A 57671-nucleotide genomic window follows, 5' to 3' on the forward strand; every position below is an offset into this window, starting at 1 on the left:
TTTACATATTCATCTTTTTCTAATCCAAATTCGTTCTCTCTACTTGGTAAATCATTAATTGCTTCGCTACACGTTACATATCTCTCCGGCGTATATTTTGGTTCTGGAAATTCAAAAGATCCGTATCCCTTTTCTATTCCCACAAAGAACATTCTTTTTCTCATCTGTGGTACGCCATAATCAGCAGCTAATAATGGTTTAGGTGATACTGATACATTGTATCCCATATCCTCAAAAGTATTTATTATCTGTTGTTTAACTGTTCCATTATACAATGTTGCGATTCCTGGTACGTTTTCAATTAAAAATGCTTTAGGTCTAAATTTCCTAACAGCTTTAACAACTGCTAAATATAGTGTATTTCTTGTATCGTTTATATCTCGTGAGCCCGTTAAAGAAAAACCTTGGCAGGGTGGGCCTCCGATAACAATATCAACTTTTTGGTTACCAATACTTTCAGCAATTTCATCAATAGCTTCTTCCTTAGAGAGATCTGCTAATAAGACATCAGAATCCTTGTGATTATGCTTAAATGTTTTTAATGCTGCTTCTTCAAAATCGACACCTAGGATCACATTATAATCAGCATCTAGAAATCCCTGTGATAGTCCCCCACAGCCACAAAATAGATCTAGTACATTTAATTTGGTTTCACTCATAGATCTATCCTCCATTCTTTTCATTACGAACATGTATTCCCATCTATTTTAAATATAAATTGAAGTATATGCAATCACTAAAACTTAATAATAACATCTTCTAAAAGCATTTAGATAATAATAGAGGAAAGAAGTTATCATTTCTTGCTTATTGATCTCATTAAATAAATTTTACATCTTATCACCCTTCTTATACTACCTTTCCATTGGACCCATAACAATGGAGTATAGTTGGAAAATGAGAGAACACTTTTATAATATATATTTACAACATGTATTTTAAAATTGTCTGGAACTAAAAAAAGCCATGGGTTGTATCCTAACCCATGGCTTCATATTATTAAATTGCGAATTTTCCAAAAATGTTATCCCTGTGATACTTAATCATTTTTAAATCTGGCCAGAAATCTTCATTTTGTGGTAAAAGAAGTTTTTTACGTTCAATGGTTTGCAAGATGTTGTTTTCTTTCATCTTCTCATGTACTTGTATAGTGAAGTCTTCATTTATTGCAAGAAAACCACGATCAAACGCCCAATGAAGATCTAAGGAAAGTAGGAGTCCATTAGTAAGATGATCTGACCCTCCAAATTCTTTCCCTTTAATGTGAGCTGCTTGGACGTTTAGTGTATCCCCATACATAATAGAATGTCCAGTGACAGCACATTTGAAATTATAGGCCTCTAAAACTGCTTTCCGGAATCGACGATCCCTTTTTATTTTTTTTAGTATGGTAACAGTACGGTCTACACCATCTGTTTCCAAGCTTTGTTTAAGTAAATCAGCTAACGCTTTAGGAGACAATGTTGTTGGGAGCTCTATACCAAATTTTTTATCAACTACTTTCTCATTTAATGTGACAGACTCATTCTCTGAATAATTTGATTTATTTTCATCCTCATCAAACATTTCAGTAAATGCTACACCGACAGTAATTAGCTCTAGTGATGGAATTAATGCTGAAGAGCCTCTTCCTACTTTATAATTATTAATTAGATTTAAAACCTCATCGTAATTTGAACATCCAGGATGAATATAGCCGACTATAAAATCACTGATTGAATTAGGCGACTTCATCATTAGAATAATATCATTCAAATTTAAATTTCTGATGTAGCTAGAATACATGCGGTATTCAATTCGCCCTTTAGGGTCAGATTTAAAATTTTTACTGTTGTGGTAATCATATATGAATTCATAAATATCTCCATTTTTACTATCTTTGGCAATTTGTTGAGCTATAAACGCAAAAGAACCTGCCCTTTTAGCATTGGGACGAATGCCCAGTTCATTAGATTTTAATACTTTTCCAAAAACTAACCCACTCTCCTTCAATTTTTGCTTCTCGTATTTATCTTTAACTTTTTGATACACCTTCTCTTTTGCAACTGGTGTTAAAAGATAATCTTTTTTCTCTAAAAGATTGATAAATTTAATTGGATTTAAAAAATCCTCTAAGTTCAATTGATTTTTCATTAAATCTTTGTTTTTTTCGATGCTAATCTCAAGAATCTTGGATACCTGTGCATTCGAGATTTTGTAAAATCTGCGACCTCAGCTATTAATGATAAATTTTTTTACTCTTTTCCATACAAAACGCCTCCTTATATTTAGCTATCACATCTAAAACAAATAAAAAAACAAACAAGACAGCTTATAAATAGTAATTTGCTACATTAAGCTATCTAGAATCAATAATTTTTTATGAAATGATGTTTCTATCGTCTAATCCAGTTAGATGTTTGTAACTAGTTTTTTTAAAAAGGCTTTTCTAACGGAATATTACTTAAAGATTAAATATAATGAGTTAAATTACTTTAGAAGTAACTATGAAGTAATAAACCAAATGAGTTTCAGTAAATTTAATTAACCTTTGCAAAAAAATGGTCTTTAAATAACTTTATCTTATAAAAACCTCACCTACTTATGATAAGGCTCCCCCCTATTAATCCTAAACCCCCGATAAACCTGCTCCACCAATATCAACCGCATCAACTGATGTGGAAAAGTCATTTTAGAAAACGACAGCTTCTCATTCGCTCTCTCTAATACTTTATCGGACAATCCCAGTGATCCTCCAATGACATAACAGATCTTACTCTTCCCATGCAGGGCGAGCTGGTTGAGGTTGGCTGCTAAATCCTCGGAGGTTTGCATTTTCCCATCTATCGCAAGTGCAATGACATGAGCATCCTGTGAAATTTTACTTAAAATACGTTCTCCTTCTTTTTCTTTGATAATTCTCATGTCTTCCTGGCTTAGGTTCTCGGGTGCTTTTTCGTCGGGGACTTCGGTGATGGTGATTTTGGCGTAGGCACCGAGACGTTTGGTGTATTCGTCGATGCCTTGTTTGAGGTATTTTTCTTTTAGTTTGCCAACGGTTACGATGGAGATATTCACAGTGTTGATGGCTCCTTTTTAAATGTTATCCACAGAACTTATCCACATATCAACATTGTGGGTATCTGATTATTTTGTCACAGAGTAAATCGCTTGTTTTTCACAGAAGCTGCAGGTTGTGGATAAGGCTTGTTCTTGTGTAAGCTTTTCCATTACCGGGAAGACTTCATTTTCGTCGACAACGACGTCTAAAGCGAGCTCAATATGCTCGTCACATGCGTAATACATACACTATCCGTCCTTTCGTTTTCATGGCTATTATAACATAGGATAAGGGGTGATCCTACCTGTTGTGGATATGTGTGGATAACCTTTTACACAGGAAAAAAGCAGTGCCTGTTGATAGGTCACTGCTTTTTTGTGGATGATCTATTTAGAAGCTTTGAGGTTCTTGTAATTGGACGTCGATGTCTTGCTGTTGACCATCACGATATAGTGTAACGGTTACGGTGTCACCGACTGCTTTGTCTGTATATAAGAAACGACGTAGGTCTGCGCCTTCTGAAATGTCTTCGCCGTCGATTTGTACGATGACATCATATTCCTGTAAGCCTGCTTGAGAGGCTGAGGAGTTTGGTGCAACACTTGTTACAACCACACCTTCTTCGACATCTTCAGGCAGATTCAAGGTGCCTGTGCGGTGCTGAACTGGGATATCGGCTAGTGAACGAATGCCTACACCTAGTTGAGGGCGTTTGACTTCGCCGAAGGTTTCTAGATCATTAATGATTGGTTCAGCTACAGCTGTTGGGATTGAGAAACCAATTCCTTCAACGGCGCTTTGGGCAATTTTCATTGAGTTGATTCCTATTACTTCACCATTTATATTAATCAGCGCGCCACCGCTGTTACCTGGGTTAATGGCTGCATCGGTTTGCAGAACCTCTGCATTCCAGTCTGGCTGTCCGTCACCATCAAGGTCAACTGGGATACTACGCTCCGTTGCACTGATGATACCTTGTGTGACAGAGCTTGCAAAGCTTTGACCAAGCGGGTTACCAATTGCAATGGTTGGTTCACCTGCACGAAGGTTTTCAGAGTTACCAAATGTTGCGACGGTATCAACATGTTCAGCATCAATTTCAAGCACTGCAAGGTCGGTGATAAGATCCGCACCAAGTAGGGTTGCTGGAACATCGGTGCCGTCTGTTAAGGTAACGGTTAAATCATTGGCGCCTTCTACTACGTGATTGTTCGTCACAACATACGCTTTGTCGCCTTCTTTTTTGTAGATGACACCAGAACCAGTTCCTTCAGCTGCTTCTTGTGCAGAGAAGATGTCCGACTGCTGCATGTTGGTGACGCCTACGACTGCATCTGATACTTTTTCAACAGCGTCGGTTACACCGGAGCTCACATTAAGATTAATCGCTTGTGAGGTGCCTGTGTTGTTATCGATTTGTGTACCGCCTACCTCTTCGGTTGGTGGGGAGTTCGACTCAATCTCATATGGTAACCAACCAATGTTGGATAGGGCAGGTGTTGTGAATACAACAATCAGTCCACCAAGAACGGCTCCTCCAAAAGCGGATAACCCGGCTGTACGCTTTCTGCCCTTAGGCTTGCGCTGTCTTTCTTGCGGCTCTGTATGTCTAGGATAATTAGAATAGCTTCCTTGCTGTGTTGATTTGTTATTTGGGTCTTGAGAATCATAATAGCCCATCTTGTCTTACCCCTTTCTTTCTCCTTGGAGCATAATGTCTTGCTTTGAACTTATTATAACGCTTGATGGCAGAAGGTCTAGTAGGTTGCTTACATTTTGTATATTTTTGATAGTGCTTAGATAATTTGCAACAAACTTGACGCGAAATCATGTAAATAGACGCAAAGTTGCGGTGGGGCTTTTGCACTAATGCGCATATAAACCTATATCCATGTTTCCACAGATCGCGGTTAGTTAAACATCTGTGTTTATTAATAAGTGGGATGGACAACACCAACAGAGCTTATTTGTTCCCATTTTCCTTTTTGAAGCTTAAGGACTTCATTCCCGTTTAGTGTAAATGGGTATGACACGCCGCGATAAGTCAGAGTATCTGTTATGGTGCGCACGGTCATACCGACAATGGAGATGGATTCGTCAGTGGTTGATAGGATCAGTCGGACTCCTGCTGGGAATGTGGCGATTTCTTTTTTATTTTGGTAGAGGGTGCAGGAATCCTGTGAGTTGAGTAGCTCATACCGATTGTCCTTGATACGCCGGCTATAGGCTGTCTCTGATAATTGATCAGCATGCTTGTAAGGATACGGAGTCAAACCTGTCACCCATAGCTCGCCATTTGGCCTAGGCAGGATTCCAGACAGTCGCTCAATATAATCAAGCAAGCAAAGGATGGAGGGAGAATACACCTCTGTAAAACCAGCTTCGCCTGTCCACGGATTTAGCGTTTGTGGAAAACGATCCATGTGATTAAAGGCAGAGAGAATTTGCTGCATCACCCATGTGAGCTCTACCACATGGCCATGATATTCAAATGCATGAGGGGCACGGATTAAGCTAAGAAAATTGGTTGTGCCTGACCAGCTATTATAGTTTGTTGAAGTAGGATCAAATCGAGCTTCGTCCAGCGAGATGGATGGGAAGGGGTATTTAGCAAAGAACTTTCCTGTGTTGAGTAGATATTTGTGGAGTGCCTGTTTAAATAAAGTATGATCCCCAACCTCACAAGCCAGCACCCGAAGCAGCACGTCAGATTGAACTTTTACATGCTGATTGTTGATATCAAGGTCATAGAAGAACGTATCTTCTTCATGAAAACAATGTGTGAATAAGCCTGTTAAACTGGTGTCGGAAAGTGATAGCCAATCTGAGTTGTTATCATCTCCTAGCTCATCTGCCATTAATGCGAGATACTTGCGCTGACAATAGACGTTTGCAGTTAAGTCAGGCGCAATAAATGGTAGGGTCGGTGAATCCGGGTGGCATTTGGTCGCATCTCCCGCGTGTGGAACATCTGGAACATGCCAAAAGCGCGGAGAATTATCGTGACCAGTATCAAACGTTGAAAAGGCTTCGACGCAACCTGTTTTTCGTGTATCACGATTGTCGACGAGCCACTTATCAAACGATGCCATCGCCGTGTACATGCGTTGCAAAAAGGCCTTATTTTTCCCAGTGGAAACGTAATGATTCCACACACTACGAGCCAGCGGAGTCACCATCTGAATTTGCCGATATGCCGGACCATCCGTTGTCCACTTATATGGGATGAGTCCGTCTTGCCTCTGGTGAGTCGCAAAAAGTTCAAACGTGTTTTTAGCGACGTCCGGCATAAAACGCGAAAGGATTTCAGCATTAATGGTGCCCGTGCTCTCAAGCCACGTGCCCCGGTAAATTCCTCCCTCAAGCAGGACAAGCTGGCCTTGGCCATTGTCCTCAAGACAATCATTTAATTGCTCATACGCTTTTGTCACCATAGATTCTAGTTGCTGGTTTGTTGAGACGAAGTGAGTAGCTCTATCCGTTAATTGGTCCACTTGATCATATAAACGAGAAAGCAAAGTACTGTCCATATTCTCTCCCCCTAGCAAATTAGGTTGTGTGACTATCATACCTGTTTTTGGATTGGTGGGGGTGGATTTATTTGGTGATGTGAGGGTCATTCACTTAGTTTAGAGGAAATTGAGGAGGTCCTGCGGGTAAGGGCTTTAGTTTCACGGGTATTGCTCTCTTCTCTCGGGTATGTGCTCTAATCCCACGGGTATTGCTCTCTTCTCTCGGGTATGTGCTCTGTTTCCACGGGTTTCGCTCCCTTCTCGCGGGTATGTGCTCTGTTTCCACGGGTTTCGCTCCCTTCTCGCGGGTATTCAGTCTATCTTCGTTGCTAACTCGTCTATCTTTCTTGGTAAATGTACTTGTCTATAAATGGCCAGCTTTAGCTGGGTTTCCTTCTTGATCTTTGTCTTTTGAAGTTGCTTTTATCGTTGGTATTTGAACTTTTTTGGATGTATTTCCGTTTCTTCCGATGTATTCGCCCGCAAACGTGTTCCTCTCTCTGCACAATATCACCCAAATAATATTTTTGATTTTATGGTAAATATAAAAAAAGCACCTATGGATAAAGCACTTTTAAAAACGCCCTAACCACAAGTACCGTATTTCTGTACACTCTTCTTTTTAAGGATAATTGCTACAGTAAATGATTTTCTATAGCTAATATGATGTCTCAGAATTTAAAAAGCTTTTCTTTGATAAATTTTAATTGAAAGCATCCAAGATAATGCATAGCAACTGATTGCAATGGCAGCTATACTGCCAAGCAACACACCATCGTTTATACCTTCATAAAACGCTATAAACTCACCAAAGTGCTTTGCAATGAATTGAGATAACTTTGAGTAGAGAAAGAAGGATAGTGCTAGCAAAATTGAAAATGCAATTAACAAGTACTGCTGTGTGAACTTATAGAAGAATGGTAGGAAGAAAGATGACACTACCATAACTATGAGGAATCCCATAATGATGCTGCGTACTGGAGAACTTAATACAGTATCGCCTAAAAAGAAAGTTCCAACATATCCAATCGGAATCAAACAAAGCGTGAATAGCAGGCCACCAATATATTTAGAACTAACTATTTCCTTCCGAGTATAAGGTAAGGAATTAATTAAAATATGAGCTTTCTCTTTCTCATCATAATATTGAGAATTAAACAGAATCAACGTGCTTACCAAAGCAATCACAAAGCTAAAATTAAAATCAGAAGACAGGAAAAGCGCTAACACGATCAGGTACACAAACATTAAATTCTTTTGTAAGATGAAGTCCTTTTTAATTAAATTAAGCATTCTTTTTACCTCTTTTCGTATAGTATATGATATCTTCTAGGCTTGCCTTTTCAACTGAAACTTTATCATTTGAAAACTCAACTATCAGGTGGTTTACATTATTTGTTAACCCCTCAAAACCAGAGCTAGTTTTTCTAATAGATAAGAATTTCTGTTCAATATTTTGATTTAAGGAACTCAATGGCCCCTTAACCAAGGCATAATCTTCTTCAATTGCGTCGAATTCTTTAGAAAAAACGTGCTGTCCATCATGAATAAAAGAGATATTGTCTGCAATTCTGTCTAGGTCCGTTGTAATATGAGAAGAGAAGAAGATGGTTTTATCACCATCTTGCATTAGATCATTCAAGATGTTTAAAAGTTCGCGTCTAAAAACGGGATCTAAACCAGCAGTTGGTTCATCCATGATAATTAGCTCTGCATGATGGGATAGGGCAAAAGCTAAAGATGCTTTCATTTTCATTCCTTTTGAAAATGTTTTTGTTTTAGACTTTAAAGGAATCTCGAATTGTTCAATATACTTCATAAATTGTGATTCATCCCATTTTGAATATGATGGCGCGATAATATCTCTCATTTCCTTGAGTGTGAGTTGTTCGTAAAATACATTGTCATCATACACAATACCGATACGATCTTTTATTGTTTTTTCCGACTTTTGATAACTATCGCCGAAAATTCTAATCTCTCCACTGTCTGGTTGTAAGATATTCATAATCATTTTTAACGTCGTTGACTTACCCGCACCGTTTGCACCAATAAAACCTGTTACAAATCCTTTTTTAACATTTAGCGAAAAATCTTTGATCTCGAACTTTTTGAACTTCTTATTCACCTTATGCAGTTCTATTACATTTTCCATTTTCGTTCGTCCTCCTTATAAATTTAAGTAATCATTTCTTCCAAGCTCATACAACCCATATAGAAGTAGATCCTTTCTTATTACTGCTCATTTAAAAGGTAATCCATTGTATAATTACGTCTTTTGTACTCGAATGAAGACCTTTCCTCTGAGGCATAACTTTTAATTCACCATGCAGAAGTATGGCTTTTTCATACTGTTTAATATTCGAATGTAATGCATCACTTATATCTCCTTCATGAAAAATGCCTAACCTATATCCTTTTTCGTTAGAATGAAAAGATCTAACCTCTCCCCGCCTTCTTAAACAGTTGTTCGCAAAATTAATTTCAAAAACTCCAGGTTGATTAACACCTTCCACCACGTGCTCATCTAAGAGTATGAGATGAGGTAGTGAGTAATCGGGGGCTTGTGTAGAAGCTCGAAAGCAAATTTGAGCAAGCGTATTAATGTGGATAAGAGATTTTTTTATGTTCATCTCTTCATGAATGTTTTTATAGATCTTAAAAGGATATGCAATCTCCAATTTCATTCCTCCTTTTCTAATCATGAAAGAGCTCTTGTTCCGCAAGTGACCATAATCTCCAACAGACTCGTTTTCATAGCCATCAAATCTAATTGATTCTGTGGAACAGTTAAGATTCTTTCTACACTTACTATAAAGAAAACGCTAGGGTAAAAAGAATAGGTAAAAAACCACTGAAAATCACTCAAATAAAATCAAAAATCAATCTGATCATTAAACTAAATTCACTAATATTGGATATTGGATTTTAGGAAGCATATCACTGAAAACATAACGAATCTTAATACTCAGATACTTCTCAAAATGGCGGAATATTGTATAATTGAGAGATTATTAGCTACAATTACGTTTTTATAACCGTAATAGATGAATTTCTACTTTTCAGATGAAGCATTGCTAAACTGAGACGAAGAGAGTGAGAAACTTGGAGATAGGGGAAAGAATACGCCAAATACGCATTCATCAGGGGTTAACCCAAACTGAATTAATTAAGGACATCTGTTCGAATACATATATTAGTAAAATAGAGAGCGGTAAAACGAAACCATCTTATTCATTTATTTTAAAAGTTGCAAAGGTTTTGAACGTAGAGCCTGAATTCTTGATTAATATGGACGCCACAGACGTAGAACCTGATATACAAAGGGTTTATGAAAGCTACCTCCAAACAAAAAAAATAAGCTCACAGGATCTCTCCTTTCTAAAGTTACATGCAAAGGAAAACCATTCGAACTCCACGTTAGTCAAAATATATTATGTATTAATCGCTTATCACAACAAAACTAGTATTAAAGAATCAGCACCATATGTAGAGCAAGCTAAGAACATTATTTCTCAAAATGTTGATATCCTTATAGATGGCGAAGACGAATTATCCCACTACTTTAATAGCCTTTCGAATTACTTTTTTTATACTAGAAATTATTCCGAGGCTTTGTTATACGCTGATCTACATGTTAGAGCGTTAAGACAAGAAGAAGGAAGTCTAAAAGAAGGAAAAGCCTATTTCAATCTGGCTATGATTCGAACAAAAATTGATGAGGATTTAGAACTTGCAAGAATTTATAGCAAAAAAGCACTGTATATTTTTAAAAAAGAAGATTTCAAACAAGGAATTGCAAATGCGCTCTCAGAATTAGCAATTCAATATCATCGAAATAAATTATATGATAAATCAATTGCTATGCTAGATGCACTGCGTACCTTCACAGAAGACTTCAAAAAAGACTATTATGCCCCTATCTTGGATTATAATTATGGTAGAGTGTATCAAAAATTAGGGAGATTTAGTCAGGCTACTGAATATTATTTCAATAGTATAAAATTAGATAAGTTAATAGGTGAAGAAAATACAATTTATGCTATTAAGTGTTTAGCAGAAATGAGTATTGAACAGAAAAACTGGGAAGAAGCTAATGATTATTTGAAGAAAGGATTTTCATTAACTAATACGTTTCACTTACCGAATATGCATATTCATCTTTTACACTTAAGATCACAAATATACAAAACACGTTTTGATTTCCCTTCCTATGAAAAAGAGATGCAACAAGCTGTAAATTTAGCTCAAGAAGGCAATTATCCCTTACTGATTAAAGAAATCAGTATAGAGCTCGCCGATCATTATAATGAAGCTCGCGCGTACAAGATGGCAGCTAAATATTATAAAATTGCTCTCAGTTAATTCCGTAGTGATCGCACAAAATGTGATTACGCATCCTGGTACATTTCCGCTTATTTCTCTGATTATTATTTTTATTTTTTCAGGTTAGTTAATAACCTCAATTATGATTTGAGGTTATTTTTTTATATTTAAAAGCCCCAAAAACGTTCTTTTCCAGATGTACTCCTGCTTTTTCCGATGTATCTGCTCCTTTCCAGATGTATTCCTGCTTCTTCCGATGTATCCGCTCTTTCCCGGATGTATTTCTGCTCTTTCCGATGTATCTGCTCTTTTCCGGATATATTCCCACTCCTTCCGATGTATCCGCTCCATCTCTCTTGCTAAAGCTCCACACCACCGCACCCACACTCCACCCACACATCACCCACACATCAAAAAAACCCAGGCATCAGCTCGGTTTCTCCTTCTACTTATCACTCAAACAACCGTCAAAGCGGTGGGTTTCAGTGGGTCTGTGTCGTATAATTCAAATTGTTCGCCTACTCCCATTCCTTGCTCGCGAAGACTTTGCTCGACGGTGAGTCGGGCGAGGTCTTTCATGTTGTTATCGAGGCTGAGGTGAGCGAGGTAGATTCGGCTCGTGGTGTCTCCGATGACATCTGTTAGGGCGATAGCCGCGTCTTCGTTGGATACGTGGCCGACGTCGCTTAGGATGCGGCGTTTGACGTTCCAGGGATAGCGGCCGATACGCAACATGTTCAGGTCGTGATTGGATTCGAAAACAAACATATCGGCGCCTTTAATTGTGCCTTTGATGCGGTCGCTGACGTAACCCATGTCGGTGGCGATGACGAGCTTTCGTCCATTGTGACGGAAGACGTAGAACATCGGCTTGGGCGGCGTCATGGGAAACACCAAACGATTCGACTTCGAGATCACCGAAACTGCGCACGGTTTCCATGTCAAAATGGAATTTTTGATCGACTGGAATGGTACCGAGCTGCTTGTCCATGGCATTCCAGGTTTTTTCGTTGGCGTAGATTGGCAGCTTGTGGCGTCGGGCGAAGATGCCGACTCCTTTGATATGATCGCTGTGTTCGTGAGTGACTAGGATGCCATCAAGCTCTTTGGGGTCCCGATTAATCTCTTGAAACAGCTCATCCATCTTTTTGCCGCTAAGACCAGCATCCACGAGTATCCGCTTTGTAGGTGTTTCCACATACATGGCGTTACCTGTGCTGCCGCTTGCCAATACACTAAATCGCAAGGCCATAAGTGGCCTCCTTTCCGGTTAATCCTCTTCCCTTATCTCTTCTTCGTCACCTTGATCGTCGTCAACAGGTGGATTTTCGATTGTAGGCTCAACCATTTCGTCTTCCACGTCTGGGATGCCTTCCTCTTGTACCGTTCCTTCAAAGGCATTAACGAGGTACGTAATCTCGCCCTCTTCCCCTTTGTCAACGTCAATTCTCATAATAGGCGCAAAGACTGGAGACTCTTTAAAAAAGCTGTAGTAGCCCAATTCAAAGTCTACAATGCTTTGATTCATTGTAATATATTGCTGATTAAACAAGGTTTCAATCGCTCGCAAATTCATGAGCGTATCCTTTGGATTGCCTTGTTTTTTATAAACCGAATACTCTTGTTCATATCCTGTTATTTCTCGCTCATTATTAATCGTAAGCTTTAATGGCGCGTTATGGTTGGTATAAACGGTTTTGCCATCAAACACTTGATCTAAATAAATCATATTCTCTTCCTCATTAACCACTATATATTGCTCACCATTTGTAACGTACGCGGTTAAAAACTGTGATAGATTTTCATTTCCCTCTCCAATCGGGAACGGATCAGTAAGTGTGGAGGCAATAGACTTTTCATCCACTAGCTCAGCTGTTTGATTGCTTAGAGTCTCAAGCTCCTCTGAATCAAACATTTGTTTTTCCCCAACTAAGTATTCGACTTCTTCTAAATCATCTGGAAGCTCAACATCAATGCTGATTTGATTTTCTTTTAGTCTATCCTGAGTGGTATTACCACTAATCAAGCTAAACTGATTTTCATCGTTTACTTGGTAGAGCTGATAGCCTAGAAAAAGATTTAACATCAGGAAGGTCATAATGAATACCGTTTTCGTTCTACTCCATTTCATTTGTACCTCCCCCTGACGGTACCTTTTGCCAACGATTATCCCCAAAAACATACCAAGCTGGCTCAAAGGTTACTAAGCCTGGTTGATCGTCCTCGTCCGTCATTTCATAGCCAACACGTACATCTCGCAGCTGATCAAAATCAAGTCGCTCTGCAGTCCTTAGTTTCTCAATGACACTTGCACCTGACTGAAGCTCGACATTCTCCTGATTAATTGCACTACTATCAAGCACTAAAAGAGGTCTGATATAACTGGTGGTTTGTGTACCTGATTTCTCTACATTAATCGTCATACTATCGCTGCTATTTTTAAAGTTAAAAACAGGTAGATTGTTCACGTAAAGACGGTAGACTGCACTTTCACGTTCATTTGATACTCTCCACCAAGCTTAGGACATAATCATTGGTCCAGCCATGATGATTATTAATATAGTCAAAGCTCGTCTGAGGTATGCTGTCAGTTGGACTACTCGCAGATTCCGAAGTTGAAGAATTCCGGTAAGTCATAAAGTTCTCATTATCACGTAAATTGAAGATCCTAGTTCCATCAGTATAGGTAAACTCACCATTACTTTGACGATAATTTCGAACAGAATTAGGGTCAGGGAACAATGTTTGAATGACATCACGTGGCCTCACACGTTCAGTCGAATAGGTCTGACGAGCATATTCAACGCCCTCAGCAGGAATATAGATATTCTCTTGATTGAGTACAAAGTCATCCGTATCCGGTTCATTTACTGTAAGAGCCGGAACAGCTGTGTTATCTGCAAGAAATCTTTCTAAAACTGCAGGATCAAAACTCGTTGAAATTTCAAATGGTACCTTATCAGACGATGAATAGACCTGTAGTTTGACTCCATCTCCATCACTATCTTCATAGATAAATACTCGATCTACTCCATCAAGGGGGAACTCATCCTGCTCTTGATTCTGTGAGAAGAGACTCATAAACATATTCATAGGCACTTGATCAGGAAAAACAAGTTCAATACCCGTTGATACATCCATTGGAGGAAACACACCATTCGTATCTTGAAGGTCTGCCTCCAACAGCTTTTCATAGATCTCATTAAATAAAGCATCGGTTTCAAGAACCATATACGTTTCTCCAAACTGATGCTTAACAATCTTACTTGGCCGGACCACGTCTTGAATCGACTTTTCATCACCAATTTGATTTAATTCTACAGCTTCAGTATCCTGAGTAACAAGTTCAGGTTTATAAGTCCAAAGCAAATAAGTCAAAATTAAACTAAGAACAACTAAGAACACTAGTAACCAGGTTTTTAGTTGTTCATAATAAAGACCTCTCACTCTCACACGTCTCCCCCCTTAGATGCCGAATAGGGTAATGTGAAGTAAATCGTTGTTCCTTCGCCATACTCACTATGCACCCAAATGTCTCCACCGTGAGCCTGAACCAATTCCTTTGCGATTGCCAAACCGAGTCCTGTGCCACCGATATTTCGCGCACGCGCACGGTCGACACGATAAAATCTGTCGAAAATCTTTAACTGACTTTCCCGGGGAATACCCATGCCTTGATCAGCAATACTTACACGAACGTGGTTGCCCTGATGCAGCAAAGTTGTAGTAATATTAGCGCCTTCAGTCGAATATTTAAACGCATTAGAAATAATATTGTCTAATACTTGGATCAACTTATCCTGATCCATTTCGACATAACTCGGTTTTTTCGAAATATGTCGATGAAGCTGAATGTTCTTTTCCTGGGCAATAATTTCGAATCGATCTAATACCTCATGCAAAAATTGTCCGAAATCAATCCATTGCAAGGTAAATTGATAGTCATCGCTGTCGATTTTTGATAGTTGAAGCAAGTCATTCACTAATCGAATCATTCGTTCTGTCTCATTTTGAGTCACTTTTAGAAAACGTGGACCCATGTCGACATCATGCATAACCCCATCCTCTAATGCTTCAAGATAGCTTTTCATCGTTGTTAACGGCGTTCGTAACTCATGTGAAACATTAGCTACAAACTCACGGCGTTCCTGCTCAATCTTTTCTTTTTCCGTTACATCATGGAGTACTGTAATCAGACCATTAATTGGCCCCTCATCCTCCTGTATCACAGAGAAATTCGCTTCAAGTAGGTATTGACCCTCCTCATTGCTAAAATCTAATAGAACGGAATCTGAGTGATCATATAGGTCATAGACACCAAATGTTTCGGTGACATGTAGAACATCTGTAAGCGGCTGACGCATGACCTGCTTGCTCGATACACCTAGCAGTTCTTCCGCTCGCTTATTTAAAAGAATGACACGTCCGTTTTGGTCCGTTGCAATCACTCCATCTGTCATGTTTGAAAGAACAGAGCTCAGACGCTTCTGCTCTCGGTCACGTGTTAACGTAGCGTCATGTAGTTTCATTGTCAGCTGATTAAAAGAAGTGGCTAACTGACCAATCTCATCGGTGCTATAGACCTTTACCTGCCTAGAGAAATCTCCATGACTCATTCGTAACGTTTGTTTTCTCATCTCTAAAATAGGCACAATAATCGTACGTGCCAACAAGATAACTAGAATCGCAGATATAAGGAGCGCAATAGACGTTCCTTTAAAAAGAATGCTATTAATTTCGTTTATTTGTGTATAGATCTCTTCTAGTGAAGCCTGAATGTAAATAACACCTAAGACTGTATCATCAGTCGTTGTAATTGGCACAGCCATGATCCGAAAACGCTCATTACTAGAGTCACGAACCTCACCATCCTCTGCTGATCCAAGCAGAGCCCGTTTGACTCTAATTTCATTATTACGCATCCCAATCTGATCAGGAGCACCTGAGTTAGATGTGCCTAAGATGACTTCATTTTTATCAATCACTTGAACAGTCGCATTATCAATTCTAAAAAAATCTTGAAGTAACGAATTAATCTCATCTGTCAGTTTTTCCCGTTCGTCCGGTGGGTTCCCTAGCACCTGCGCTAACTGATAATTAAGTAACGTCGAGCGTTCATCTAGCACATCAAAATGATTCTCTAAGAGATCCTGCTCTAGCTGCCTTGAAAAATAAACGCCAATGACCTGTACAGCAACCAGAATCAAGAGAACATAGGCGATAATTAGCTTAAACTGAATCGACTTAAAGAAGCCAATCTTTCTATCCATTAGGACTTCTCCTGCTCCTGTGGTTCTGGTTCATTTAAGAAGTAACCTACTCCACGGCGAGTAATAATCCATGCCGGAAAGCTTGGGTTATCCTCGACTTTTTCACGTAATCGACGAACCGTAACATCCACTGTTCGCACATCACCAAAATAATCATATCCCCATACAGCCTGAAGCAAATGCTCCCTCGTCATTACTTGACCAAGGTGCTTTGCAAGGTAATGAATCAATTCAAATTCTCTATGAGTAAGCTCAATTGGCTCACCACGTCTTTTCACCTGGTAGGCATCCGGATAGATCACTAGATTACCAATGACCAACTCTTTTTGAACAGGCGCTTCCTCTGTTGTTTTCTGTCTACGCAAGTTCGCTTTTACCCGCGCAAGCAGCTCTCTTGTACTGAATGGCTTGGTTACATAATCATCTGCACCTAGCTCCAGTCCTAGCACTTTATCAATCTCCGAATCCTTTGCTGTCAGCATAATAATCGGAATATCATAGCTTTTACGTACTTCTCTACATACTTCCATTCCATCTTTATGCGGAAGCATTATATCTAATAAAATTAAATCAGGCTTTTCCTGCTTAACTTGTTCCATAGCTTCAACACCATCATAGGCACAGACAACCTCAAATCCTTCTTTTTCAAGGTTAAATTTCAGGATATCTGCAATGGGACGTTCATCATCCACAACGAGAATTCGTTTATCCATTCCGTTTCTCTCCTATTCTTATCGAACTTCTTCTAGTTTAACACAAATAACCCGTGACCAAACGACATCCATATGTACGTTGCACAGGAAAAAGACAATCTATATACATACGTAACATTACATTTCATCCAAACATTCGTACAAAAAGAACCCTCAATCACAGTATTCATGATGAGGGTTCTACAACGAATGAATGCCGGCCAGAGGACTTGAACCCCCAACCTACTGATTACAAGTCAGTTGCTCTACCAATTGAGCTAGGCCGGCAAATGGTGGCTCAGGACAGAATCGAACTGCCGACACACGGATTTTCAGTCCGTTGCTCTACCAACTGAGCTACTAAGCCACACTACTAAAACTATTCAAATAAAAATGGCGGTCTGGACGGGACTCGAACCCGCGACCTCCTGCGTGACAGGCAGGCATTCTAACCAACTGAACTACCAGACCAATAATGGTGACCCGTACGGGAATCGAACCCGTGATACCGCCGTGAAAGGGCGGTGTCTTAACCGCTTGACCAACGGGCCATTATTGTAAAAATTGAAATTAAAAGTGAGCCATGAAGGATTCGAACCTTCGACCCTCTGATTAAAAGTCAGATGCTCTACCAACTGAGCTAATGGCTCATGATTTGTATCATGTTGTCTTTGCGACAAGATTTATCTTAGCATACATGCTTGTCCTGTGCAATGTTTTTCTAAAAAAACTTGTAATTTCTTGTTCTTTTTTCTCTCTACCAAGAATATCGGATTAAACAAAGGAATGCAAGGAGCGATTTAGCCCTTGCATTGCCTGTTTATCCTTAGGTAGATTAAGCAAAAACTCCACGAACAAGATTTGTTTGCTCACGGTCCGGACCGACAGAGAAAATCGTTAACGGAATACCGGTTAGCTGAGAAATACGCTCAATATAGTGACGCGCATTCACAGGAAGTTCACTTAGTGATTTCACACCCGTAATATCCTCAGTCCAGCCTGGAAGTTCTTCAAATACAGGCTCACACTCAGCCAATACCTTAAGACTTGCCGGGAATTCTTCCATTACTTCTCCACGATACTTATAAGACGTACAAATCTTCAACGTCTCAATTCCAGTTAGTACATCAATGGAGTTAAGAGAAAGATCAGTAATCCCACTTACACGACGAGCATGACGAACCACAACACTATCAAACCAGCCAACACGACGTGGACGACCCGTTGTTGTTCCGTACTCATTTCCTACATCACGGATTAAATCACCCGTCTCATCATGAAGCTCAGTTGGAAATGGACCATCTCCTACACGAGTTGTATAGGCTTTAGACACACCAACAACATGATTAATCTTAGAAGGACCTACACCAGATCCGATTGTTACTCCACCTGCAATTGGATTTGAAGACGTTACAAACGGGTACGTACCTTGATCAATATCAAGCATAACCCCTTGAGCCCCTTCAAATAACACACGACGACCATCATCAAGCGCATCATTTAATACAACAGATGTGTCACAAACGTACTTGGCAATCTGCTGTCCATATTCATAATACTCTTCAAAGATTTCCTCTTTAGTAAATCCTTCTGTTTCAAAAAACTTCTCAAACATCCGGTTTTTTTCTTTAAGATTCATCTCAAGTTTTTCTTCAAATGTTTCTTTATCAAGTAAATCAGCGATACGAATACCGATTCTCGCTGCCTTATCCATATATGCTGGGCCAATCCCTTTTTTGGTGGTCCCAATTTTATTTGCACCCTTACGCTCTTCCTCCACAATATCAAGCTTTAAATGATACGGAAGAATTACATGTGCACGATTACTAATTTTAAGATTGCTTGTATCCACATCACGATCATGCAGATATTTTAACTCTTCAAGAAGTGCCTTAGGATCAATTACCATTCCGTTTCCGATCACGCAATCCTTCTCTTTATAGAAGATTCCGGATGGAATTAGGTGAAGCTTATACTTCGTTCCACCAAACACAATTGTATGTCCCGCGTTATTTCCACCTTGGTAACGTGCGACAACCTCTGCCTTTTCAGAAAGATAATCGGTAATTTTCCCTTTTCCTTCATCGCCCCACTGTGTTCCTACAACAACAACTGATGACATTTGTTGCACCTCCAACTCTCTTCTAAAAACCCTTGATAAGTATATCAGCTAGAACCTAAGTCGTCAAACTAAACACGAACATTATTAATGTTTGAATCTCACTTTGTTCGTATAAATGATGATAGAATCGATCTACGTAGTAAATTGTTTCACTCTCTTGATAAACTTGCCTTCTTTCTTGGATGAGATGATCTTGCTTGGTGCGTGCTGCATGTTCTTGCTAACGTGTCTTGGTTCTTGCTTTAGTGCCTAGTCTTCTTGTTGTTGTGTCCTTGCTCTTGCTCCCGTTCTAATTCCTCTTGCTATCGTGTCCTTGCTCTTGCTACTATTCTAATTCCTCTTGCTATCCCATCCTTGCTCTTGCTCCAGTTCTGTTTCTTCTGGCTATCGTGCCCTTGCTCTTGCTACACCTCTCTTTCCTCTGGCTATTCTCTCCATAGCTCTTGCTACACCGACGTTTCTTCTTGCTAACTCCCTCAAACCAAATTCTTCTTAAAAATGTTCATTTTTATACCTTATTTCTTTTAAATCGGTCTTGGTTTGGTCTTTTCATTCTTGCTAACCCCACCTGCTCTCGCTCCACTTCCCGCGCTATCCTCAACCACAAAAAAACAGAGTACACTCAGCACTCTGCTTCGGATCTATATTAAGCTCCTGGCGGGATATCCCGCTCGTCGTGTCGCCTGTCGAGGTTTACGAATTTGTTGTATTCCTTTACGAAGGCTAGTTCAACGGTGCCAACCGGGCCGTTACGTTGTTTGGCGATAATGATTTCAATGATGTTTTGGTTTTCGGATTCTTTATCGTAGTAGTCATCGCGATAGAGGAAGGCTACGATATCGGCATCCTGCTCGATACTTCCTGATTCCCGGATATCGGACATCATTGGTCGTTTGTCCTGACGTTGCTCTACACCACGGGAGAGCTGGATAGGGCGATTACTGGGACTTCAAGCTCTCTGGCGATGGCCTTTAGGGTACGGGAGATTTCCGATACTTCTTGTTGACGGTTTTCGCCGCTTCGGCCATTACCTTGGATGAGCTGAAGGTAGTCAATCATAATCATTCCAAGTCCACTTTCTTGTTTGAGGCGGCGGCATTTAGCACGAATGTCATTTACTTTTACACCAGGTGTATCATCGATATAGATTCCAGCCTTTGAGAGTGAACCCATTGCCATTGTTAGCTTCTGCCAGTCTTCATCGTTTAAGGCACCGGTTCTCATACGTTGGGCATCGATGTTGCCTTCTGCACAGAGCATCCGCTGGACAAGCTGACTAGCTCCCATCTCTAAACTGAATATCGCAACATTCTCTTCGGTTTTAGTTGCCACGTTTTGCGCAATGTTTAGAGCAAAGGCGGTTTTACCTACTGATGGACGAGCTGCAACAATAATCAAATCATTTCGTTGGAAGCCGGCGGTCATCTTATCTAGCTCGGAGAAACCAGTAGCGATACCTGTGATATCTCCGGTTTGGTTTTGCAGCATCTCAATGCGGTCATAGGTTTCGACCAAGCACATCTTTGATAGAGATAAAAGCACTTGAATTTTGTCGGTGAGAGACTTCAAGGATGGTTTTCTCTGCTTCATTAAGAATTGTATCGACTTCTTCTTCGCTCGCATAACCCTCTGCCGCGATGTCTGTTGCCACACGAATGAGTCGTCTTAGGACAGACTTTTCTTCCACGATACGGCTGTAATATTCCACATTTGCTGCTGTAGGGACAGCATTAGCAACATCTCCTAGATAGGAGACTCCGCCAATTTCTTCAAGCCATTTACGATCCTGCAAATCAGAGGTTACGGTCACTAAATCTACAGGTTCACCCTTTTCAGCTAGCTCTACCATCACTTGGTAGATTCGCTCGTGCGCTGCCCGGTAAAAATCCTCAGGGATTAAACGCTCGGTGGCCGTAATTAGTGCTGTATCTGACAGAAAGATAGCGCCTAAAACGGCTTGTTCTGCTTCTATATTTTGTGGAGGGGTCCGATCATTAAACAACTCACTCACGTCAAATCTTCCTTTCGCAGAAAAACAGCTGCCTCCAAGCTCGGAGGACAGCTGTTTTTCCAGGTCTCTCTTATTCTTCAACTACATGTACTTTAACAGTTGCTGTCACTTCAGGGTGAATCTTAATCGGAACGTTTGTGACTCCAAGCGCTCGGATTGGTTCATCAAGTCCAATTTTGCGTTTATCTACTTTTTTCTTCATTTTCTTTAGGGTTTCAGCGATTTGTTTAGTGGAGATTGCTCCAAATAAACGGCCACCTTCTCCTGATTTTGCTTTAATCTCAACTGTTAATGCTTCCAGTTCAGCTTTGTACGCTTTTGCTTCGTCTAATTCTTCTTCTTGTTTCTTCTCTACGCTTTTTTGTTTGGCTTCGAGATCCTTAAGATTCCCCTTTGTTGCCGTTACAGCCAAGTTATTTGGAAGAAGGTAGTTACGAGCATATCCCTCTGAAACGTTTTTCTTCTCACCTTTTTTTCCTTTTCCTTTTACATCTTCTAAAAAAATGACTTCCATTATGCGTCTCCTCCAATCACTTCATCAATCGCTTGTTGAAGCTGTTCCTTTGCTTCTTCAACCGATATATCTTCTAGCTGGGTAGCGGCGTTGGATAAGTGTCCTCCACCATTTAGTCTCTCCATTATAACCTGTACGTTGACTTCACCCAACGATCTCGCACTAATACTGACTAAACCATCTTCGCGTAGCGAAATCACAAAGGATGCCACCACTTTTTTCATGGTTAAAAGTGTATCTGCTGCCTGAGCAATGATTAACTGTGTATAGGTCTCCGTATCATCTGCTGTGGCAATCATATAACCGTCCCGATAAATTTTTGCTGATTCCACAAGCTTAGCACGCTTTTTGTAGTGATCCAAGTCCTCTTTTAAGAGCTTCTGTACAAGCACGGTATCAGCTCCATTTGAACGAAGGAAGGATGCCGCATCAAACGTTCTCGCACCAGTTCGAACAGCAAAACTTTTGGTATCTACAATAATTCCAGCAAGAAGTGCTGTTGCTTCAAGACGATCCATACTTAATTGCTTTGGTTGATATTCTAGAAGCTCTGTCACAAGCTCAGCAGTTGATGAAGCATAAGGCTCCATATAAACCAACACCGGATCGTTGATGAAGTCTTCTCCTCTTCTATGGTGATCGAGTACAACGACGCGGTCAACCATATCAAGTAGTTTTGGTTCAATAACCATTGATGGCTTGTGAGTATCCACTATGACGAGCAATGTTTCTTTATCGATTAGAGACACAGCTTCTTCTGGTGAGATAAATTGTGACCAAAGGTGATCGTGTGTTTCTACTTCTTCCATTAATCTTTGTACGTCTGCATTCATATCATTTTGATCAAGCACAATATAGCCTTCTCGATCGTTCACATCTGCAATTTTTAGTACACCGATTGAGGCACCGATGGCATCCATATCTGGACGCGAATGCCCCATCACAATCACACGTTCACTTTCTGTCACAAAGTCGCGCAAAGCATGAGAAATAACTCGCGCACGTACACGCGTACGTTTTTCCATCGCGTTGGTTTTACCACCGTAGAACCTGACGCGACCATTTTTACGCTTGATTGCTACCTGATCACCACCACGTCCTAAGGCAAGATCTAAACTTGACTGAGCGACATTACCAAGATCCCGTAGCGATGCTTCTTCTGTCCCGACACCAATACTTAAAGTAATAGACGCCTTCTCTTTGCTTGTAACCTCACGAATTTCATCAACAATCGCAAATTTATTCTCTTCAAGCAACAGTAGCGATTTATAATTCATCACAGCAAGAAACCGATCTGATGCGGTTCGTCGTAGAAAAATATCATACTCATTCGCCCACTGATTTAACGTAGATGTAATAGCACTCATCATTCGACTTCGAACCTGATCTTCCATTCCTTGCGTCACTTCGTCGTAGTTATCAAGATAAATCAGTGATACAACCGTTTGTGTATCTTCAAATAATTCTTTCGTTTCTTCCTTTTCTGTTACATCCGTTAAATAGACTAAACGTTCATTTCGTTCAATCTCAATATGATAGAAAACAGAATCAATTTGAATTGTTTCAGATGTTGCTCCTTCATCAATTAACACGAGCAGATCTTCACTGATTTGTGAAAGCTCCTTGCCAATCAACTCTCCATCTATTCGATTTAGAACAAATGGATTCACCCACTGGATTTTGAACTGTTCATTATACAGAATCATACCAACGGGGAGATTTGCTACAGCACCCTCTCCTGCTTTATTCACTCGATAAGAAAGCGTTGAGATATACGTTTCCAAATCTCGCTGAAAAGCCTGCTGAGCAAAAATAGAATAAAGGGCAACAAGAATGACGGCAGCAAAGCTAACTAGCCCCATCTGCCAATGCCAAAACATAATCACAGCGCTCAATAAGATAGACACAGCAAACAATGTGATTACATGATAGCCGTGCCATCGTTTCATTATAGACTTCGGCATTCTTGTCAACTCCTACTTTCTCTGGCTTCCAAGCCTGCTTTTCAAATCGAGAACCAAATCAGCAATACCAATAAGCCTTACAATTTGCATCAGTGGTCCAATCAAGATCGTTATAATCACTACGAGAATTCCCAGGATCTTAGGAAGCTTTTTAAAATGAAAAAAGAATAAGATAAACGATAAGCCTTGTATAGTCATGATGGTCTCAATAAGTAAAAAAACATTTGTTACCGCAATAAAAAGTGTCGTTCCTTCTTCTGGCTGGCTTAATAAAAAGACAAACGCGATTAAGTAATACCATATAAACGCCTTTGGAAATCCCCAGTTACGAAGAGCCGGAATTCTTTTTACTTCTATATTACAGCGTCTTAATAAAACACCCGCTAGCCATACAGTGATTAACCCCATGATCGTTCCGATTAAGACAAGTAAAAACGGTACAATATACGGGATAAAATCCATATTTTCCGTCACAAGTGCTATTTGATCAGCTGATGTCCCTGCCTGTTCTAACAAAGACGTGACCTGATCACTTTGGTTACGAATCAATTGGCGAAGACTCTGCTCCGTTCCTAGCGAGAACACTACATATCCAATAACCAGATGGAAAATATACGTTAAACTCGCTCCAATTAAAACAGCAAAGCCATCTACTTTTCTGCGATGAAGTTCACCAACTACTATACCTACCATTGCAAACACAAATGTCAGCACAAGTGCAGCAAGATGTATTGGCCATGATAGTAAACAAAGTAGAAGGTAGAGAATAAGCGATGGTTTTACTCCATGCTTGGCTGCAAAATAAACAAGTGGCAGCGGCAAGGTCCAAACAAATACTACATTTAAAACGGGCACTAGAAGTGCAGCTAGTAGTAATATTACATACAATCCAACAATCAAAATGCCTTCTTTCCAAGCACTTTTTTGATTCACGCTGTCACCTCTTTTTACCAGAAACAAAATGGCCTTTTTCGTAATCAAAAGACCTTTCTCTATGTTCACATATACCTGTCTATTTTAGCGCAATTACTTAAAGAATTAAAGGTTTGCTTTTAGTGTACACTTTTTAAGGGAAAAAAATAAATCGACGAGGAATTGATATTCCTCGTCGACCTACTGTTTCATTTATTAGTTTACTTCGTTTACATAAGGAAGCAATGCGATTTGACGTGAACGCTTAATAGCGATAGTCAATTTGCGTTGGTACTTAGCAGAAGTTCCAGTCACACGACGAGGCAAGATTTTGCCACGCTCTGAGATGAAACGTTTTAGAAGCTCAGTATCCTTATAGTCAATGTGCGTAATTTTGTTTACCGTGAAGAAACAAACCTTCCGGCGTTTAGGACGACCACGACGAGCCATAACGGAACAACTCCTTTCTTAAAAAGTAATCAGACAGTTAACCTTAAAACGGTAGATCATCATCCGAGATATCAATTGGTTTCCCATCATTTGCAAATGGGTCATCCTTGTATCCACCCTGCTGCTGACGGTTATCATTCTGGTTAGGAGGATATCCGCCTTGATCTTGAGCATAGTTAGAATTTGAACTATTGTTTGATTGGTTATTCTGACTGCTATTACGCGGTTCCAGGAACTGGACGCTGTCGGCAACGATTTCGGTCACATAGACGCGACGGCCTTCATTGTTGTCATAGCTTCTTGTTTGTACTCGGCCATCGACGCCTGCTAAGCTGCCTTTTGTTAAAAAGTTAGCTACATTTTCAGCTGGTTTACGCCACACCACACAGTTAATGAAGTCAGCTTCACGATCTCCCTGTTGATTCGAAAATGGACGATTCACAGCAAGTGTAAAGTTGGCAACAGCTACTCCGTTTGGTGTATAACGTAATTCAGGGTCTTTTGTCAGGCGACCAACTAGGACAACACGATTTAGCAATCCATATCCCTCCCGCTTCTAAAAGTATTAAGACGGTCCCCGAGAGGATGTCCAAAGCTAGATTAAATCAAACGACTTAATCTGTTCGTATAATTATTCTTCTTCTTTAGTTACTAGGACACGAATAACGTTGTCGTTGATTTTGATTAAGCGATTAAATTCATTAAGCGCATCAGAATCAGCAGCAGCGTTTACGTTTAGCAGTACATAGAAACCTTCAGTGAAATCATTGATTTCATAAGCTAAACGACGTTTACCCATTTCATTAACCTTTTCGATCTCAGCACCATTAGTTGTTAAAACGTTGTTGTAACGTTCAACAATCTCTTTATAAGCTGATTCTTCCAGGTTTGGAGCGATAATGTACATGATTTCGTACTTACGCATTCCGGCCACCTCCTTTTGGTCTAAGCGGCTCCGTTTAACAGAGCAAGGAGCAAAACTCATCGACAGAGTCATTTTACTCACAACGATTAATGATAACAGATTAACCAAGCTTAGGCAAGGGAATATTAAGTTCTAGTTTTAGAGCTTCGGCTCCACTCCAGAGAAGGGGCACGCTTTCCTGTGGAGGGCGTTGAACTAATTTGGCTTTGCCAAATCATTTCAACCCTGCCCTTTAATCGAGGCCACTGAAAAAGGGTTGATATGTAGTTAAGGGTTCCTTTAAAAATATAAAAACAGCCTGCCATTCCCTTTATTTTGGAAATGGCAGGCTGTTTTTATTTATCATACCGACCCTTTTGGGGTTATTTTTGCTCCATGACTTTCAGTATTCGTTTGAGATTGGCTGAGAAGATGGCCATCGCTCCTTGAATTTCCATCGCTAATAGACCCGAGGAATTCGCCGTTTTATACCCGTGTCTATGCTTTAGTTCACTATTTTTCGCTTCAATTTTGTATCGCGTTTTGGCTTTTTCTTTAAACGTTTCACTTTGCTCAAAAGCGAGATGTTCTTCATGTTCAGGAGAATGGATGGTGACAGAATATGTTTTGCTTTTGGCTCCCTGTTTATAACACCCTTCTTGGAAGGGACACGTCTTGCATTTCTCGATATCAAAATAATACTTCTGTCTTTGGTTTTTGCCTTGCTTCGTCGTTCCTTGTCTGTGTGTCAAAATAGCTAAATGGCCCGCTTTACATACATACATCCCCGCATCTTTATTAAACTCAAACTCTTCTTCCTTTGAGCGTGTCCCATGGGCAATGGATGGATTGGTTTTAGAAATTAATTCAATCTGATTTGCTTTCGCGTACAGGAGATGATCTTTTCCTGAATACGCCGCATCTCCGATGACGGATTCCACTGTCATCCAGCGTCTACACTTTTTTCAATGAGTGTTCGAAGTTGCTTTGCGTCCGATTTTTCTCCGGTTGTGATGACCGCTGCGGTAATCACGCGTTCATCACTCATCGCTAGATGAGTTTTATAGCCAAAGAAAGACGTATCGGCACTTTTGTGACCCCTTCGGGCGTCTTGATCTTTCATGGATTGGAGGCGTTCGATATCATCGTTGACGGTTTCTTCTACTAGATTCAACGGCTCCGTCACCTTTGGATAGGCATGCAGGGTCGGATGTTGTTTGATCACACTCAAGAGGGTTTGCGTGTACACGAGTTCTTCATCTAAATCATTCTGAGTTGGCTTAGCTGGAAGTTTGACTTGATGGACTCATCGACAGAATAGACTGCTTTCCTCAAGTTTTTTGATCGTTCTCGCAGAATATCGATCGGCTTTTTCTGGTTATAACGTGCCTGGGTATGAGTAGAATCAACGATGATCGTTTTACTTTTAATGACGCCTTGTTCAACCGCTAGTTCGACTGTCTTTCCGATTAATAAATCAAGTACATTCAGATCCTTTAAACGCAATTTACGGAACTTCGTTAAGGAGCTTGAATCAATGACCTCTTCCTCAGGTGCCATGCCTAAGAAGTATTTATACGACATATCATATCTAGAACGCTCCACCAGATCCACATCTGATAATGGAAACATGCTTTTTAACAATAAATATTTAAACATTCGAATAGGGTCTATGGCTGAGCGACCGTGATCCACGTTATAATTCTGTACCAACTCATCATAAATAAAGGAAAAATCAATAAGATCATTCAGTTTCCGTAATGTATGATCTTTAGGAACGATGAGATCATATAGATCAGCATACGCACTGAGTTGGAGAGATTGTTGTTTTCGAATCATAGTCAGCCACCACTTTCATGTTAGATACACTTATCTTATCAAAAATGAAGAAGAATCTGAGGTAAAAAGAGAGAGGCAGACTAAAATGACGACTATACCTAAAAAAGAACGTTGCCATTTAGTTGATCAGAAGAATAGCGGAAGGAGAAACCGAAGACTCCTGCGGAACAGAACGAGTCTGAAGACATTGAAGGGGTGCCCTTCCACTTCAAGGGCTGAGGCCGTTCCCGCGGAAAGCGAAGGTTTCTCCTGGAGCGGTGCCCGTGAGCTTTTTTCTAACTGACTTTTTCAGTGGCCTCCCTTTAATCCACTAGGAGTCGGCCCCTTCTCTTCCGTTGATTTATGCTTACATACCCTAGGAGTATCTCTGCAAAATCTCGCCATCTATCTTAATTAAAAGAAGATAACGAACGTTCTAATCAAGAACGTTCGTTATCTAGATCTGTCTATATACATTTGTCCCTACTCTTTAATAAAAGCCTTTGAGAAATTAATTACACATTAAATCGGAAATGAATGACGTCTCCGTCTGCAACGACGTATTCTTTTCCTTCTAGGCGGACTTTGCCTCGTTCTTTGGCTACTGCCATGGACTCGGCATCTACTAGATCTTCATAAGATACGATCTCAGCACGGATGAATCCACGTTCAAAGTCTGTGTGGATGATACCTGCGGCTTGTGGTGCTTTGATTCCTTTTTTAAATGTCCATGCACGAACCTCTTGTACACCAGCTGTGAAATACGTCTGTAAGCCAAGTAGTTGGTATGCAGCACGAATGAGCTGATCAAGTCCAGATTCTGCAATGCCTAAATCATCAAGAAATTCCTGCTTCTCATCGCCTTCAAGCTCAGCAATTTCTTCTTCTTCGATTTTTGCACAGACAACAATGACTTCACTGTTTTCTTCAGCTGCAAAAGCTTTAACTTTAGCTACATATTCATTTTGTTCTGGGTCCATAATATCTTCTTCACTCACGTTTGCTGCATATAGTACAGGTTTGCTTGTTAGAAGATGCATTCCTTTTACTAGCTTTTCTTCATCTTCTGTAAACTCAACACTTCTTGCGGGCTTCTCATCTTCAAACGCAACACGTAGCTTTTCAAGAACAGCAAGCTCTGCTACAGCATCCTTATCCTTTGTACGCGCCAGCTTAGATACACGCGCCAAACGCTTGTCCACTGTTTCAAAATCAGCAAGAATAAGCTCCAGGTTAATAACCTGGATATCGCGAATTGGATTTACACTACCCGATACATGTGTGATGTTGTCATCAGCAAAGCAACGAACAACGTGTGAAATGGCGTCAACTTGGCGAATATGAGAAAGGAATTTATTCCCAAGACCTTCCCCTTTACTTGCTCCCTCTACAATTCCGGCAATGTCCGTAAATTCAAATGCAGTTGGGATGGTCTTTTTCGGATCGACTAATGTAGTTAATACTTGCAAACGTTCGTCTGGTACTTCAACAATACCTACATTCGGATCGATCGTACAGAACGGGTAATTCGCTGATTCTGCTCCTGCTTGTGTAATTGCATTAAATAACGTGGATTTACCGACATTCGGCAGACCCACGATTCCTGTAGTTAAAGCCAATTGAGTCACGTCCTTTTCTGTCTTATCTATTTTTGGCACAATAAAACAAGGCAGCGGATAAAGATCCCCTTCACCTTGTTTTATTCACTAGGGTTTGCGTGTTCGAGAACTTTTTTTAATTTGCGGGTGAATTCCTTACGTGGAAGCATCACACTATGCTGACATCCCAGACATTTGATGCGGACATCCATTCCAATACGAATAATCTTCCACTGATTGGCTCCACAAGGATGCGGCTTCCTCATCTCAACGACGTCATTTAGGAAGAATTCCTTATCTGCCATTTAATTCGACCTCCCAGAAGCATACTCCGTCTTATTATACACGATTCTTGATTAAAAAGGGAAACCGTCTAGCATGCTTATTTATTTCGTTTTAACGCAGGATGGTGAAAAAATGGATACAGAACAATACAAACTAACAGATAGAGATTAATTGCTCCATATAAAGGATACAAAACGGCAATCATTGAAGAGAAACCAAATGTTGTGAGTGGTGCCATAATCGCTAATAGCAGCATCGCAATTAACCAACTCTCCCCTTTTAAAAGCCCTCTCAGCCTCGATATTAATCCAAAGATTCCTGCCCCTGCTGTTGTGTAGATCGCAAGCCATAACAAAACAGACATCGCAATAACCATAATAGATGGATATTGTTTAAGAATCACAAACAAGGGAATCTCGTAAAACATAATCTCTCCAGCAATTTGCAGTAACGATTCATTATATAAATAAGAAATCGAACCCATCAGAATTCCGCTGCCTATCGTTGCAATCCAAATTTCCCCTCGATGTTTAATTTGATTGCCAACGGCTGCAACAACGGCAACAATTGGCAAGATATTTAAGGAAGTGAATGTGATCGCCGCAGGCCAGTTATGCTGATGACTCAGATCGAAGGTAAATGTGAATCCACGTGAATATTGAAAGACTAATAGAATACTAACTAATGATAAAATTAAAATAGGAATTAAAAAAGCATTAACAGTGGTCATTCCATCTGTATCTCGAATGAAAAGTAAAACGACCAGTGCAGCACTTCCCGCCATCCCTAACCAAAACGGAATATTATACACTTCAAGTGTTGCCCCTGCCCCGGCAAGCATAATCGTTGTTGTTGAAAATAAGTAGGATAAAATAATCCAATCATAGGCTCGTGCCAATTTTGGTCCAACCAGACTGGTTAACAACGGAACATATTGAGTCGTTTTCTGCCTATAAGCAAGATTCATAATCACATAACAGCTTACTGTAAACAATCCTGTAAATAATAGAATAGCTACATTACTCTCTGCCCCAAAAAATTGCCAGAGTTCCCGACCGGATGCATACCCTGCTCCTATTAATGTCCCAACGATTAAGAACATCCATTTAAATCCGTTTGCCCACATCCAAGCTCGCTCCCTTTTTTCACTACATGTATAAAAACGTCTCTGAACTACTATACTGTTACTACTATGGCAAAGGAGTACAAGTTATGAGTCCAAACCTATGGCGTTTTAACAAAAAGAAAGCTCAACCATTCCGTGTCCCCTTTGAACAGATCCAGACTCACGGGCCTTTTGCCGAACAAATTCTAAAGTACTGTCAGCAGGCAAATAAACGCGACCTTATTATTCTTTGTGTTGGCACAGATCGCTCTACAGGGGACTCTCTTGGTCCATTGATAGGCTCTAAGCTTGAGATTCTATCCCTACAGCATTTTCATGTATACGGCACCTTAGAATACCCTGTACACGCTATGAATCTCGCAGACCGTCTTGCTGAGGTCAACTCAAAACACGATAACCCATTTATCATTGCAATTGATGCTTGTCTTGGTCAGGAAGTGAATGTTGGCTCTTTGACGATCCAAGAGGGGCCATTACACCCTGGTGCTGCTGTGCACAAAAACCTGCCTAAGGTTGGGGATATTCATATTACTGGTATTGTGAATGTGGGTGGGGCTATGGAGTTTTATGTCTTACAAAACACACGGCTTCACATCGTCATGTCGATGGCAGAAAGCATTGCTCAGTCACTTTATTTAGCAGACCAACAGATATCCAGTAGTACGACAACATCACCAACAATTCAAACTGTGTTCCAATATACTCCAACTGATATGAAAAATGTCTAAAACAGACGAAAAAGCCGAATCATTATGTGAAATAAACAACATAATGGTTCGGCTTATCTGATAACTAAAACAATTCTGTCCTAGCCTCCACTTGAATCGTCAACATGCACCCTACACAATTGATAAAATCCAAATAAGTCCGCCTAATACCGGCAAGGCTGGTAATAGATTTGCTACACGTATACTGGTGATCCCTAAAATATTTAATCCAATTGCAACAACCATAATTCCGCCTACAGCTGTCATCTCAAGAATATACTGCTCAAGAATAGGTCCTGGGATAAACGCTGCAATATACGTTGCTAACAGAGCAATAGCGCCTTGATATAAGACCACTGGAACCGCTGATAATAAGACACCAAAACCTAGTGTTGAGGCAAAGATAATAGCAGAGAGCCCATCAAGCATGGCTTTTGTGTAAAGTAAGGAGTGGTCTGCACGAAGCCCGCTGTCAATCGATCCAAGTACAGCCATCGCTCCAACAACATAGATTAATGATGTTGTGACAAAGGCTTGCGCGACTTTGCCGGATTCTCCTGATTTTGCCGGTTTCAGCTTAGATTCAATCCACATGCCGAGTTGATTAAGGTGTGAATCAATGCCTATCCACTCACCTAAAACCCCTCCTACAGCTAAACTACCTATCACCAGAAGGAATTCTTCCGTTTGTAGTCCCATTTGAATCCCCAATAAGATAATAGCTAAAGCGATTGCTTGTAAGACCGTTGTTTTCATTTTTTCGGGGATGTTTTGAACCATTAATCCAATACATCCAGCTACTATAATGGCTGCTCCGTTTACTAATGTTCCTGTAAGTACCATGTTTTGTTCTTCCTATTCTTATTCATTTTTCAGTTTGTAAAAGCTTCGGTAATTTCTTTCACTGCGTCTAGAAGGCGCTCTACTTGATCCATTGTATTGTACGGACCAAAGCTAACTCTAACCAATCCTTCATCTATTGTTTTTAAATACTTATGTGTTTTTGGAGAACAATGCAAGCCTGCTCTTACAGCTATTTGATACGTGGAATCTAGAATCATAGCGATCTCATGACTTGAGATATGTTCCACGTGAAACGAAACAACCGCTACTCGTTTTTGAAGGTCTCTAGGACCATAACATGTCACATATTCAAGTTTGGTCAAACCTTCAATAAATGTCCGCATCAATTCTTCTTCATGTGATCTGATAGAATCGATTCCTTTTTCCTTAATCGCTTGCACTCCAGCTAACAAGCCGGCAATACCGGGTGTATTTAATGTACAAGCCTCATATCGCTCCGGCCACTGCTCAGGTTGACGCTCTAACTCAGAGTGCGTGCCGGTGCCACCATGAATTAATGGCTCTAATCCATAATCTTGTTTACTAATTAGAACACCAGTGCCTTGAGGTCCCATTAAACCTTTATGCCCTGCAAAAGCAAGTAAGTCTATATGATCTCGTTCCATCTGAATATCAATTTTTCCAAGCCGTTTGCGATGCATCCACAACAATCGTTGCATGATGATTAGACAATTGTTCACCTAACTCTTTTATTGGAAAAAGCGCACCTGTCACATTAGAAGCGTGTGAAATGACAATCATTTTTGTCTGCTCTGTTATTAGCTTTGTAAAATCTTCAACTTGATAGCTTTCGGTATGATCTGGTTCAACATACGTGATATGAACTCCTTTTTGCTGCTCAAGAGCCTTTAACGGGCGTAACACAGAGTTGTGCTCAAATGTTGTGGTAATAATATGATCTCCTACTTCAAAAGGAAAACCTACTATCGCTTGATTTAACGCCATGGTTGCATTTTGATAAAACCAAACATGACTTTCATGGGGTGCTTGAAATAAGTCAGCAAGTTCTTTACGCGTGTTTTTTACAACTGCGGCTGCCTGTTGAGATAGAGCATGTCCACCTCGTCCAGGGTTAGCTGCGTAAAGATCAACCGCTTCTTTCATCGCCTCCCCTACTTTTTTCGGTTTTGGAAATGACGATGCAGCATGGTCAAAATAAAGCATGTATCTGGTCCTTCCATTAAAAAAAGAAGCCACCTGATGGATGACCTCATCTTTTATTATTTTTAATGATCATTACATTTATTTTTCTTCAACAGATAAGATTTGTAGGATTCTCTCTAGGTCATCTTCAGAGAAATAATCAATTTCAATTTTTCCTTTTTTCTTACCTGGTTTAATTGCAACAGATGTTCCAAGTGTCGTACGCAGGATATCCTGACGTTCTTTTAAAAATGGAGAGAGGTTAATTTTTCTTCTTTTTGTTTCACGTGAAACGCGATCATTTAGCTGTTGCACGAGTAACTCTAATTCTCTCACGCTTAGTTTATCATGGAGTACTTTTTCTAATAAAGACGAAAGCTTGTTTTTATCAGAAAGACCAAGCAAAGCTCGTCCGTGCCCCATCGAGAGTTTTCCATCTGAAATGAATTGTTGGACAACGGTTGGTAGCTGGAGCAATCGAATGTGATTGGCAATATGCGGTCTGCTCTTTCCAAGACGTTTTGCCAACTGTTCCTGTGTCACATCAAGATGACTCATCAGCTTTTGATAAGCCGTTCCTTCTTCAATTGGATTCAGATCCTCACGTTGCAAATTTTCAATAAGGGCTAACTCCATCATCTCATCTTCATTGTACTCTTTAACAATGGCAGGGATGGAATCCAGCTTTGCATGCTGAGCTGCACGAAAACGACGTTCTCCAACCACAATCTCATAGCCTTTAATACTTTTACGAACTGTAATAGGCTGAAGGATACCGTGTGTTTGGATTGAATGTGCAAGTTCGCTAATAGCCTCTTCCGTAAATGTTTTACGTGGTTGATACGGATTTGGGCGAATTTGTTTTAGTGCAACTTGTTCGATTTGATTTTGCTTCTCGTCTGGGAAAAATGCCTGAAGACCTTTACCTAATCCTTTAGCCATTTGTTACCACTTCCTTCGCTAAATCTACGTAAACTTCTGCTCCACGTGACTTTGCATCATACACAATGATTGGTTTCCCGTGACTCGGTGCTTCTCCAAGACGAACGTTACGAGGGATAATGGTATCAAAAACTTTTTCTCTAAAGTATTTTTTCACTTCATCAATCACTTGAATACCTAGATTGGTTCTAGCGTCTAGCATGGTTAATAGGACACCTTCTATCGCCAAATCAGTATTCAAATGTTTTTGAACAAGACGAACCGTATTTAACAGCTGGCTTAATCCCTCCAGTGCGTAATACTCACATTGAACAGGAATTAAAACCGAATCTGAAGCGGTTAATGCGTTAATCGTTAACAAACCTAAAGACGGTGGACAATCAATAAAAATATACTCGTACTCGTCAGCAACTTCCGACAATGCTCGCTTTAAACGAACTTCTCTGGAAATTGTTGATACAAGTTCAATTTCTGCACCTGATAATTGAATGGTAGATGGAATAACAGATAAATTATCAACCGTTGTTTTACGTATAACTGACTTGGTTTCAATATCTTCAACAAGCAGATCGTATACACACTCGTCTACGTCGCCTTTTTCTACCCCTACCCCACTAGATGCATTTCCTTGCGGGTCTATATCAACCAAAAGGACTCGATGTCCAAGAAAAGCAAGACATGCGCTTAAGTTTACGGCAGTGGTTGTTTTACCCACTCCCCCTTTTTGATTGGCAATTGAAATAATCTTGGCCACTAAGCCACCTACTTTCCCTCAAAAAGAACTAACATAAGTCGTTCTTATTCTATCATAGTTTAAGGGAAATGATTTTAGAAAGTTGTGTGAGATTGAAAATCTTTTAAAAAAGATTAGTAAAAAAATAACCTATCTTTCAAAAGATAGATTACTTTTTAGGGATACGAATCGTAAACTGATAGAATTCATCATTTTCTTCTTCATTTGTATCTATATCTAGCCCACTTTGAAGAACCATATCGACTGATTGCCTGATCGTGTTCATCGCAATTCTCATATCTTTTGAATAGGCTTTACGTGTTGGTTTCTTTTTCTTTTCTTCTGGAGCTTTTTCTCCTTCAATAAGAGCTTTCACTCGTTCTTCTGTTTGTTTCACATTTAATGAATGCTCAATGATTTCAGTTAGGATGGTTTGTTGCTTCTCCGTGTCCTTTAAAACAAGTAAGGCTCTAGCATGTCTTTCTGAAATCTTCCTGTCCAATATCGCTTGCTGTACAGTCTCAGGTAAGTGAAGCAATCGTAGCTTATTCGCAATGGTTGATTGACCTCTACCAAGACGTTGGGCTAAACTTTCCTGCGTTAAGCCATGGATTTCAATAAGCTTTGCATAAGCCACGGCTTCTTCAATAGACGTTAATCCTTCGCGCTGAAGGTTTTCAATGAGTGCAATGGATGCTGTTTGTGAATCATTAAATTCCTTTACAAGCGCAGGAATCTTTTCCCACCCAAGATGGGTGACTGCACGCCAACGACGCTCACCTGCAATAATTTCATATTTGTCATCACGTTGACGAACAACGATCGGTTGAATAACCCCGTGTGTACGAATGGTTTGGGCAAGCTCTTCAATTTTCTCTTCATCAAATACGGTCCGTGGCTGAAAACGATTGGGTACAATTTCTGCTAAAGAGATCTGTTGTACTTCCTCATTCTCTCTAATCACTGCTGTCTCATCCTGTTTGTCACTAAAGCCAAATAGGCGTGAAAACGGCTGCTTCATCGCCCTGACACCACCTTCTGTTTATAAACCTCTACGTCTTATCTATCTATTCGACAGCAAGGTCTATAATCCCTTTTTATCTCTAACTCTTTTATATCCAAACAGCGTGTAAGCGTCAAGAATTGTTTTATGATCATCGACATCATTATGTACAAGTGGGCAGTGTTTCACGTGAAACACTGCCGTATCATTTAGAGAGGTTGCTTAGCAGGAACTCCTGCTTTGCGTGGGTACTTCTTTGGTGTGGATCGTGTTTTGTGGAGCAAATAAATCGTTCGTTCACTTTCTTCTTCAGGCAATGTAAACGAATAGGTTTCTCCAACTGTACCACCTAATGTTTTGATCGCTTGATTTGCATCCTGAAGTTCTTGCTCTGCTCCTGCACCCTTCATGGCTAAAAAATCTCCGCCTGTTTTGGCAAAAGGTAAACATAGCTCAGATAAAACAGAAAGCCTAGCAACAGCCCGAGCTGTCACCACGTCAAAGCGTTCACGGTAGGCACCATCCTGTCCTGCAATCTCTGCTCGGTTATGATGAAAGCTTACGCCTTTTAAACCAAGTTCAGCGGAAAGGTGTTCGAGAAATCCAATTCGTTTTTTTAAGGAATCAATAATCGTCACATGAATCTCAGGAAATACAATTTTGATTGGTAAGCTAGGGAACCCTGCACCGGCTCCAACATCAAGTACTCGTTTTTGCTCGGTAAATGAATAATAGAATCCCGCGCTAATTGAATCATAAAAATGTTTGAGATACACATCGGATTCAGAGGTTAACGCGGTTAAATTCATCTTTTGATTCCATTCAACCAAAAGCTCAAAATAGCGCTCAAATTGCCATTGCTGATGTTCCGATAAGTCTATTCCTTTTTTTGATAAAGATAGAACAAATTCACTTTTATTCATACGTCCCTCTTTCTATGGCTGAACTTTTGCTAAACGCCCTTGCTCCATATAGACAAGTAAGATGGAAATATCAGCAGGATTCACACCCGAAACACGTGAAGCTTGGCCGAGTGAGATCGGACGTACTTCTGCAAGCTTTTGTTTTGCTTCAGTAGCAAGACCATTAATGGCCATGTAATCAAGGTCTTCAGGAAGCTTTTTGTTTTCCATTTTTTTTGACCGTTCAACCTGCTGCAATTGTTTACTAATATATCCTTCATACTTCACTTGAATTTCGACCTGTTCTGCCACATCATCTTGGATGTGGAAGTCAGATGGTTGGATAATAGCAGCAATATGCTGATAGGTTAATTCCGGTCGACGTAATAACGCCGCTGCATGCATGGCTTCAGCTAAAGGCGAGGATCCTGCTTTTTCTAGCATTGCATCTACCTCTGCCGCTGGTTTAATCACAATTTTTTCGAGTCGTTTTTTCTCAGAAATAATCTGTTCTTTTTTCACAAGGAAACGGTTGAATCGGTCTTCTTTGATCAACCCAATTTGATGTCCAATTTCCGTAAGTCTTAGATCTGCATTATCATGACGCAGAAGCAGTCTAAATTCCGCTCTAGAGGTCAAAAGGCGATACGGCTCATTTGTACCCTTCGTTACCAGATCATCAATCAGAACGCCAATGTAGGCTTGTGAGCGATCAAGGATAAGACCTTCATCTCCGCGTGCTTTTAATGCAGCGTTAATACCAGCCATAACACCTTGTCCGGCAGCCTCTTCATATCCTGATGTTCCATTTATTTGTCCAGCTGTAAACAATCCTTCAACCTTTTTGGTTTCTAGAGTTGGCCAAAGCTGTGTTGGAACGATTGCATCATATTCAATGGCGTAGCCCGGACGCATCATTTTTACGTTTTCGAGCCCTGGAATTGATTTTAACATGTCTAATTGCACATCTTCAGGTAGGCTTGTTGATAACCCTTGTACATAAACTTCAGTCGTGTTACGACCTTCTGGCTCTAAGAAGATTTGGTGTCGCGGCTTATCATTAAAACGAACAATCTTATCTTCAATAGACGGGCAGTAACGTGGACCTGTTCCTTCAATCATACCTGAATACATTGGCGAACGAGTTAAGTTTTCATTAATAATCAGGTGAGTGTCGAGTGACGTGTATGTTAACCAGCATGGTAGCTGATCCGTAATATATTTTGTTGTTTCATAAGAGAATGCACGCGGCACATCATCACCAGGCTGAATTTCGGTTTTGTCGTAATCAATGGTATTACCATTCACGCGTGGAGGCGTTCCTGTTTTAAATCGCACCATTTCAAAACCTAGCTCTTGCAGGTGATAGGATAGCTGCACAGATGGCTGCATATTATTCGGACCGCTCTCATACGCCAATTCTCCAAGAATGATTTTTCCACGGAGGTATGTTCCAGTTGTGATAACAACCGATTTACTGCGATATTCTGCACCTGTGTTTGTAATGACACCTTTGCAAATTCCATCTTCCACAATTAGCTTCTCTACCATTCCTTGACGAAGCAGTAGGTTCTCTTGTTCTTCAATAGTCTTTTTCATTTCATGTTGGTAAAGGAATTTATCAGCCTGCGCACGCAATGCACGTACAGCTTGCCCCTTACCTGTATTCAGCATTCTCATCTGAATATGTGTTTTATCGATATTACGAGCCATTTCTCCGCCTAATGCATCAAGCTCTCGTACGACAATTCCTTTTGCCGGTCCTCCAACAGACGGGTTACACGGCATAAACGCAACGGCATCGAGGTTCAGCGTCAGCATTAATGTGTTAGCACCCATGCGGGCTGAGGCGAGTCCTGCCTCTACGCCAGCATGCCCTGCGCCGATAACAATGACATCAAAATCTCCACCTTGAAAGCTCATGGTTCATCCTTCTTTCTTTGCTTGATCCCATTCTTTTCAAACAGTATGTTCCACTGCCTGAAAAGGTTCGATGGGTTTATTTATTTCCCTAAACAGAACTGAGAGAATAGTTGATCGATTAAACTGTCCTGTACACTATCTCCAATAATCTCACCAAGTAACTCCCATGTTCTTGTAACGTCAATTTGAATCAAATCTATAGGCATCGCTACTTCAGTTGCATCTAACGCATCCTGCGCCGTCTGCTTAGCCTGCTCTAAAAGAGCAATATGACGAGTGTTTGATACATACGTTGCATCCTCACCCTCTAAGGCTCCTTCAAAAAACAGGTTCGCAATTGCTGCTTCTAAGTCATCAATTCCTTTATCTTCTATAAAAGCAGTGGTCACAAGCGGTCGACCTGCGGCAAGCTGCTCCACACGCTCTAGGTTAATCTTCCGTACAGTATCCATTTTGTTCACAATGACAACTGCATTCATGCCTGCAGCTGCTTCAAACAACGCTTCATCCTCCATGGATAACTCTTCACCATGGTTTAAAACGAGTAGAATCAAATCAGCCTCACGAAGTGCTTTCCTTGAACGTTCAACACCAAGTTTTTCAACAATATCCTCTGTCTCACGAATACCTGCTGTATCCACAAGTCTCAGCGGCACACCCCTGACATTTACATACTCTTCAAGTGTATCTCTTGTGGTCCCTGGAATATCGGTTACTATGGCTTTATTCTCATGAACGAGGCTGTTCATTAGAGAAGATTTGCCTACATTCGGCCTGCCAATAATCGCTGTAGCTAATCCTTCACGCAAGATTTTCCCTTGTCCTGCGGTTTCTAACAGCTTATCCACTTCTCTTATAACAAAACCTACTTTTTCAATCATTAGGTCATGGGTCATCGCTTCGGCATCATATTCAGGATAATCAATGTTTACTTCAACCTGGGCTACTGTTTCCAATAACTCTTGTCGTAACACCTTGATTTTCTTTGATAAACGTCCCTCAAGCTGCCCAAGAGCAACATTCATCGCTCGGTCCGTTTTTGCACGAATTAAGTCCATGACACCTTCTGCCTGGGACAAATCAATTCGCCCATTTAAAAAAGCTCGTTTCGTGAATTCTCCAGGTTCCGCCAGCCTCGCTCCATGTTTTAGCGCAAGCTTGGAGAACTCTGTTAACAGAAACCAATCCACCGTGACAGTTGATTTCTACTACATCCTCTCTTGTAAAGGTACGAGGCGCTCTCATTACGCTAATCATCGCTTCCTCTACCTTATTGGTCCCATCTGTGATGTGACCATACACAATCGAATGCGAGGCAACTTCTTCTAGTGGTTGTTTTCCCGCATATAAATGAGAGGCAATCGCAATTGCCTCATCTCCACTCAGGCGGACAATTCCGATAGCTCCTTCACCTTGAGCTGTTGAAATGGCAGCTATCGTATCGAATTCTGTTATCATCTACTCGTCACCTCCTACTTTTAAAAAACTCTCTATATCATGATCATCATCGATCAAAAATGGGCGTATTTTCAGACTGCTTCTAATGTAATAGAATAGCACAGACCTAGCTGAAAAGCTATGAACCAGACCGGTATCAGCAATGGCAAAATCCTCTATCTAGTTTCATAGATAGAGGATTTTACTTACATGTATATGGGAATCAAGACTCCGTTGATTTCTTGACAATTACGTGTCGTTGACTTCCTTTTCCTTTAGAGAACGTCATGATGCCCTCTCTTCTATATAAAACTTGATGAACAACCTTGCGTTCTCGTGCGTTCATCGGTTCTAGCGGAATACCATCTTCTTGATACTTGGCCTTTTTAGCCACTCGTACCGCGAGTTCACGTAATGTCTGATACCGCTTTGAACGATATTCACCGACATCCACTTGAAAGGCTTTGTGTTTGGTTTTATTTCGATTAGCAGCTAGTCCAACAAGATATTCTAGTGAGTCTAACGTCTGACCGCGTTTTCCAATCAGTCTAGCAGTATCTCGCTCTTCTTCACAGTTAATCGAAAAAAGAAGACCTTCACTTGTCTTCTTTCTTTCTAAAGAAGCAGCAATCCCCATTTTTTCAATGGTTTTTGTTAAAAATTCGTGCGCCAATTCTTCTGGATCAGGTATGGCATATGCTTCAATGATTGCTTGTTTTGATCCAAAACCTAAAAAGCCTTTTCGAGCTTCTTCAATGACTTCATAAGACATTCGTTCTTTAGGTACATCGAGTTGCTGATAAGCATTGGCTACAGCCTCATCGATTGTTTTTCCTGACACCCTTACCTTTAACATTTGATTTCCCTCCAACGCCCGCTTTCGCAGCCTTCCGTTGTTCTACGTTCGGGCCCGTAATAAAGTACGTTTGAGCAATCATAAATAGGTTTCCAACAACCCAATAAAGGATAACGGCTGAAGGCAAGAAGAAGCCAAATACCGTAATCATAATCGGCATCAAATAGAGCAAAATTTGCATTTGCGGGTTATTTTGCACCATCATCATTTTTTGCTGCACAAACGTTGCTGCACCAGCCACAATTGGCAACAGGAAAATAGGATCAGGCACATCTAATGTGAACCACAAAAATGTATTTCCACTTATTTCAGTTGTTCTCATGATGGCATGATAAAGGGCGAGAAGAATGGGCATTTGGATCACAAGCGGCAAACAGCCAGCAAATGGGTTCACGCCTTTTTCTTGATACAGACCCATTAATTCCTTTTGCAGCTTCTGCTGTGTGTTCTGATCCTTTGCACTGTACTTCTCTCTAAGCTTCTGCATTTCAGGCTGCAAGAGCTGCATAGCCTTCATGCTTTTTGTTTGTTTGATCATGAGAGGCATAATCACCAAACGAATTAAAACGGTTAGAGCAATAATCGCTAATCCATAATTATTAAAAAAATCGGCAAAATTAATAATTAACCAAGAAACCGGATACACAAAAAAGCTGTTCCAAATTCCTTCGCTACTACTAGTAATCGGTTCATTCACACTGAAACATCCGGTTAAGAGAAACAGCAGACCAAATGAAACAATGAATAACCCCCACTTATTCTTCACTCTTTCACACCCTCTGCACAACTTGTCATTTCTTTGATGCACTTTGAGAGCTCCGCTTATTCACACCTGCTTTTTTCATCACATGTGCTAAGCTACTTTGGAACTCATAATAATCCATATCTGCTGTAGGTTTTCTCGCAATGACAACATAGTCACAATGAGAGTGAAGTACGTCCTGCTTTTCTTGAAAAACAGTTCGAATCAACCTCTTAATTCGATTGCGAACCACTGCATTACCAACCTTTTTACTAACAGAAAGCCCTAATCTAAACTGCTCTTGTCCCTCTTTTTTTAGAACATAAAGAACAAATTGACGGTTCGCTACGGAACGACCATGATTAAATACAGCCGAAAATTCCTCATTCTTTTTAATCCGCTGTTCTTTTCTCATATTTCCGCTCCCCTATTGTCTTCTACTCTTTGAAGCAAAAAAGACCACTGTCTACCAGTGGTCTCAGATGTCGATACTTGCCGCGTTCTGCCAATATGCCCCTTCAAAAAGAAAGTTCAAGCATGCGCAAAGCAAGTCCAATAATCTGAAGTTGCTTATCACTGGCTTCTCAGCGGTTTTATGCAGACAATACTTTTCTTCCTTTTTGACGACGACGCGCTAGAACTTTACGACCGTTCTTAGTGCTCATTCTTGCACGAAAACCATGCTTCTTTTTACGCTTACGGTTATTTGGCTGAAAGGTTGGTTTACCCATTTATTACACCCCCTGCGGATTGCTCATTAAAAAATTCTGGCTGTAAGACAGTCCTGTAAATTATATAGAAAATCATTAGCTATTGTCAAGATCAAAATTACACGATTGTCAACATCTTATTATACACTCTCATCATGCTTGTCGGCAAGTTTTGTTAGTGAAGGAATGAAAAGTTGAAAGAGAAACGAAGTCGCTGGTGCACTAAATGGAGTGAGGTTTACCAAGAAGAATTGGTCTGTCGCTAAGAAAAATCATTATTTCACTAAGAACTACGGAAGGATCAGCAAGACCAATATAGCGTTACCAAGAGAGGTAACATCATAAGCAAGCTAGATGAATCTATTTCCAAGAACATGCTCTCTTTAGCAAGGTAGATGAACTTTCCTCCAAGAGCACGCACTCTTTAACAAGCTAGATATATCAATTACCAAGAGCAGACCTTTTTAACAAGATAAATGAATCTTTCTACAAGAACTCGCTCTCTTTAGCAAGGTAGATGAACCTTTCCCCAAAACACGATACCTATATTTTTTTAGCAAACTCCCTATAGCAGTCGTTTCACGGTGCTCGTCTGAATAAGGAGAGAAAGTGATTATCTTCATTTTAAAAATCACGTCCCAATATATTTGGATACCTCTACTTATTTTAAAGAACATTGCTCCTTCATCTAACATTTCATTTCATTCCTCTTCACCAGCAAAAATTCCTGAACGGATCCTCCCATTAGCAAACTTCTTCATTTCCATCTTGCAAAAAATAAAGTTCCATTCATTTTTTCGCCAACACAATTTTAAATTTCCGCCTCACTTTTAATACCCACATCCTCTTCTCCCTCTTTTCAAAACACTGTGGACAACTTTAAAAGACATATTTCGACTTATCCTCCGACTCATCGACAGCTTACTCACATATCTTGTGTTGTGGACAAAAATAAAACACAAGATGCTGTACTTTGTGGATAAACCTAACAAACCATTGCGGTAAAAGGTTTATTTTGCTATGATTATATTGTTTTAACTCGTGGATAGCTATTCAAACACTCTATCCTGTCCACAGCCTGTGGGTAAAGTTGTGGACAGGTTTTTTTCTGCGGATTATTTTTTCCACAGGCTTGTTTACTATTTCTTTTTTGATGATTTTCTACTATACTATTATCTTTCCACATTTTATTCACCGGTGAATAAATATTCATCGTCATTATAAGCGTTGTACAAAACATATACAATCAATCTTAACTAAAGGCCGTAACAGGTCTTTTCTGTGTCTACACTACTTGTAACACTGGGAAAAAGGAGGTTTAAACTTGGAAAACATTCACGACCTGTGGGAACGGGTCCTCTCTGAAATGGAGACAAAGGTGAGTAAGCCTAGCTTTGAGACATGGCTGAAATCGACAAAAGCCAATGTGATTCAAAACGATGTCATTACCGTCACTGCTCCTAATGAGTTTGCGCGTGACTGGTTAGAGGATCACTACGCCAGTTTAACTTCTGATACAATCGAGAACTTAACGGGGTCTAGACTGACACCGAAGTTTGTCATTCCGCAAAATGAGTCTGTGGATGACTTATTAGTCGAGCAGCCACCTAAAAAAATACCACAAGCAGATGCTGCTGATGATATTTCAAGTCGGACAATGCTAAATGGCAAATACACATTTAATACGTTTGTTATTGGATCTGGAAACCGCTTTGCTCACGCTGCATCTCTTGCTGTAGCTGAAGCACCGGCAAAAGCTTATAATCCATTGTTTATTTATGGTGGAGTTGGTCTGGGGAAAACGCATTTAATGCATGCGATCGGCCACTATGTCATGGAGCATAATCCAAAAGCAAATGTAGTCTACTTATCTTCAGAGAAATTCACGAATGAATTTATTAATTCCATTCGTGATAACAAAGCAGTGAACTTCCGCAATAAGTATCGCAATGTTGATGTATTACTTATTGATGACATCCAGTTCCTAGCAGGTAAGGAACAGACACAAGAGGAGTTCTTCCATACATTTAATGCACTTCATGAGGAATCAAAACAAATTGTGATCTCAAGTGACCGTCCTCCTAAGGAAATTCCTACGCTTGAGGACCGTCTTCGTTCACGTTTTGAGTGGGGTCTTATTACAGATATTACGCCTCCGGACCTCGAAACGAGGATTGCGATTTTAAGAAAAAAAGCGAAGGCCGAGAACTTAGATATTCCAAATGAAGTCATGTTATATATTGCGAATCAAATCGACACAAATATACGAGAGCTAGAAGGCGCCCTTATTCGTGTTGTTGCGTATTCGTCCCTCATTAACAAAGATATGAACGCAGATTTGGCAGCAGAAGCTCTAAAAGATATTATTCCAAATTCAAAGCCAAAAATGCTTACGATCATTGACATTCAAAAGCTAGTTGGCGACTATTATCAAGTTAAACTAGATGATTTTAAAGCAAAAAAACGAACAAAATCCGTTGCATTTCCACGGCAAATTGCGATGTATCTATCTCGTGAGTTAACGGATTCATCCTTACCTAAAATAGGGAGTGAATTTGGCGGACGTGATCATACAACCGTCATTCATGCTCACGAAAAAATTTCAAGATTACTTGGTACAGATGAAGACTTACAACAAAAAGTCCAAGCGATCACAGAACAACTTCGCGGCTCGTGACTGTGCACAGTGTGGGTAAAGTAAGCACCGTTACACACAGTTTACCCACATGTGTATAACCCGTTTGGTATAGAGTACATTCACTTATCCACAAATTCACAGCCCCTATTACTATTAATACTATTTTTAAAACCATAAATAATGATTTTAAAGGAGCTATTTGTCATGCATTTTGTCATTGAAAGAAATCGTTTTGTTCATGATGTTCAAAACGTTGCCAAGGCGGTTTCTTCTAGAACAACGATTCCGATTTTAACTGGAATGAAGATTGTTGCCACAAATGAAGGAATCACTTTAACAGGCAGCGATTCTGATATCTCGATTGAAACCTTTATACCAACAGAGGAAGAAGATCTTCATCTTGTAGAAATTAAGCAAGAGGGAAGTATCGTTCTACAAGCGCGTTTCTTTGCGGAAATTGTGAAGAAATTACCAGGAGAACAAATTGAAATTAGTGTACAAGATCAACTGAGTGCAACGATTCGTTCAGGTTCCTCCGTCTTTACACTAAATGGCTTAGATCCCGAAGAGTATCCGCGCCTTCCACAGCTTGAAGAGGATCTGGTTTTCCGATTGCCTCAAGATATGCTAAAAAACATTATTAGACAAACTGTCTTTGCAGTGTCCACTCAGGAAACACGTCCTGTGTTGACAGGTGTAAACCTTGAGATCGAAAAAGGTGAGTTGATCTGTACTGCAACAGATAGCAGACGCTTGGCTATGAGAAAATCATCGGTTGAACGAAATGATCAGGAGCTGACGTTTGAGAATGTTGTTATTCCAGGGAAGAGCCTAACAGAGTTAAGTAGAATTCTAGAGGATAACGATGAGCTAACAGAGGTTGTTGTCACAGAAAACCAAATTCTTTTTAAATTGGGTCATACGTTATTTTTCTCAAGACTACTTGATGGGAAATACCCAGTAACAAGCAGCATGATTCCAACTCATTCAAAGACTACATTTTCTGTACAAACAAAATCGTTATTGCAGACGTTAGAAAGAGCATTATTGCTTTCAGACGGTAAAAATAATGTGGTGACACTTAAAACTCTTAACGATCAGCAAATTGAAATTACATCTGTTTCTCCTGAAATCGGAAAAGTAACAGAGGATCTGGCAACCTCGGACCAAGAGGGAGAAGAGATGAGAATTTCATTTAACGGAAAAATTGTCATTGATGCATTAAAGGTTATCGATAGTGAAAAAGTTAATATTATGTTCACAGGAGCGATGAGTGCATTTGTTGTTAGACCAACTGACCATGATCACTATCTGCACCTATTCTCTCCAGTACGTACATACTAGGTCTATGTGTCTTACTTTTAAGATTGGACTTGGCTAGAAGACGTTGGTCTAGTACAATAGATAATAGAGAATGTATGTAAATTGAACGGAACAAGAAGACAGCAACTCTCTATGACTTGCTGTCTTCCCTTTCTTATGACCCTCGAACATTGAGGGAGGAAAAGAGGTACAAGATGGACGTGCTAAAAATCTCAACTCCGTATATCACTCTTGGACAAATGCTAAAAGAGTCAGGGGCAATTGACACAGGTGGGATGGCAAAATGGTATCTAAGCGAATATGAAGTGATTGTGAACGAGGAGCCAGAGAACCGCCGAGGCAAAAAGCTACGAGCGGGCGATATAATCAAGCTCCATGATGGCACAACCATCGAAATTGCGTGGACCGAGGAGAAGGAAGATGAGGGTCAATAAGTTATCGCTTAAGCATTACCGCAACTATGCAGAAGCAGAGCTTGAATTTAATAAGCAGGTTCATGTGTTCGTAGGAGATAATGCGCAGGGGAAAACCAATGTGCTCGAAGCTATTTATGTGTTGGCGATGGCTAAATCACATCGCACTGCTAAGGATAAAGAATTAATTAGTTGGGGGCAGGATTACGCCGGCATCTGTGGTGAGGCACAGACACGCCGAAACAAGTTAACGTTGGACTTAACGATCTCAAGCAAAGGGAAAAAAGTGAAACTTAATGGGTTGGAGCAACGACGCCTCAGTGAGTACGTCGGGGCTCTTAATGTCGTTATGTTTGCCCCTGAAGACCTGCACTTGGTCAAAGGGAGTCCTCAAGGGAGAAGGCGCTTTATGGACATGGAGCTTGGCCAGATAAGTCCGATCTATCTTCACCACAGCAGCCGTTATCAGAAAATCCTGCAACAGCGTAATTCACTTTTACGAGATTGGCACAAGAACCAGCTCCCGATATGCTTGGAGATCTTGACTGAACAATTAATTGATACTGGTGCCGAGCTGATAAAGAGACGGGCTGTGTTCCTTCAGAAGCTGCAGAAATGGGCAGAAACGATTCATTTTGACATCTCCCGTGGCACAGAAGAGCTAAAGCTTATCTATCTTTCAACGGTAGAGGTATCAGAAGACTTAAACTTGTCGACCCTAAAAGAAAGACTACATGCGGTGTACAAACAGAAAAAAGACAAAGAGCAGATAAGAGGAACAACCTTATTTGGACCTCATCGTGAAGATATTGGTTTTTTAGTCAATGAAAAAGATGTTCAAAGCTATGGCTCTCAAGGACAACAACGAACAACAGCACTTGCTCTTAAGCTTGCTGAGATAGAGCTCATCAAAGAAGAAGTAGGAGAATACCCGGTTTTGTTACTAGATGATGTGCTTTCTGAGTTAGATGATTATCGGCAATCTCATCTGCTAGAGACAATACAGAGAAAAGTACAGACATTTGTAACGACGACCGGATTAGCTGGTGTTCATCAGAAGGCTTTAGAGAATGCTGAGGTTTTTGAAGTGAAGTTGGGCCATATTCAATTACGTCCTACTACTTCATGATGATTCTATGAGTAAAAAAAAGAGTGTTGAGGTGAAATCATGTTTATTCACTTGGGAGGAGACGTAATGATTCGTGCAAATGAAATCATTGCCATTCTCCAGTATGAAGAAAATGAGGTGCCCGAAGAAACAATGGCCTTTTTAGAAAAGGCTGATGCTGCAAGTTCAATTACGATCACTCCGGATCTTGTGAAATCCGTCATTATTACTGATCATGTTATATATTACTCTCCAGTTTCATCTGTCACATTAAACAAACGAGCACTAACCGATGCTGGCATTAAAGAAGATATAGTTTAAAACCATTTAGCTGAGTGATGGTTAAGATAATTGGGAATGAAGGTGAAGCAAGTGAGCAGTGAACAACAAACAGAGCAATCCTATGATGAAAGTCAGATACAGGTACTAGAAGGTTTAGAGGCTGTCCGTAAGCGTCCTGGTATGTATATTGGTTCGACAAGTGGTCGAGGACTGCATCATTTGGTTTGGGAGATTGTAGATAATAGTATTGATGAAGCAATGGCAGGTCATTGTGACACAATCACCGTAACCATTGAACCGGATAACAGTATCACGGTTGAAGATAACGGACGCGGCATTCCAGTTGGGATTCAAGAAAAAATGGGTCGCCCTGCAGTAGAGGTTATTATGACGGTTCTTCACGCCGGTGGTAAGTTTGGCGGCGGCGGATATAAGGTTTCTGGTGGACTACATGGTGTTGGAGCTTCTGTTGTAAACGCGTTATCTACATACTTAGAGGTGAATGTTCATCTCGGAGGAAAGATCCACTATCAAAAGTACGAGCGTGGGGTTCCTTCTGCTGATCTAGCGGTTGTAGGTGAAACGGACAAAACTGGAACAGTTATTAGTTTTAAACCAGACGATGAAATTTTCAAAGAAACACAAGAGTATGATTTTGAGACATTAGCTTCAAGATTACGTGAATTAGCGTTCCTAAATAAAGGGTTAACTATTCACATAAAAGATACACGTGAAGAGAAAGAAAAAGAATCCACTTATTTTTATGAGGGTGGTATTGGTTCATTTGTAGAACATTTAAATCGTTCAAAAGAAGTTCTTCACCCTGAACCCATCCATATTGAAAGTGAAAAGGATGGAATGACCGTTGAAGTGGCTGTTCAATACAATGATGGATTTGTCAGCAATATCTATTCATTTGCCAATAATATTAATACTCATGAAGGTGGCACACATGAATCAGGCTTTAAGACTGGCCTAACTCGTGTCATTAATGATTATGCTCGTAAAAATAGCTTGTTTAAGGAAAGTGATCCTAATCTAACAGGTGAAGATGTTCGTGAAGGCTTAACGGCCATTGTTTCCGTGAAAATTCCTGATCCGCAGTTTGAAGGACAAACAAAAACCAAGCTAGGTAACAGTGAAGCAAGAACGATTACAGACTCACTATTCAGTGAGCACTTTGCACGTTTTCTCATTGAGAACCCTCAAGTTGCACGTAAGGTTGTTGAAAAAGGCTTAATGGCTTCAAGAGCAAGAGAGGCAGCCAAAAAAGCAAGAGAACTAACTCGTCGTAAAAGTGCACTCGAAGTAAGTTCGCTTCCAGGGAAATTAGCGGATTGTGCGTCTAAGGATGCCACCATCAGTGAGTTATACATCGTAGAGGGTGACTCGGCAGGAGGATCTGCTAAACAAGGTCGAAGCCGGCATTTTCAAGCGATTCTGCCTTTGCGAGGAAAAATAATTAACGTTGAAAAGGCTCGCCTGGATAAAATTTTGGCGAATAATGAAATTAGAACAATCATTACTGCACTCGGTACTGGAATCGGTGATGAATTTGATATCTCAAAAGCACGATATCACAAACTTATCCTCATGACAGATGCTGATGTAGATGGTGCGCACATTCGTACATTGCTGCTCACGTTCCTTTACCGTTATATGCGTCCAGTTATTGAACATGGTTATGTATACATCGCTCAACCGCCACTGTATAAAGTGTCACAGGGTAAGCAGGACTTTTATACGTATAATGACCGAGAACTAGATGAATTGTTAAAAACCTTCTCAGATCGTTCTAAGATAGGGATTCAACGATACAAGGGTCTTGGTGAGATGAATCCGGAACAGCTGTGGGATACAACAATGAACCCGGAAACACGTAGCATGATGCAGGTTACACTTGCAGATGCAATAAAAGCAGATGAGATTTTTGATGTCTTAATGGGTGACCGAGTAGAACCAAGACGTGATTTTATACAGGAAAATGCCCAATACGTAAAAAATCTTGATGTGTAAACGGGTAGAAAAATGCAACAGCTCTGATGGAGGGGTAACAAATGGCTGAACAGAATCAATCAAACATTACAGAAATTAATATAGGCCAAGAGATGCAAACATCCTTTATGGATTATGCAATGAGTGTTATTGTCAGCCGTGCACTTCCAGATGCTAGAGACGGACTCAAGCCAGTTCATCGCCGTATTTTGTATGCGATGAATGATTTAGGTATGACTCCCGATAAGGCATACAAGAAGTCGGCTCGTATTGTTGGAGATGTTATTGGTAAGTATCACCCGCATGGTGATTCAGCCGTTTATGAAACGATGGTACGTATGGCTCAGGATTTCAGTTACCGTTATATGCTCGTTGATGGGCACGGAAACTTTGGTTCGGTTGATGGAGATTCAGCGGCTGCAATGCGTTATACAGAAGCAAAAATGTCGAAGATCTCAATGGAATTGGTTCGAGATATTAACAAAGACACCATTGACTTTCAGGATAACTATGATGGATCTGAACAAGAGCCAGTAGTCATGCCCGCAAGGTTCCCGAATTTACTAGTAAACGGTACGTCCGGGATTGCTGTCGGAATGGCAACAAACATTCCCCCACACCAACTAGGCGAAGTCATTGATGGAGTTTTGGCTTTATCTGAGAACCGTGAAATTGATATTGCAGAATTAATGGAATACATTCCAGGACCAGATTTTCCAACTGGAGCAGAAATTCTAGGTCGTTCCGGTATTAGACGAGCTTATCAAACGGGACGAGGTTCTATTACACTACGAGCCAAAACAGAAATTGAAGACCATAACGGAAAACAACGTATTATCGTGACAGAGCTTCCTTATCAAGTGAATAAAGCCCGTTTGATTGAGAAGATTGCGGAGCTTGTACGTGATAAGAAGATTGAAGGAATTACAGATTTACGTGATGAATCCGATCGTACCGGAATGCGGATTGTGATTGAAGTAAGAAGAGATGCCAATGCCAATGTATTGCTAAACAACTTACACAAACAAACAGCTCTTCAATCTAGCTTCGGTATTAACCTACTAGCTCTTGTTGGTGGACGTCCAAAAGTTTTAAATTTAAAAGAATGTCTTGAAGAATATCTTGACCACCAGATTGTTGTTACTCGTAGAAGAACTGCTTTTGAACTGAAAAAAGCAGAGGCTCGTGCACATATTTTAGAAGGTTTACGTATTGCATTAGACCATCTTGATGAAGTCATCAGCTTGATCCGTGCCTCACAAACGACGGAAATTGCGAGAAATGGCTTAATGGAACGATTTGAATTAAGCTATGACCAATCTCAAGCCATTCTAGATATGCGTCTACAACGATTAACTGGCTTAGAGAGAGATAAAATTGAAGGCGAATATAATGAACTGCAGCAGCGTATTGCTGAATTAAAAGAGATTCTTGAGAATGAGTATAAGGTTCTTGAGATTATCCGTGAAGAACTAACTGCAGTAAAAGAACGCTTTAATGATGAGCGTCGTACGATTATTTCGATGAGTGAAGATCATCTTGAGGATGAAGACTTAATTGCTCGTCAAAATATCATCATTACACTTAGCCATAACGGATATATTAAACGCCTGCCTATTTCTACGTATAAGAACCAAAAACGTGGAGGAAAAGGAATTCAGGCGATGGGAACAAATGATAATGACTTTGTTTCGCATCTATTTACAACAAACACACACCATACGATTCTTTTCTTTACGAACAAAGGAAAGGTTTATCGTTTAAAAGGCTATGAGATTCCTGAGTTAGGTAGAACGGCTAAAGGAATTCCGATTATTAACCTGCTTCAGATCGAACAGGGTGAATTTATTAGTACGGTTATTCCAATTGAAGAATTTAATGATGACTCTTATCTATTCTTCTTAACCAAAGAAGGAATTGCCAAACGAACTCAGCTTTCGGCGTTTGCTAATATCCGAAAAGGCGGTTTGTTTGCCATTAATCTCCGAGGTGAAGACGAGCTACACGGTGTAAGGCTTACAGGTGGAGATGAAGAGATTATCATTGGTACACGTCAAGGAATGGCGATTCGTTTCCATGAGGATGATGTACGACTAATGGGTCGAACTGCTGGGGGCGTAAAAGGCATCACGTTGTCCAATGAGGATCATGTTGTTGGTATGGATGTTGTTGTGAAGGATCAGGACGTCTTAATTGTATCTGAGAAAGGGTACGGGAAACGTACTCAAATTGATGAATACCGCATTCAGAACCGTGGCGGTAAAGGAATTAAGACATCTAATATCACTGACAAAACCGGCGCACTTGTTTCTCTTAAAGTGGTATCGCTAGAAAGTGATATCATGATCATTACAGCTAGCGGTGTTATTATTCGTACCCAAGTTGAACCAATTTCTCAAACAGGACGAAATACACAAGGTGTTAAACTGATTCGTGTGAATGAGGGTGAAGAGGTAGCAACAGTTGCCCGAGTTGATATTGAAGATGACGAGGTGGAAGAGCTTCTTGAAGAAGAGGCTATGCAAGAACAAGCCACTGAAGGAAAAGAAGACACTTCTGAAGCGACAGATGAACAAACTGAAGAATAACTAGTAAAACCGACCTATGCAGGTCGGTTTTTTTTATGTATTTTATATTAATATTTCCCATTTAAAAATAATATCGTATAATAAAGGATAATAGATCTAGTTCTAAAGTATTGATTAAGAATTGACCGATAGATTGGAGAGAATTTGTATGATCGTTCCTGTACAAGCATTACAAGAAGGCTGTATCGTCAAAACAGATATCTATAGTTTAGCACCAACCCCTTTAATCAAAAGTCATACCGTGCTAAAAGAAACACATCTTGCTTTCTTAAAAGCATTTTCTATTAAAGAGATTGATATTGAATATGCGCTTGCAGATGGTGATTCATTTCATCCGGCCGATTTATCAGAAGTAGAACCAGATGCAGATGAAGTGAACCCTTCTTTTTTTATAGATACAATGAGGCAGTTCGTGTTTTTAAAAGACATTTTGAATCATGGCAAGCAGGTATGCCTGTTGCTGTTTATGAACTGCGAACAGTTATGGTTCCTTTATTTGAAGGTGTGATTCAGAATCCAGATCAATTACTTACTCTTCATGAATACTCTTTTACAAAAGATTATCGCTACCATCATGCTGTTTCCGTAGGATTGATCGCAGCTGCTCTAGCCCATAAAATGCAATATGATAAGAAAGAGTGGATTCAAATCGGTCTAGCAGGCTTATTAGCGGATATTGGGATGGCTAAGATCTCACCAGGTATCTTGGACAAAAGTGGTCCTCTAACTGAGCTAGAGTACGATGAAATTAAAAAACATCCTGTATATAGCTATAAGATGATAAAAGAAGCTAAAGGATTAACTGTTGCTGTTCAGTTGGCTATTCTGCAGCATCATGAACGTGCAGATAGTGAAGGGTACCCATTCGGTATTGAGAAAAGCAAGTTACATCCATATAGTGAGATTATCGCAGTTGCTGATGTCTATCATGCGATGTCTTCTGAGAGGCAGTATCGGGCTAAACATTCTATCTATTATATTTTGGAAGAAATGCGTCGCCAAACATTTGGCCCATTAAATATTCCGGCCGTTCTTGCTTTAACAGATTTGCTACTCCAATTTTCAGTAGGAGCAACGGTTCGTTTAAATACAGAAGAAGTTGGAGATATTGTCTTTATAACTCCTCAGGATCTAACTAGACCGATGATAAAACTGGCCAAATCCGGAGATATTATTAACCTTCAGCAGAGTTTGCAACTATACATTGAAGAAATTTTAAATTGGAATAAAAAAATGCTTGTCTAATTTGATTATCATATGCTATACTAATTCTTGTCTTAAACGACGCGTAAACATTTGAGTTTGAAAATTAAATGAAACTTTTGATTGACTTACTCGTCAGAAAATGTTACATTAGTTAAGTCGCAAACAGCGACAAACAAGTTCTTTGAAAACTGAACAAAAGCCAAGCGTACGAAGAGATACATGATATCTCATTAGTAACAAAAAAGTCGCAGGTAACACTGCGCAATTGGAAAGTTGATGGAGACATCAACGCCAACAGTTGAGCAATCAACTCACCACTTTTATGGAGAGTTTGATCCTGGCTCAGGACGAACGCTTGCGGCGTGCCTAATACATGCAAGTCGAGCGGACGTTTTTGAAGCTTGCTTCAAAAACGTTAGCGGCGGACGGGTGAGTAACACGTGGGCAACCTGCCTTATCGACTGGGATAACTCCGGGAAACCGGGGCTAATACCGGATAATATCTAGCACCTCCTGGTGCAAGATTAAAAGAGGGCCTTCGGGCTCTCACGGTGAGATGGGCCCGCGGCGCATTAGCTAGTTGGAGAGGTAATGGCTCCCCAAGGCGACGATGCGTAGCCGACCTGAGAGGGTGATCGGCCACACTGGGACTGAGACACGGCCCAGACTCCTACGGGAGGCAGCAGTAGGGAATCTTCCGCAATGGACGAAAGTCTGACGGAGCAACGCCGCGTGAGTGATGAAGGGTTTCGGCTCGTAAAGCTCTGTTATGAGGGAAGAACACGTACCGTTCGAACAGGGCGGTACCTTGACGGTACCTCATCAGAAAGCCACGGCTAACTACGTGCCAGCAGCCGCGGTAATACGTAGGTGGCAAGCGTTGTCCGGAATTATTGGGCGTAAAGCGCGCGCAGGCGGCCTTTTAAGTCTGATGTGAAATCTTGCGGCTCAACCGCAAGCGGTCATTGGAAACTGGGAGGCTTGAGTACAGAAGAGGAGAGTGGAATTCCACGTGTAGCGGTGAAATGCGTAGATATGTGGAGGAACACCAGTGGCGAAGGCGACTCTCTGGTCTGTAACTGACGCTGAGGCGCGAAAGCGTGGGGAGCAAACAGGATTAGATACCCTGGTAGTCCACGCCGTAAACGATGAGTGCTAGGTGTTAGGGGTTTCGATGCCCGTAGTGCCGAAGTTAACACATTAAGCACTCCGCCTGGGGAGTACGGCCGCAAGGCTGAAACTCAAAGGAATTGACGGGGGCCCGCACAAGCAGTGGAGCATGTGGTTTAATTCGAAGCAACGCGAAGAACCTTACCAGGTCTTGACATCCTTTGACCACTCTGGAGACAGAGCTTCCCCTTCGGGGGCAAAGTGACAGGTGGTGCATGGTTGTCGTCAGCTCGTGTCGTGAGATGTTGGGTTAAGTCCCGCAACGAGCGCAACCCTTGACCTTAGTTGCCAGCATTTAGTTGGGCACTCTAAGGTGACTGCCGGTGACAAACCGGAGGAAGGTGGGGATGACGTCAAATCATCATGCCCCTTATGACCTGGGCTACACACGTGCTACAATGGATGGTACAAAGGGTTGCGAAGCCGCGAGGTGAAGCCAATCCCATAAAGCCATTCTCAGTTCGGATTGTAGGCTGCAACTCGCCTGCATGAAGCTGGAATTGCTAGTAATCGCGGATCAGCATGCCGCGGTGAATACGTTCCCGGGCCTTGTACACACCGCCCGTCACACCACGAGAGTTTGTAACACCCGAAGTCGGTGAGGTAACCTTTTGGAGCCAAGCCGCCGAAGGTGGGACAGATGATTGGGGTGAAGTCGTAACAAGGTAGCCGTATCGGAAGGTGCGGCTGGATCACCTCCTTTCTAGGGAGTAATACTTCTAGTCGATCACACAGGTTCGCCTGATGTGAATACGCTTTGGCTTTTGTTCGGTTTTGAATGAACTTCGTTCATTCTGAACCCACTTTTTTGTGGGCAATGGTTCTTTGAAAACTAAATCGTGCAATGCAAAACACACACAACGCAATCATCTCTATAGATGTGAGCGAGTCTTTATATACACCATACTTGATGAATGGCATCGTCAGATGACCTGAAATCAAATTGGTTAAGTTAGAAAGGGCGCACGGTGAATGCCTTGGCACTAGGAGCCGAAGAAGGACGCGACGAACGGCGAAACGCCTCGGGGAGCTGTAAGTGAGCTTTGATCCGAGGATATCCGAATGGGGGAACCCACCATTTTTAATCGAATGGTACCCGTATCTGAATACATAGGATACGAGGAGGCAGACCCGGGGAACTGAAACATCTAAGTACCCGGAGGAAGAGAAAGAAAAATCGATTTCCTGAGTAGCGGCGAGCGAAACGGAAAGAGCCCAAACCTGAAGGCTTGCCTTCAGGGGTTGTAGGACATTCCATTGGAGTCATAAAGAAACGGAGTAGGTGAAGCATCTGGAAAGATGCGTCAAAGAGGGTAACAACCCCGTAGCCGAAACTTCGTTTCCTCCGGAGTGTATCCTGAGTACGGCGGGACACGTGAAACCCCGTCGGAATCCGGGAGGACCATCTCCCAAGGCTAAATACTACCTAGTGACCGATAGTGAACCAGTACCGTGAGGGAAAGGTGAAAAGCACCCCGGAAGGGGAGTGAAAGAGATCCTGAAACCGTGTGCCTACAACTAGTCAGAGCCCATTAACGGGTGATGGCGTGCCTTTTGTAGAATGAACCGGCGAGTTACGATGTCGTGCAAGGTTAAGCTGATGAGGCGGAGCCGTAGCGAAAGCGAGTCTGAATAGGGCGATTTGAGTACGCCGTCGTAGACCCGAAACCGAGTGATCTACCCATGTCCAGGGTGAAGTTCAGGTAACACTGAATGGAGGCCCGAACCCACGCATGTTGAAAAATGCGGGGATGAGGTGTGGGTAGGGGTGAAATGCCAATCGAACTCGGAAATAGCTGGTTCTCCCCGAAATAGCTTTAGGGCTAGCCTCGAGGGAAGAGTCTTGGAGGTAGAGCACTGATTGGACGAGGGGTCCCCACAGGATTACCGAATTCAGTCAAACTCCGAATGCCAAGTACTTATCCTCGGGAGTCAGACTGCGAGTGCTAAGATCCGTAGTCAAGAGGGAAACAGCCCAGACCATCAGCTAAGGTCCCAAAGTATACGTTAAGTGGCAAAGGATGTGGAGTTGCCCAGACAACCAGGATGTTGGCTTAGAAGCAGCCACCATTTAAAGAGTGCGTAATAGCTCACTGGTCGAGTGACTCTGCGCCGAAAATGTAACGGGGCTAAACGTATCACCGAAGCTATGGATGAACACCTTAGGTGTTCGTGGTAGGGGAGCGTTCCAAGGACAGCGAAGCTAGATCGTGAGGACTAGTGGAGTGCTTGGAAGTGAGAATGCCGGTATGAGTAGCGAAAAGAGGGGTGAGAATCCCCTCCGTCGAAAGCCCAAGGTTTCCTGAGGAAGGCTCGTCCGCTCAGGGTCAGTCGGGACCTAAGCCGAGGCTGAAAAGCGTAGGCGATGGACAACAGGTTGATATTCCTGTACCACCTCTCCACCGTTTGAGTAATGGGGGGACGCAGAAAGGTAGGGTGAGC

At 40.9% G+C, this 57671-nt stretch carries 47 protein-coding genes, 5 tRNA genes, 2 rRNA genes and 4 pseudogenes (2 of these 58 running past the window's edge); 13 read left to right on the top strand and 45 right to left on the bottom strand.

The annotated features are described in order from the left end of the window. The 9 genes from NDM98_RS13590 to NDM98_RS13630 all read right to left on the bottom strand — a co-directional run. Positions 1-659, bottom strand: partial view of a DNA cytosine methyltransferase gene (locus NDM98_RS13590; RefSeq protein ID WP_251608532.1) — the 5' portion only. 475 nt of this gene lie to the left of the window's left edge; only the first 659 of its 1134 coding nucleotides appear in the window; it begins with the start codon at positions 657-659; its stop codon lies off the left edge, out of view. Positions 660-999: 340 nt separating this feature from the next. After that, positions 1000-2133: an HNH endonuclease gene (locus tag NDM98_RS13595; protein ID WP_251608534.1), complete on the bottom strand. Its 1134-nt coding sequence runs from the start codon at positions 2131-2133 to the stop codon at positions 1000-1002. 444 nt (positions 2134-2577) lie between these two features. Next, positions 2578-3057 carry a 23S rRNA (pseudouridine(1915)-N(3))-methyltransferase RlmH gene (gene rlmH / locus NDM98_RS13600; RefSeq protein WP_251608537.1) on the bottom strand — a complete coding sequence of 160 codons (480 nt, stop codon included), beginning with the start codon at positions 3055-3057 and terminating at the stop codon, positions 2578-2580. 69 nt (positions 3058-3126) lie between these two features. After that, positions 3127-3285, bottom strand: coding sequence for a CxxH/CxxC protein (locus NDM98_RS13605; protein WP_251608540.1), 159 nt, complete (start codon positions 3283-3285; stop codon positions 3127-3129). Positions 3286-3430: 145 nt separating this feature from the next. Continuing rightward, positions 3431-4720: a S1C family serine protease gene (locus tag NDM98_RS13610; protein ID WP_251608542.1), complete on the bottom strand. Its 1290-nt coding sequence runs from the start codon at positions 4718-4720 to the stop codon at positions 3431-3433. 251 nt (positions 4721-4971) lie between these two features. After that, on the bottom strand, positions 4972-6570 hold the full coding sequence (locus NDM98_RS13615; RefSeq protein ID WP_251608545.1) for an MGH1-like glycoside hydrolase domain-containing protein: 1599 nt from the start codon (positions 6568-6570) through the stop codon (positions 4972-4974). A 660-nt stretch (positions 6571-7230) separates the two neighbouring features. Further along, on the bottom strand, positions 7231-7845 hold the full coding sequence (locus tag NDM98_RS13620; RefSeq protein ID WP_251608547.1) for an ABC-2 transporter permease: 615 nt from the start codon (positions 7843-7845) through the stop codon (positions 7231-7233). Then, a complete protein-coding gene (locus NDM98_RS13625) occupies positions 7838-8707 on the bottom strand; it encodes an ABC transporter ATP-binding protein (RefSeq protein ID WP_251608549.1) in 870 nt (289 codons plus the stop codon). The genes NDM98_RS13620 and NDM98_RS13625 overlap by 8 nt, the downstream gene beginning before the upstream one ends. A gap of 91 nt (positions 8708-8798) precedes the next feature. Beyond that, a complete protein-coding gene (locus tag NDM98_RS13630; protein WP_251608550.1) occupies positions 8799-9233 on the bottom strand; it encodes a hypothetical protein in 435 nt (144 codons plus the stop codon). A 424-nt stretch (positions 9234-9657) separates the two neighbouring features. On the opposite strand from NDM98_RS13630, the gene NDM98_RS13635 reads away from it, so the two are divergent. Further along, a complete protein-coding gene (locus NDM98_RS13635; protein WP_251608552.1) occupies positions 9658-10917 on the top strand; it encodes a helix-turn-helix domain-containing protein in 1260 nt (419 codons plus the stop codon). Positions 10918-11334: 417 nt separating this feature from the next. On the opposite strand, the pseudogene NDM98_RS13640 reads toward NDM98_RS13635, so the two are convergent. From NDM98_RS13640 to NDM98_RS13750, 23 genes and pseudogenes are all read right to left on the bottom strand, one after another. Then, a pseudogene (locus tag NDM98_RS13640) lies at positions 11335-12130 on the bottom strand (MBL fold metallo-hydrolase). A gap of 18 nt (positions 12131-12148) precedes the next feature. After that, positions 12149-13009 (bottom strand): two-component system regulatory protein YycI, encoded by an 861-nt coding sequence (locus tag NDM98_RS13645; RefSeq protein ID WP_251608555.1) that lies wholly within the window; start codon positions 13007-13009, stop codon positions 12149-12151. After that, a complete protein-coding gene (locus tag NDM98_RS13650; RefSeq protein ID WP_251608558.1) occupies positions 12996-13346 on the bottom strand; it encodes a two-component system activity regulator YycH in 351 nt (116 codons plus the stop codon). The genes NDM98_RS13645 and NDM98_RS13650 overlap by 14 nt, the downstream gene beginning before the upstream one ends. Before the next feature lie 28 nt (positions 13347-13374). Beyond that, positions 13375-14331 (bottom strand): two-component system activity regulator YycH, encoded by a 957-nt coding sequence (gene yycH, locus NDM98_RS13655; RefSeq protein ID WP_251608561.1) that lies wholly within the window; start codon positions 14329-14331, stop codon positions 13375-13377. Beyond that, on the bottom strand, positions 14328-16148 hold the full coding sequence (gene walK, locus NDM98_RS13660) for a cell wall metabolism sensor histidine kinase WalK (protein WP_251608565.1): 1821 nt from the start codon (positions 16146-16148) through the stop codon (positions 14328-14330). The genes yycH and walK overlap by 4 nt, the downstream gene beginning before the upstream one ends. Beyond that, positions 16148-16861: a cell wall metabolism response regulator VicR gene (gene yycF / locus NDM98_RS13665; RefSeq protein ID WP_251608568.1), complete on the bottom strand. Its 714-nt coding sequence runs from the start codon at positions 16859-16861 to the stop codon at positions 16148-16150. Before yycF ends, walK begins: the two co-directional genes overlap by 1 nt. A 194-nt stretch (positions 16862-17055) precedes the next feature. Then, positions 17056-17128, bottom strand: a tRNA-Thr gene (locus NDM98_RS13670). Between the two features lie 3 nt (positions 17129-17131). Next, positions 17132-17207, bottom strand: a tRNA-Phe gene (locus NDM98_RS13675). Between the two features lie 27 nt (positions 17208-17234). After that, positions 17235-17311 (bottom strand) — tRNA-Asp (locus NDM98_RS13680). A 5-nt stretch (positions 17312-17316) separates the two neighbouring features. Beyond that, positions 17317-17391, bottom strand: a tRNA-Glu gene (locus NDM98_RS13685). Positions 17392-17417: 26 nt separating this feature from the next. Next, a tRNA-Lys gene (locus tag NDM98_RS13690) sits at positions 17418-17490 on the bottom strand. 185 nt (positions 17491-17675) lie between these two features. Further along, the gene (locus NDM98_RS13695; RefSeq protein ID WP_251608569.1) at positions 17676-18962 is read right to left on the bottom strand and encodes an adenylosuccinate synthase; all 1287 of its coding nucleotides are present in this window, start codon (positions 18960-18962) and stop codon (positions 17676-17678) included. 646 nt (positions 18963-19608) lie between these two features. Next, positions 19609-20973 (bottom strand): annotated as a pseudogene (gene dnaB, locus NDM98_RS13700) (replicative DNA helicase). A gap of 70 nt (positions 20974-21043) precedes the next feature. Continuing rightward, entirely contained in the window at positions 21044-21487 is a 444-nt protein-coding gene (rplI, locus tag NDM98_RS13705; RefSeq protein WP_251608570.1) for a 50S ribosomal protein L9, read from the bottom strand. Continuing rightward, complete coding sequence (locus tag NDM98_RS13710; RefSeq protein WP_251608571.1) at positions 21487-23451, bottom strand: DHH family phosphoesterase; 1965 nt, start codon at positions 23449-23451, stop codon at positions 21487-21489. Before NDM98_RS13710 ends, rplI begins: the two co-directional genes overlap by 1 nt. A 12-nt stretch (positions 23452-23463) precedes the next feature. Continuing rightward, on the bottom strand, positions 23464-24384 hold the full coding sequence (locus NDM98_RS13715; RefSeq protein WP_251608572.1) for a DUF2232 domain-containing protein: 921 nt from the start codon (positions 24382-24384) through the stop codon (positions 23464-23466). 195 nt (positions 24385-24579) lie between these two features. Beyond that, positions 24580-24813 carry a 30S ribosomal protein S18 gene (gene rpsR / locus NDM98_RS13720; RefSeq protein ID WP_143848023.1) on the bottom strand — a complete coding sequence of 78 codons (234 nt, stop codon included), beginning with the start codon at positions 24811-24813 and terminating at the stop codon, positions 24580-24582. 43 nt (positions 24814-24856) lie between these two features. Continuing rightward, complete coding sequence (ssb, locus tag NDM98_RS13725) at positions 24857-25351, bottom strand: single-stranded DNA-binding protein (RefSeq protein WP_251608573.1); 495 nt, start codon at positions 25349-25351, stop codon at positions 24857-24859. A gap of 93 nt (positions 25352-25444) precedes the next feature. Beyond that, positions 25445-25738, bottom strand: a complete 294-nt coding sequence (rpsF, locus tag NDM98_RS13730) for a 30S ribosomal protein S6 (protein WP_251608575.1) — start codon at positions 25736-25738, stop codon at positions 25445-25447. Between the two features lie 362 nt (positions 25739-26100). Then, positions 26101-27556, bottom strand: a pseudogene (locus NDM98_RS13735) (IS1182 family transposase). A gap of 494 nt (positions 27557-28050) precedes the next feature. Then, positions 28051-29154, bottom strand: a complete 1104-nt coding sequence (ychF, locus tag NDM98_RS13740) for a redox-regulated ATPase YchF (protein WP_251608577.1) — start codon at positions 29152-29154, stop codon at positions 28051-28053. 80 nt (positions 29155-29234) lie between these two features. Then, positions 29235-29438 (bottom strand): DUF951 domain-containing protein, encoded by a 204-nt coding sequence (locus NDM98_RS13745; RefSeq protein WP_251608578.1) that lies wholly within the window; start codon positions 29436-29438, stop codon positions 29235-29237. 77 nt (positions 29439-29515) lie between these two features. Continuing rightward, positions 29516-30544: a YkvI family membrane protein gene (locus tag NDM98_RS13750; RefSeq protein ID WP_251608580.1), complete on the bottom strand. Its 1029-nt coding sequence runs from the start codon at positions 30542-30544 to the stop codon at positions 29516-29518. Between the two features lie 86 nt (positions 30545-30630). Between NDM98_RS13750 and yyaC the strand changes: the two genes are divergently transcribed. Further along, entirely contained in the window at positions 30631-31272 is a 642-nt protein-coding gene (yyaC, locus tag NDM98_RS13755) for a spore protease YyaC (protein ID WP_251608583.1), read from the top strand. A 111-nt stretch (positions 31273-31383) separates the two neighbouring features. On the opposite strand, the gene NDM98_RS13760 is transcribed toward yyaC, so the two are convergent. The 13 genes and pseudogenes from NDM98_RS13760 to rpmH form a co-directional block, all read right to left on the bottom strand. Beyond that, positions 31384-32094: a DUF554 domain-containing protein gene (locus NDM98_RS13760; protein ID WP_251608586.1), complete on the bottom strand. Its 711-nt coding sequence runs from the start codon at positions 32092-32094 to the stop codon at positions 31384-31386. Positions 32095-32123: 29 nt separating this feature from the next. After that, positions 32124-32756 carry an aminotransferase class V-fold PLP-dependent enzyme gene (locus tag NDM98_RS24130; RefSeq protein WP_307728818.1) on the bottom strand — a complete coding sequence of 211 codons (633 nt, stop codon included), beginning with the start codon at positions 32754-32756 and terminating at the stop codon, positions 32124-32126. Continuing rightward, positions 32728-33279 (bottom strand): aminotransferase class V-fold PLP-dependent enzyme, encoded by a 552-nt coding sequence (locus NDM98_RS24135; RefSeq protein ID WP_307728819.1) that lies wholly within the window; start codon positions 33277-33279, stop codon positions 32728-32730. The genes NDM98_RS24130 and NDM98_RS24135 overlap by 29 nt, the downstream gene beginning before the upstream one ends. A 78-nt stretch (positions 33280-33357) precedes the next feature. Beyond that, positions 33358-34200, bottom strand: a complete 843-nt coding sequence (locus NDM98_RS13770) for a ParB/RepB/Spo0J family partition protein (RefSeq protein ID WP_251608589.1) — start codon at positions 34198-34200, stop codon at positions 33358-33360. After that, entirely contained in the window at positions 34193-34954 is a 762-nt protein-coding gene (locus NDM98_RS13775) for a ParA family protein (protein WP_251608592.1), read from the bottom strand. Before NDM98_RS13775 ends, NDM98_RS13770 begins: the two co-directional genes overlap by 8 nt. A 148-nt stretch (positions 34955-35102) precedes the next feature. Further along, positions 35103-35954, bottom strand: coding sequence for a nucleoid occlusion protein (gene noc / locus NDM98_RS13780; RefSeq protein ID WP_251608595.1), 852 nt, complete (start codon positions 35952-35954; stop codon positions 35103-35105). A gap of 191 nt (positions 35955-36145) precedes the next feature. Next, a complete protein-coding gene (gene rsmG, locus NDM98_RS13785) occupies positions 36146-36859 on the bottom strand; it encodes a 16S rRNA (guanine(527)-N(7))-methyltransferase RsmG (protein WP_251608597.1) in 714 nt (237 codons plus the stop codon). Between the two features lie 12 nt (positions 36860-36871). Next, entirely contained in the window at positions 36872-38761 is a 1890-nt protein-coding gene (mnmG, locus tag NDM98_RS13790; protein ID WP_251608599.1) for a tRNA uridine-5-carboxymethylaminomethyl(34) synthesis enzyme MnmG, read from the bottom strand. An 80-nt stretch (positions 38762-38841) separates the two neighbouring features. Continuing rightward, positions 38842-40219 (bottom strand): annotated as a pseudogene (gene mnmE, locus NDM98_RS13795) (tRNA uridine-5-carboxymethylaminomethyl(34) synthesis GTPase MnmE). 202 nt (positions 40220-40421) lie between these two features. Beyond that, positions 40422-41054, bottom strand: coding sequence for an RNA-binding cell elongation regulator Jag/EloR (gene jag, locus NDM98_RS13805; RefSeq protein WP_251608605.1), 633 nt, complete (start codon positions 41052-41054; stop codon positions 40422-40424). Next, positions 41017-41820: a YidC family membrane integrase SpoIIIJ gene (gene spoIIIJ / locus NDM98_RS13810; protein WP_251608607.1), complete on the bottom strand. Its 804-nt coding sequence runs from the start codon at positions 41818-41820 to the stop codon at positions 41017-41019. Before spoIIIJ ends, jag begins: the two co-directional genes overlap by 38 nt. 25 nt (positions 41821-41845) lie before the next feature. Then, positions 41846-42211 carry a ribonuclease P protein component gene (gene rnpA / locus NDM98_RS13815; RefSeq protein ID WP_251608620.1) on the bottom strand — a complete coding sequence of 122 codons (366 nt, stop codon included), beginning with the start codon at positions 42209-42211 and terminating at the stop codon, positions 41846-41848. A gap of 178 nt (positions 42212-42389) precedes the next feature. Next, entirely contained in the window at positions 42390-42527 is a 138-nt protein-coding gene (gene rpmH, locus NDM98_RS13820) for a 50S ribosomal protein L34 (RefSeq protein WP_203087546.1), read from the bottom strand. Between the two features lie 1303 nt (positions 42528-43830). Here rpmH and dnaA point away from each other — a divergent pair. The 11 genes from dnaA to NDM98_RS13875 form a co-directional block, all read left to right on the top strand. After that, positions 43831-45183 (top strand): chromosomal replication initiator protein DnaA, encoded by a 1353-nt coding sequence (dnaA, locus tag NDM98_RS13825; RefSeq protein WP_251608622.1) that lies wholly within the window; start codon positions 43831-43833, stop codon positions 45181-45183. Positions 45184-45348: 165 nt separating this feature from the next. Continuing rightward, complete coding sequence (gene dnaN, locus NDM98_RS13830; protein ID WP_251608624.1) at positions 45349-46488, top strand: DNA polymerase III subunit beta; 1140 nt, start codon at positions 45349-45351, stop codon at positions 46486-46488. 173 nt (positions 46489-46661) lie between these two features. Next, the gene (gene yaaA, locus NDM98_RS13835; protein WP_251608627.1) at positions 46662-46901 is read left to right on the top strand and encodes a S4 domain-containing protein YaaA; all 240 of its coding nucleotides are present in this window, start codon (positions 46662-46664) and stop codon (positions 46899-46901) included. Continuing rightward, the gene (gene recF, locus NDM98_RS13840) at positions 46888-48009 is read left to right on the top strand and encodes a DNA replication/repair protein RecF (protein ID WP_251608630.1); all 1122 of its coding nucleotides are present in this window, start codon (positions 46888-46890) and stop codon (positions 48007-48009) included. The genes yaaA and recF overlap by 14 nt, the downstream gene beginning before the upstream one ends. A 39-nt stretch (positions 48010-48048) precedes the next feature. Continuing rightward, a complete protein-coding gene (remB, locus tag NDM98_RS13845) occupies positions 48049-48309 on the top strand; it encodes an extracellular matrix regulator RemB (RefSeq protein WP_285803929.1) in 261 nt (86 codons plus the stop codon). A gap of 36 nt (positions 48310-48345) precedes the next feature. Further along, a complete protein-coding gene (gene gyrB / locus NDM98_RS13850) occupies positions 48346-50286 on the top strand; it encodes a DNA topoisomerase (ATP-hydrolyzing) subunit B (protein ID WP_251608636.1) in 1941 nt (646 codons plus the stop codon). Positions 50287-50327: 41 nt separating this feature from the next. After that, complete coding sequence (gyrA, locus tag NDM98_RS13855) at positions 50328-52853, top strand: DNA gyrase subunit A (protein ID WP_251608638.1); 2526 nt, start codon at positions 50328-50330, stop codon at positions 52851-52853. 148 nt (positions 52854-53001) lie between these two features. Further along, entirely contained in the window at positions 53002-53361 is a 360-nt protein-coding gene (locus tag NDM98_RS13860; RefSeq protein ID WP_251608640.1) for a hypothetical protein, read from the top strand. Further along, positions 53304-54098 (top strand): HD-GYP domain-containing protein, encoded by a 795-nt coding sequence (locus tag NDM98_RS13865; RefSeq protein WP_251608642.1) that lies wholly within the window; start codon positions 53304-53306, stop codon positions 54096-54098. The genes NDM98_RS13860 and NDM98_RS13865 overlap by 58 nt, the downstream gene beginning before the upstream one ends. Positions 54099-54378: 280 nt before the next feature. Then, positions 54379-55932 (top strand): 16S ribosomal RNA (locus NDM98_RS13870). Between the two features lie 242 nt (positions 55933-56174). Beyond that, a 23S ribosomal RNA gene (locus NDM98_RS13875) occupies positions 56175-57671 on the top strand; it runs 1438 nt beyond the window's last position. Together the 16S and 23S rRNA genes form the textbook arrangement of a ribosomal RNA operon.

The sequence above is a fragment of the Alkalicoccobacillus plakortidis genome, assembly GCF_023703085.1.
Classification (GTDB): domain Bacteria; phylum Bacillota; class Bacilli; order Bacillales; family Bacillaceae_D; genus Alkalicoccobacillus; species Alkalicoccobacillus plakortidis.

Excerpts from the sequence above, each read along its gene's own strand:
- NDM98_RS13770 (WP_251608589.1), bottom strand. The coding sequence starts at position 34,200 with ATGGCTAAAGGATTAGGTAAAGGTCTTCAGGCATTTTTCCCAGACGAG.
- NDM98_RS13610 (WP_251608542.1), bottom strand. The coding sequence starts at position 4,720 with ATGGGCTATTATGATTCTCAAGACCCAAATAACAAATCAACACAGCAA.
- yyaC (WP_251608583.1), top strand. The coding sequence starts at position 30,631 with ATGAGTCCAAACCTATGGCGTTTTAACAAAAAGAAAGCTCAACCATTC.
- rnpA (WP_251608620.1), bottom strand. The coding sequence starts at position 42,211 with ATGAGAAAAGAACAGCGGATTAAAAAGAATGAGGAATTTTCGGCTGTA.
- recF (WP_251608630.1), top strand. The coding sequence starts at position 46,888 with ATGAGGGTCAATAAGTTATCGCTTAAGCATTACCGCAACTATGCAGAA.
- NDM98_RS13625 (WP_251608549.1), bottom strand. The coding sequence starts at position 8,707 with ATGGAAAATGTAATAGAACTGCATAAGGTGAATAAGAAGTTCAAAAAG.
- NDM98_RS13760 (WP_251608586.1), bottom strand. The coding sequence starts at position 32,094 with ATGGTACTTACAGGAACATTAGTAAACGGAGCAGCCATTATAGTAGCT.
- jag (WP_251608605.1), bottom strand. The coding sequence starts at position 41,054 with ATGTTAAAGGTAAGGGTGTCAGGAAAAACAATCGATGAGGCTGTAGCC.
- NDM98_RS13745 (WP_251608578.1), bottom strand. The coding sequence starts at position 29,438 with ATGGCAGATAAGGAATTCTTCCTAAATGACGTCGTTGAGATGAGGAAG.
- dnaN (WP_251608624.1), top strand. The coding sequence starts at position 45,349 with ATGCATTTTGTCATTGAAAGAAATCGTTTTGTTCATGATGTTCAAAAC.
- mnmG (WP_251608599.1), bottom strand. The coding sequence starts at position 38,761 with ATGAGCTTTCAAGGTGGAGATTTTGATGTCATTGTTATCGGCGCAGGG.
- gyrA (WP_251608638.1), top strand. The coding sequence starts at position 50,328 with ATGGCTGAACAGAATCAATCAAACATTACAGAAATTAATATAGGCCAA.
- NDM98_RS13695 (WP_251608569.1), bottom strand. The coding sequence starts at position 18,962 with ATGTCATCAGTTGTTGTTGTAGGAACACAGTGGGGCGATGAAGGAAAA.
- yaaA (WP_251608627.1), top strand. The coding sequence starts at position 46,662 with ATGGACGTGCTAAAAATCTCAACTCCGTATATCACTCTTGGACAAATG.
- rsmG (WP_251608597.1), bottom strand. The coding sequence starts at position 36,859 with ATGAATAAAAGTGAATTTGTTCTATCTTTATCAAAAAAAGGAATAGAC.
- remB (WP_285803929.1), top strand. The coding sequence starts at position 48,049 with ATGTTTATTCACTTGGGAGGAGACGTAATGATTCGTGCAAATGAAATC.
- NDM98_RS13865 (WP_251608642.1), top strand. The coding sequence starts at position 53,304 with ATGCCTGTTGCTGTTTATGAACTGCGAACAGTTATGGTTCCTTTATTT.
- noc (WP_251608595.1), bottom strand. The coding sequence starts at position 35,954 with ATGAAGCAGCCGTTTTCACGCCTATTTGGCTTTAGTGACAAACAGGAT.
- rpmH (WP_203087546.1), bottom strand. The coding sequence starts at position 42,527 with ATGGGTAAACCAACCTTTCAGCCAAATAACCGTAAGCGTAAAAAGAAG.
- gyrB (WP_251608636.1), top strand. The coding sequence starts at position 48,346 with ATGAAGGTGAAGCAAGTGAGCAGTGAACAACAAACAGAGCAATCCTAT.
- NDM98_RS13860 (WP_251608640.1), top strand. The coding sequence starts at position 53,002 with ATGATCGTTCCTGTACAAGCATTACAAGAAGGCTGTATCGTCAAAACA.
- NDM98_RS13605 (WP_251608540.1), bottom strand. The coding sequence starts at position 3,285 with ATGTATTACGCATGTGACGAGCATATTGAGCTCGCTTTAGACGTCGTT.
- NDM98_RS13750 (WP_251608580.1), bottom strand. The coding sequence starts at position 30,544 with ATGTGGGCAAACGGATTTAAATGGATGTTCTTAATCGTTGGGACATTA.
- NDM98_RS13595 (WP_251608534.1), bottom strand. The coding sequence starts at position 2,133 with ATGAAAAATCAATTGAACTTAGAGGATTTTTTAAATCCAATTAAATTT.
- yycF (WP_251608568.1), bottom strand. The coding sequence starts at position 16,861 with ATGGATAAACGAATTCTCGTTGTGGATGATGAACGTCCCATTGCAGAT.
- rpsR (WP_143848023.1), bottom strand. The coding sequence starts at position 24,813 with ATGGCTCGTCGTGGTCGTCCTAAACGCCGGAAGGTTTGTTTCTTCACG.
- NDM98_RS13620 (WP_251608547.1), bottom strand. The coding sequence starts at position 7,845 with ATGCTTAATTTAATTAAAAAGGACTTCATCTTACAAAAGAATTTAATG.
- NDM98_RS13710 (WP_251608571.1), bottom strand. The coding sequence starts at position 23,451 with ATGCCGAAGTCTATAATGAAACGATGGCACGGCTATCATGTAATCACA.
- NDM98_RS24130 (WP_307728818.1), bottom strand. The coding sequence starts at position 32,756 with ATGCATCGCAAACGGCTTGGAAAAATTGATATTCAGATGGAACGAGAT.
- NDM98_RS24135 (WP_307728819.1), bottom strand. The coding sequence starts at position 33,279 with ATGCTTTATTTTGACCATGCTGCATCGTCATTTCCAAAACCGAAAAAA.
- NDM98_RS13645 (WP_251608555.1), bottom strand. The coding sequence starts at position 13,009 with ATGAAATGGAGTAGAACGAAAACGGTATTCATTATGACCTTCCTGATG.
- rpsF (WP_251608575.1), bottom strand. The coding sequence starts at position 25,738 with ATGCGTAAGTACGAAATCATGTACATTATCGCTCCAAACCTGGAAGAA.
- NDM98_RS13615 (WP_251608545.1), bottom strand. The coding sequence starts at position 6,570 with ATGGACAGTACTTTGCTTTCTCGTTTATATGATCAAGTGGACCAATTA.
- walK (WP_251608565.1), bottom strand. The coding sequence starts at position 16,148 with ATGGATAGAAAGATTGGCTTCTTTAAGTCGATTCAGTTTAAGCTAATT.
- rplI (WP_251608570.1), bottom strand. The coding sequence starts at position 21,487 with ATGGAAGTCATTTTTTTAGAAGATGTAAAAGGAAAAGGAAAAAAAGGT.